A 57,379-nucleotide genomic window follows, 5' to 3' on the forward strand; every position below is an offset into this window, starting at 1 on the left:
GGACCTGCTTCGACGGGTCGCCGGACTCCCAGTTGGCCTTCTGGTTCAGGATCGTGTCGATGCCGATCGCGGTCTTGCCGGTCTGGCGGTCACCGATGATCAGCTGGCGCTGGCCGCGGCCGATCGGGATCATGGCGTCGATCGACTTCATGCCGGTCTGCAGCGGCTCGTCCACGGACTTGCGCTGCGTCACGCCCGGGGCCTGGAGCTCCATGGCGCGGCGGCCCTCGGCCTCGATGGGGCCGAGGTCGTCGATCGGGGCGCCCAGCGGGTCCACGACGCGGCCCAGGAACTTGTCGCCCACCGGGACGGAGAGGACCTCGCCGGTGCGCTGCACCTCCTGGCCCTCCTCGATGCCCTGGAAGTCGCCGAGCACGACGACGCCGATCTCGCGGGTGTCCAGGTTCTGGGCCAGGCCCAGGGTGCCGTCCTCGAAGCGAAGCAGCTCGTTGGCCATGGCGGAGGGCAGGCCCTCCACCCGGGCGATGCCGTCCGCGGCGGAGACGACGTGGCCGACCTCCACACGCTCGGTGCCGGCGGGTTCGTACGATGCCGCGAACTCATTCAGGGCATTGCGAACATCATCAGCGTTGATGGTCAAGTCGGCCATCTGCATTCCCTGCTCTCTCAGTTGGTGATCATCGAGATGCCGATGACCGAAGGTGTCTGTTTCGTGGTTCGCCGGCCTCAGCCGGCCAGCTTCCGCTGGAGGTCGTGGAGACGGGACTGGACGGAGGAGTCGACGACGTCGTCCCCCACCTGGACCCGGATGCCGCCGACCAGCTCGGGATCGACCGCCACGTCCAGCCTCAGGTCACGGCCGAAGAGGCGACGCAGCCCGGCCGCGAGACGCTCGTGCTGCCCGGCCGCGAGGGGACGGGCCACGGTGACCTCCGCGATCCACTGCCGCTGGCGCTCGGCCACGGCGTCCACGAAGTCCCGGACCAGGTCCACGGGCTTCAGCCCCCGCGGGTGCTCCACGGCCTGGCGCACCAGCAGGCGGGCCTCCGGGGAGGCACCGCCCAGCAGTCGCTCGGCCAGGGTGCCCCGCGACGCCGTCGGCGCCTGCGGATCCGTCAGTGCACGCTGCAGGTCGTGGGATTCCCCGACGGCGCGGTTGAAGGCCAGCAGCTGGTCGGCGAGCCGGCCCAGTCCGTCCAGTCCCTCGCGCTCGGCGGAGGCGGCCACCGCGGTGGTGGCCAGTTGCTCGAGGGCGTCGCCGAAGTCCCGGTCACGGGTCCAGCGGCGGGCCGCCAGGTCCGCGAGGACCGTGGTGGCGCCCTCCGAGACGCGGCCGCCGAACAGCGACCGCACCACGCCGACGCGCCGCTCGACCGTCCACGAGGGATCGGTCATGGCGCGGCGCAGCGGCGCGTTGTCGTCGACGGTCCGCAGGGCCGTGAACAGCTCTGCCGCCAGCGGCAGGCCGCCGGAGGTCAGGACGGGGTCCAGGTCCCGGCGGGCGGCCGTCAGTGAGTCGGAAGAAGTGCCGGCCATTACTCAGCAGCACCTGCGCTGGTGGCGGTCCGGCCGGTGGCCTCGCTGCGCTCCAGGTCCTCGAGGAACCGGTCCACGACGCGCTGGGCGCGGGCGTCGTCCTCGAGGGACTCCCCCACGATGCGGCTGGCCAGGGTGGTGGCCAGGCTGCCGACGTCGGTGCGCAGCGAGGCCTCGGCCTGCACGCGCTCCGCGGCGATCTGCGCCTGGGCCTGCTCGGCGATGCGGGCAGCCTCCGTGGACGCCTTCTCCCGGGCGTCCGCCAGGATCTGGGCGGCCTCGGCGCGGGCCTCCTCGCGGATGCGGTTGGCCTCGACGTAGCCGTCCTGCTGCTGCTGCTCGTAGCTGGCCTTGAGGGCATTGGCCTCGGCCTGTGCCTTCTCGGCCTTCTCGAGGCCGCCCTCGATCGCGTCGACACGGTCCTGGTACGCCTTCTCCAGGGCCGGGGCGATGTACTTCACTACGAGGAACATCAGCACGGCGAAGCCGACGGCGGTGACCAGCACCTCCCACCAGTTCGGAAGCAGCGGATTGGCGCTGTGCCCCTCCTCGGCTGCGACGAGGATCAGTTCAGACCTGATCATGGTTCAACCATCCTTTGGTGATGTTTCCTGTCATGGGCGGCCGGCGGAGCGGCCTGCAGATGGCAGGAGGGGTCAGACGCCGACGACGAAGGCGAAGACCAGACCCAGGATGGCGAGGGCCTCGGCCAGGGCGAAGCCGAGCAGGGCGATCGGCTGCAGGATGCGCTGGGCCTCCGGCTGGCGGGCGACGCCGTTGATGTAGGCGGCGAAGATCAGGCCCACGCCGATCGCGGAGCCGATGGCGGCCAGGCCGTAGCCGATCATGTTCAGAGAACCGTGCAGTTCCATTGTGTTCCTTTCAAGATGCCAGTCGGCAGGTTGTGCGGGTATCCCCGGCGTGGTCCCGGCGGTTGCCGGCACCGGGAAGTGCTGCGGTGGCGGACGGTGCCCGCCGATCCGTTCCCGTGGCCCGTCCGGCGCTCGGCCGGCCGGTCACGGTCCCGGAAGGTCAGTGGTCGTTGGCGGCCAGGGCCCCTTGGATGTAGATCGCGGTCAGCAAGGTGAAGACGAACGCCTGCAGGAACATGATCAGCAGCTCGAGGAAGTACATGGCCACGGAGCCGAGGATCACCAGCACGCCGGTGCCCTGCAGGGCCAGGTTGCCGGTCTCGGTGATGAGGAAGGCCGCGCCGGAGCCGGCGAGCATCACGATCATGTGGCCCGAGAGCATGGTGGCCATCAGACGCAGCGAGTGGGTCAGCGGCCGCACGATGAAGTTGGAGATGATCTCCAGCGGCACGAGCAGCGGCAGGATCCAGCCGGGGACCCCGGTCGGCACCACGGCGAGCTTGAAGTACTTCGGACCGTGGTGCTTGACGCCCACGCCGATCCAGATGATGTAGACGATGAGCGCCAGCGCGTAGGCGGAGCCGGCGTGCGAGAAGCTCGGCAGCTGCAGGAACGGGATGGCGCCGAAGAAGTTGTTCAGCAGCACGAAGAAGAAGATGCCGAACAGCAGCGGCACCCAGGCCTTGAACTCCCTCTCGCCGATGATGTCCCGGCCGATGCCGTTGCGCACGAAGGCGTAGCCGGACTCGGCGAGCCACTGGACCTTCCCGGGGACCAGGCCCGGCTTGCGCATGGCCATCATGAAGAAGGCCGAGATGAGGATCACCGAGAGGATGATCATCAGCATCTGCTTGCCGAAGCCCGTGCCGTACTCGGCCATCCAGGGCAGGATGTCCGGCAGGTGGGTCTGGTCGATCGTGGGCGGAGCGAATCCACCCTGATCGGTGGAGCTGGCGAGCACGATCGGTAGCACGCTGATCCTCTCTGCAGTGTCCGTCAGCGGAACGCGGACGTGGGCGTTCCCTCCACGCGGACAGGGCGGCGACATGGCTGCGCCCCGGCCGTCGTTATTGATCGTTGATGAGCCTACCAAACCGGGCAGGGTCCTCCTGACCAAAAACCCCCCATTCGGCACGGTTTCCGGGGGTCATGGCGATTTATTTCTACGACGTGTCGAAATCCGGGCGAGTTCGGCGGCCGGCGGGCCCTCAGTCGTCGTACACCTGGCGCCGCGTGCGGGCGAAGACGAGCACCTCGGTGGCCTGCCACGCGACGATGGCCAGCAGCGCCCCCACCCCCGCACCGAGGGTGTCCAGCCAGCCCGGGGCGGGCACCACGGTGAGCAGCACGGCCATCAGGACGATCTTCACCACGAAGCCGAACATGGCGATGAAGATGGCCTGGTCCCGCCAGCGGTCCCAGGACCACGCCGTGAGCGCCAGGGTCATGGCGGACAGCAGCACGACGACGGCCCCGGCCAGTCCCAGCGAGGCGGCGGCGGCGCCGCCGGCCAGCGGCCAGGCGGCGCCCGCCGCCACCGCCACGAGGGGCACGCAGACGGCCAGGCACGCGGCGAGGATCCCCCACCACCCCCGGGTGTTCACGCGGCGCGGGCGTCGTCTGGTCGGCATGGTGCTCACGGGCTCCCCCTTCTGGAACGGTGGACCCAGGGATGCAGGGTCAGGTAGCCGGCACCCAGCAGCAGCGCGGCCATGACCGGCAGCACGAGCCGCCAGTCCAGGAAGTTCAGGGACACCACGCCGTAGGCGATGAGGAACGTCCACAGGTACAGCAGCAGCACGGCCTGGCGGTGCGTGTAGCCGCCGTCCACGAGCTTGTGGTGCAGGTGGCCGCGGTCGGCGGAGAACGGGCTGGCCCCCCGCGCCGTGCGGCGCACCACGGCCAGCGCCAGGTCGGCCAGCGGCAGGGCCATCACGGCGATCGGCAGCAGCACCGGCATGTAGGCCGGCACGTTGCGGAAGCGGAAGCCCGCCAGGGCGCCGAGGTCCGCGGTCACCGCGATCGCGGCGGTGGCCATCAGCAGGCCGATGACCATGGCGCCGACCTCCCCCATGAAGATCCGCGCCGGGTTCAGGTTGTGCGGCAGGAAGCCCAGGCACGAGCCCACCAGCACCGCCATCAGCAGGGTGGCGAGGTTGGAGTAGTCGAACTGGTTGATGGTGCGCGTCAGCAGGTAGGAGTAGATGAAGAAGGCCGAGCCGCCGATCACCGCGACGCCCGCGGCCAGCCCGTCCAGCCCGTCCACGAAGTTGATGGCATTCATGGTCAGCACGAGGATGAACACGGTCAGGCCCAGCTGGAGGGGCTCGCTGCCGACCGGGATCCAGCCGACGGGCATGGCCTCTACGCGCACCCCGTGCAGCGCCACGAGTCCCGCGGCCGCGACCTGTCCGGAGAGCTTGAGGGACCAGTGCAGGTCCCACAGGTCGTCGGCGACCCCCATGACGAGCACCACGGCCAGGGCGAGCAGCACGCCGCGCACCGGGACCGGGTCCGTGAAGATGCCGCCGAGGAAGGGCACCATGGCGCCCACCCCGAGCGCGGCCAGGACGCCGGCCAGCATCGCCACGCCGCCGAGCTTGGGCACCGGCTGCCGGTGCACGTCCCGCTGGCGGCGGGGGGTGTAGACGCGCCCCCGCAGCGCCAGCACGCGGACCGCCGGCGTGAGGGCGAAGCTCACGAGGGCGGACAGCACGAGCAGCAGCAGGTAGGCCCTCATCGACCGGCGGGGGCCCCGCCCGGCGTGTCCCCGGGCCCGGCGTCGGCTCCGGCACCGTCATGCGGACCGGTCGCGGGCGCGGCGTCGGCGGGGGCGACCTCGGCGGGCTCGGCGTCGGCGGGGGCGACCTCGGCGGGCTCGGCGGCGGCGGGCGCGGCCGGGCCGGTCCCGGCACCGGCGGCATCCGCGGATCCCGCGCCGTCGAGCGGCACGAGGTCGGGCACCACGGCCGCGAGCTCGGCGTGCGGCAGGGCGCCCTGGCGCACCACGCGGAAGGGGGTGACGGTGCAGTCCACGATCGTGGACGGGGCCGAGAGGTCCCGGTCGCCGTCGTCGAGGTACACGGCCACCGACTCGCCGAGCATCTCCCGGGCCGCGGCGGCCGACGTCGCGGCCGGGAGCCCCGTGCGGTTGGCGCTGGAGACGGCCATGGGCCCCACCTCGCGGAGCAGTTCGCGGGCGACCTGGTCGTCCGGGACCCGCAGCGCCACCGTCCCCCGGGTCTCGCCGAGGTCCCAGGCCAGGGAGGGCTGGGCGGGGAGGATCAGGGTGAGGGCACCGGGCCAGAAGGCCTCGGCCAGGGCGCGCGCCCCGTCCGGGACGTCGGCCGCGAGGCCGTCCATCACCTGCGGCGCGCCGATCAGCACGGGCGGGGGCATGTTCCGGCCGCGGCCCTTCGCGGCCAGCAGCACCGCCACGGCCTGGGGGGAGAAGGCGTCGGCGCCGATCCCGTACACGGTGTCGGTCGGCAGGACGACGCACTCCTGGCGGCCCAGTGCCGCGCGGGCGGCCTCGATGGCCTCGTCGAGTCCGGCGTCCGTGGTGCAGTCGATGAGGGTGCTCACGGGTCCATTCTCCCACCGACCGCGTCCGGGGCCGGTCCCGCGCCCGGCGCGGCGGCCGGTCCGGCCCCCGGTCCGGCGGCCGAGTCGTGGACCGAGCCGGTGACCGAGCCGGTGACCGAGCCCTGGGGCCGCGGGGCCGGGAGGTCCGTGCGGACGGCCTCCGTGAACCGTGGCCGGTCGTTGAGGTCGCGGTGGGAGCGCACCGCCGTGAAGAGCCCGTCGCGCTCCAGCAGACCGGCCACCGCGGCGGCCTGCGTGTCGTCGTGCTCCATCACGAACACCCCGCCGGGGCGCAGCAGCCGGGCCGCCGCGGCGGCCACGACGGCCGGCATCCGCAGCCCGTCCGCTCCCCCGCCGTACAGCGCCATCGCGGGATCGCGCCGCGCCTCGGGCTGGAGCGGGACGCGGCCGTCCGGGACGTAGGGCGGGTTGGAGACCACGACGTCGACCGACCCGTCGAGCGGGGCCAGGGCCGTGGCGGCGTCCGCCACGTGCAGCTCGACCCCGCGGGGCCCCAGGTTCGCGGCGGCCCAGCGGGCCGCCTCGGGGTCCGCCTCGACGGCGTGCAGCCGGGCACCGGGGACCTCCTCGGCCAGCGCGGCGGCGATCGCCCCGGAGCCGGTGCACAGGTCCACGCCGAGGGCGCCGGGGCCGGCGGCCGCGAGGGCCTCGACGGCGCGGCCGGCCACGAGCTCGGTCTCGGGCCGGGGCAGGAAGACCCCGGGTCCCACGGAGAGCTCCACGGTGCGGAACGCGGCACTGCCGGTGAGGTACTGCAGCGGGGTCCGGGTGGACCGGGAGATGGCCAGGCGGCGCAGGTCGACGGCCTGCACGGCCGTCAGCTCCCGGCCGGCGACGGCCCACGCGGCCACCCGCCCCCGCGGGGCGCCCAGCACGTGGGCGGCCAGCAGCTCGGCCTCGGCGCGCGGGGACTCCACCCCCGCGGCGGCCAGCAGCTCGGTGGCCGAGCGCAGGAGGGCGCCCAGGTCCAGGTCGTCCACCGGCCGTGCCCGCCCCGCCGGGTGGGGCGCCCGGACCGGTCCGGTACCGGCCGGCCTCGCGGGCACGGTGCCCGTCCGGATCGTCACCGCTCCCCCGTCCCGCCCCGGCCCTGCTGGCCGTGCTGTCCCAGCGCCTCGAGGCGGTGCCGCTCGTCCAGGTCGATGCAGGACTGCAGCACCGGGCCGAGGTCGCCGTCGAGGACGGCGTCGAGGTTGTATGCCTTGTACCCGGTCCGGTGGTCCGCGATCCGGTTCTCGGGGTAGTTGTAGGTGCGGATCCGCTCCGAGCGGTCCATGGTGCGCACCTGGGAGGCGCGCGTGGCCGCGTTCTCGGCGTCGAGCTGCTCCTGCTGGTGGGCGAGCAGCCGGGAGCGGAGCACGCGCATCCCGGCCTCGCGGTTCTGGATCTGGGACTTCTCGTTCTGCATCGACACCACGATCCCCGTGGGCAGGTGGGTGATGCGCACCGCGGAGTCGGTGGTGTTGACGGACTGCCCGCCGGGACCGGAGGAGCGGAAGACGTCGATCTTGAGGTCGTTCGGGGAGATCTCGATCTCCTCGGGGGCGTCCACCTCGGGGAAGACGAGCACGCCCGCCGCGGAGGTGTGGATGCGCCCCTGGGACTCGGTCACCGGCACGCGCTGGACGCGGTGCACGCCGCCCTCGAACTTCAGGTGGGCGTACACGCCCTCGGCCGGGTCCGTGGACGAGCCCTTGATGGCCACCTGGACGTCCTTGTAGCCGCCGAGGTCGGACTCCGTGGCGGAGAGGACCTCCGTGCGCCACCCCTTGGACTCCGCGAAGCGCGTGTACATCCGCAGCAGGTCACCGGCGAACAGCGCGGCCTCCTCGCCGCCCTCCCCGCCCTTGATCTCCAGGATCGCGTCCCGCGCGTCCGAGGGGTCGCGCGGGATCAGCAGCCGGCGCAGCCGCTCGGTGGCGCGTTCGGCGGCCTCCTGGAGACCGGGCACCTCCGCGGCGAACTCCGCGTCGTCCTCGGCCAGCTCGCGCGCGTCGGCCAGGTCGTCCTCGGCCTGCCGCCACGCCCGGTGCGCCGCGACGATGCCGTTGAGCTCGGCGAAGCGGCGGCCGAGCCGCCGGGACAGCGCCTGGTCCTGGTGCACGGCCGGGTCCGCGAGGCGTTCGGTGAGCTCGCGGTGCTCGTCCAGCAGGTCCTGCACGGACTCGAACATGGTTCTTCCTTCGGTCGGTGGTCCGGGGAGTGGTCCGGGGAGTGGTCCGGTCGGTCGCCCGGCGGTCCGGACGGGGGCCTGCGCCCCGGCGCCGCCGCGCCGGGCGGGAACGACTCGGCCCCCGGCCCGCCGCGTGCATGCGGTGGACCGGGGGCCGGCGTCGGCGCTACTTCTCGCCCTTGGGCCCCAGGGTCGTCTTGGAGACGAGCATGAGGAACTCGGCGTTGGACTGGGTGTCCCGGATCTTGTTGGTCAGGATCTCCAGCGCCTGCTGCGTGTCCAGGCCGGACAGCACCCGGCGCAGCTTCCACATGATCTTGATCTCCTCCGGGGAGAGCAGGTTCTCCTCGCGGCGCGTGCCGGAGGCGTTGACGTCCACGGCGGGGAAGATGCGCTTGTCCGCCAGCTGGCGGGACAGCCGCAGCTCCATGTTGCCGGTGCCCTTGAACTCCTCGAAGATCACCTCGTCCATCTTGGAGCCGGTCTCCACCAGGGCGGTGGCGAGGATCGTCAGCGAGCCGCCGTTCTCGATGTTGCGGGCGGCGCCGAAGAAGCGCTTGGGCGGGTACAGGGCCGAGGAGTCCACGCCGCCGGACAGGATGCGCCCGGAGGCCGGGGCGGCCAGGTTGTAGGCGCGGCCCAGTCGGGTCATGGAGTCCAGCAGCACCACGACGTCGCGGCCCATCTCCACGAGGCGCTTGGCGCGCTCGATGGCGAGCTCGGCCACCGTGGTGTGGTCGTCGGCGGGGCGGTCGAAGGTCGAGGCGATGACCTCGCCCTTGACCGAGCGCTGCATGTCCGTGACCTCCTCCGGACGCTCGTCCACCAGCACCATCATGAGGTGCACCTCGGGGTTGTTGGTGGTGATGGCGTTGGCGATGGACTGCAGGATCATCGTCTTGCCGGCCTTCGGCGGGGAGACGATGAGGCCGCGCTGGCCCTTGCCGATCGGCGCCACGAGGTCGATCACGCGCGGGCCGACCAGCTTGGGATCGGTCTCCAGGCGCAGGCGCTCCTGCGGGTACAGCGGCACGAGCTTGCTGAACTCCACGCGCTTGGGGTTCTCGTCCGCGGCCTGGCCGTTGACCGAGGTCAGGCGGACGAGCGCGTTGAACTTCTGGCGGTTGCTCCCGCCGGAGCCGCCCGAGGAGTTCTCGCCGTCGCGCGGGGCGCGGATGGCGCCCGTGACGGCGTCGCCCTTGCGCAGGCCGTACTTCTTGACCATGGACAGCGAGACGTAGACGTCGTTGGAGCCCGGCAGGTAGCCGGAGGTCCGCACGAAGGCGTAGTTGTCCAGCACGTCGAGGATGCCGGCCACGGGCAGCAGCACGTCGTCCTCGGTCACCTCGGTGTCGTCCACCTCCGGGCCGCCGCGGCCGCGGCGGTTGCGGTTGCGGTCGTTGCGGTTGCGGTTGCGGCGGTTGCGGCGGCCGGTGCCGTCGTCGTCCCCGTCGTTGCGGCCGCCGCGGCCGTCCCGGCCACCGCGGCCGGAGGACTGCTCCTGCTGGCCGCCGTCGCGGTCGCCGCGCTCGGCACGGTCGCCGCGCTCACCGCGGCCGCCCTCGCGGCCGTCCTTGGCGTCGCGGCCGTTGTCCCGGCCACCGCGCTCGGAACGGCGCCCGCGGCCGGAGGACTGCTCCTGCTCGCCCTCCTCGCGGGAGTCCCGCGAGTCCCGGCCGCCCTCGCGCGGCTCGCGGGAGTCGCGGCCCTCGCCGCGGCCCCCGCGCTCGGAGCGGCCGCCACGGCCGGACTGCTGGGCCTGGTCCTCGGAACCGGCCGGGGCCTGCTGCGCGGGGCCCTCGCCCTCGGCGGGGGCGGCGACCGCGGTCCCGGCCGCGCCGGCCTCGGCGGAGGCGCCGGCCGGGGACTCGGCGCGGCGGGAGCGGGACCGGCGGGCCGGGCGCTCGGGGGCCCGGCCGGCGTCGGCGGAGTCACCGGAGGTCTCGGCGGACGGCGCGGCGCCCGCGGTCTCGGCGGCGGGAGCGGCGGAGCGCCGGCCGTTGCGGGCGGGGGCGCCGGCCTCGCTGCCGGCGGCCTCCTGGGACGCGTCCCCGGTGGCGGGCTGGGCGGCCTTGCGGTCCGCCACGGAGCCGCCGCGCTGGTGGCTGGAGATGGCGGCCACGAGGTCGGACTTGCGCATCCGGGATCCCCCGGTGATGCCGAGCTGCGAGGCCAGGGCCTGCAGCTGGGCCAGCTTCAGGCCGGCCAGGCCGCCGCCGGCGGCGGGGGCCTGGGGGGAAGTGCCCTCGGATGCCGTGGGCAGTTCAGTGGTTTCGGTCACGAAGGTTCCTTCTCCCTCGTCAGGCGGGACCCGGCTGGAGGGGTCCCGCTACGTGTGCCCCGGCCGCCCGTAGGCCCCGACGTGCATCGGGGCGCATGGACTGGAGACCGGGATTCAGGTCCGCCGGCCATGATGATGGTCGGCGGAATGGCGCCGGCTGGCGCCGACCGGGCCGCAGAGGGTCCGGGAGGAGTGGATCCATGATGCCGTGACAGGCCGGAGCCCGCGAGACCGTCCTCGGTCCGCTCGGTGCCTGGATCCGCACCGTCCGCCGGGGTCCCGCATGAGGAGGGACACCCGGCCGGCGTCAGCCCTGGGCGGGCTCGCCTGCGCGGTGTGCCTCCACCTTAGCACCCGTGGTGTCGACCGGCAGAACGCGGACACGCCACCGCTGCGCGGATCCGCCGAGGGCGGACTCGAGGGCCTCCCGGGCCTCGCCGGCCGCGGCGTCGCCGGCGGCCAGCACCATGACGGTGGGCCCCGCCCCGGACACCACGGCGGCCAGGCCGCGCTCGCGCAGCCGGTGCACGAGCCCCACGGACTCCGGCATGGCCGGCTCCCGGTAGTCCTGGTGCAGCCAGTCGCGCGTGGCCGGCAGCAGCAGGGCCGGGTCGACGGTCAGCGCGTGCACCAGCAGGGCGGTGCGCCCGGCGTTCGCGGCGGCGACCGCGTGCGAGACCTGCGGGGGCAGCAGCCCGCGCGCGGTCTCCGTGCTCAGCGGCTCCTCGGGGATCGCCACGACGGGCACCACGTCCGGGTGCACGTCCATGCGGACGGAGCGGTAGGCCCCCTCCTCCTCCCAGGACACGGACAGCCCGCCCGTCAGCGCCGGCGCCACGTTGTCCGGGTGCCCCTCCAGGGCGCTCGTCGCGTCCAGCAGGCCGGAGGCCGAGGCGCGCTCGGCGGCCGGCAGCAGCGCGTCGGCGGCCAGCACCGCGGTGGCGTGCGCCGCGGCGGAGGAGCCCAGGCCGCGGCCGTGCGGGATGCGGTTGGTGGCGGTGAGCTCGAGCCCCGGCACGTCCCAGCCGCGCGCGGCCAGGTGGTCCCGCAGGGTGGCGATCACCAGGTGGGACCCGTCCGTGGGCACGGATCCGGCGCCCTCGCCCTCCACGCGGGCCGAGAAGCCCGTGGGGACGGTGGTGACGACGACCTCGTCGCGCAGGTCCAGCGCCAGGCCCATCGAGTCGAACCCCGGGCCGAGGTTGGCGGACGTCGCCGGGACGGAGACGCGGACGGTGAGGCCCGCGGGGACGCTCCGCCGCTCGCCGGGGCCGTGCCCGGCCCCGGCGGGGGCCCCGGGGGGCACGGCGGGGCCGGCGGTCCGGGGCTCGGCCGCGGGCATCAGGACAGCCCCAGGGCCTCGGCCACGGCCACGACGTCGAAGGGCACCTTCTGCGGTTCGACCTCCGAGCCGTCGGCGTTGCGCAGGGCCCACTGCGGGTCCTTCAGGCCGTGGCCCGTCACGGTGATGACCCAGCGCTTGCCGGCCGGCACGTTGCCGAGGGCGTGGTGCTTGATCAGGCCGGCGACGCCGGCGGCCGAGGCGGGCTCGACGAACACGCCCTCCTTCGCGGAGAGCCAGCGGTGCGCGGCGAGGATCTCCTCGTCCGTGACCGAGTCGATCATCCCGCCGGACTCGTCGCGGGCGGCCTCGGCCTGCTCCCACGAGGCCGGGTTGCCGATGCGGATGGCCGTGGCCACGGTGTCCGGCTCGGTCACGGGGTGGCCCAGCACGATCGGCGCCGCGCCGGCGGCCTGGAACCCCCACATCACCGGGGTCCGGGTGGCCACGGCCGGCAGCTCGCCGGCGGCCGCGCCGGGGTGCGGGTTGGTGTAGGGCGCCGCGTACTCGCGGTAGCCCTTCCAGTAGGCCGTGATGTTGCCGGCGTTGCCGACGGGCAGCAGGTGGTAGTCCGGGGCGTCGCCGAGGGCGTCGACGACCTCGAAGGCGCCCGTCTTCTGGCCCTCGATACGGTTCGGGTTGACCGAGTTGACCAGGAAGACCGGGTAGTTCTCCGAGAGCTTGCGGGCCACGTCGAGGCAGTTGTCGAAGTTTCCGTCCACCTGCAGCAGGGTGGCGCCGTGGGCGATCGCCTGGGACAGCTTGCCCATCGCGATCTTGCCGTCCGGCACGAGCACCGCGCAGGTCAGCCCGGCCTGGGTGGCGTAGGCGGCGGCCGAGGCCGAGGTGTTGCCCGTGGAGGCGCAGACCACGGCCTTCGCGCCCTGCTCCACGGCAGCGGTGATCGCCATCGTCATCCCCCGGTCCTTGAAGGAGCCGGTGGGGTTCATGCCCTCGAACTTGACCCAGACCTCGCCCTCGACGAGCGCGGACAGCGCGGGCGCCTCGATCAGCGGGGTGCCGCCCTCGCCCAGGGTGACCACCCGGGTGGACTCGCTCACGGGCAGGCGGTCGGCATACTCGCGGATCACTCCGCGCCATTGGTGTGCCACTTCTCGTTCAGTTCCCTTCGACGCGCAGGACGGAGACCACGTCGGTGACCACGTCCAGCTCCTTGATGGCGGTGACGGTGGAGGCGAGGGCGCGCTCCCTCGCCCGGTGGGTGATGATGCGCAGCAGGGACTCGGCCGGCTCGTGGGACGCGGGCACGCCGGTACCCTCGTGGGCGTCGTAGACGGCGTCGTCCTCGGCCAGCGGCACCTGGCGCATGGCCTCGATCGAGACGCCGTGCTCGGCGACGACCGTGGCGATCGCGGCCAGCACGCCCGGCTGGTCGGCCACGCGCAGCACGATCATGTAGCTCGTGGTGGCCTCCCCGACCTCGAGGGCCGGCAAGACGGCCTTCGGGGTGTGCGTGCGCCCCGCGCCCCCGCGCACGAGGCGGCGGGCGATGGAGACGGTGTCCCCCATGACGGCGCTGGCCGTGGGGGCGCCGCCGGCGCCGGGCCCGTAGAACATGAGGTGCCCGGCGTTCTCGGCCTCGACGAACACCGCGTTGTAGGCCCCGTGCACCGCGGCCAGCGGGTGCTCGCGCGGCAGCAGGGTCGGGTGGACGCGCAGCACGGCGCCGTCGGTGCCGTCCTCGGTCCGGATCCGCTCGGCGATGGCCAGCAGCTTGATGACGTGGCCGGCCTCGGCGGCCGCCTCGTTGTCCGCGGCGGTGATCGAGGTGATCCCCTCGCAGTGGACCTGGTCGAGCGAGAAGGGCGCGTGGAAGGCCAGGTTCGCGAGGATCGCGGCCTTGGCGGCGGCGTCGTGGCCCTCGACGTCGGCCGTCGGGTCCGCCTCCGCGTAGCCGAGGCGCTGCGCCTCGGCCAGGGCGTCGGCGAAGGCCGCGCCGGTGGTGTCCATCTGGTCCAGGATGTAGTTGGTGGTGCCGTTGGCGATGCCCATGACCCGGGTGACGCGGTCCCCGGACAGGGAGTCGCGCAGGGGCCGCAGGATCGGGATCGCCCCGCCCACGGACGCCTCGAAGGACAGCTGCGTGCCGGCGTCGGCGGCCGCCCGGAACAGCTCGGAGCCGCTCTGGGCCAGCAGGGCCTTGTTGCCGGTCACCACGGCCGAGCCGTTGGCGATCGCGCGCTCGATGAGCGTCTTGGCCGGCTCGATCCCGCCGAGCAGCTCGATGACGATGTCCGCCCGGTCCACCAGCTGGGCCGCGTCCGCGGTGTACAGCTCGCGGGGCAGCTGGTAGTCGCGCGGGGCGTCCGGGTTCCGCACGAACACGCCGACCAGCTCGAGCCGGGCCCCGATCCGGGCCTCGAGCATCGCGGCGTCCTCGGTGAGGATGCGGGCCACCTGCGACCCGACGTTGCCGGCGCCGAGCAGCGCGACCTTCAGGGACTGGGGGGTGTCGGTCATGGTCCTCCGTTGCGTGGGTGGATGGTGGCGTCAGAGGCCGGTCTCGCGGGCGAAGAGGTCCTCTTCGGTCTCGCGGCGGATGATGACGCGGGCCTGCCCCCCACGCACGGCCACGATGGCCGGGCGGGTGAGCTGGTTGTAGTTGCTGGACAGCGAGTGGCAGTAGGCGCCGGTGGCCGGGACGGCGAGCAGGTCGCCGCGCGCCACGTCCCCGGGCAGGTAGGCGTCGCGCACCACGATGTCGCCGGACTCGCAGTGCTTGCCGACCACGCGGGTCAGCACCGCCGGCTCGGCGGACGTGCGCGAGGCCAGGGCCACCGAGTAGTCGGACTCGTAGAGCACCGGGCGGGCGTTGTCGCTCATCCCGCCGTCCACGGCGACGTAGCGCCGCGGCAGGGTGCCGCCGCCGGCGCCGGCGGGCGCGTCCACGGACACCGTCTTGCGCACCCCGGCCTCGTACAGGGTGAAGGTCGAGGGCCCGGAGATGGCCCGGCCCGGCTCGATCGAGATGCGCGGGCAGGCCAGCCCCAGCCGCTCGCACGCCGCGCGCACCGCGCCGGCCAGCGCGGTGGCGATCTCCGCCGGGGTGCGGGGCTCGTCGGCCGCCGTGTACGCGATGCCGTGCCCGCCGCCGAGGTCGAGCTCGGCCAGCTCCACCCCGTGGGCGTCCCGGATCCCGGCCAGGAAGCCGAGCAGTCGCTCCGCGGCCACGCCGAAGCCCTCGGCCTCGAAGATCTGGGAGCCGATGTGGCAGTGCAGCCCGAGCAGCTCGATCGAGTCCGCCGCGAGGGCGTGGGCGACGGCGGCCGCGGCCGGTGACCCGGCCGTCCCGCCCGCGGCGGGGTCCGCGCCGGCGTCCGGCCCCGCCATCGACAGGCCGAACTTCTGGTCCTCGTGGGCGGTGGCGATGAAGTCGTGGGTGTGCGCGTGCACGCCGGGGGTCAGCCGCAGCATGACGGGGGCGCGCACCCCGGCCTCGGCGGCCAGGGACGCGAGCCGGTCCAGCTCGTCGAGGGAGTCCACGACGATCCGGCCGACGCCGGCCCCCAGGGCGCGGCGCAGCTCGGCGTCCGACTTGTTGTTGCCGTGCAGCCCGATGTGCGCGGGGTCCACGCCCGCGCGCAGCGCCGTGGCCAGCTCGCCGCCGGAGGCCGTGTCCAGCCGCAGCCCCTCCTCGGTGACCCAGCGGGCCGCCGCGGTGCACAGGAAGGACTTGCCCGCGTAGTAGACGTCCACTCCCCCGCACAGCTCGGCGAAGGCGGCGTCGAAGGCCTCCTTGAAGGACCGGGCGCGGGCGCGGAAGTCGTCCTCGTCCAGCACCAGCAGGGGCGTGCCGTACTCGGCCGCGAGCCGGGAGGCGGGGATGCCCTGGACGGCGATCTCGCCGTCGTCGCCACGGGCCACTCCGGCGGCCCACAGCTTGGCCACGAGGGCGTTGGGATCCTCGGGGTAGTCCAGCCACGCCGGCGCGAGCGGGGAGGGCCCGGCGGCGGGGTTCGGCACGGCGGCGGGGTTCGGCACGGCGCCCGCCGTGGCGGGCGCGGAGTCGGCGGTGGTCATGGGGGTCCTCACATCCGGTCGGGGGCGCTGACGCCCAGCAGTCCCAGCCCGTTGGCGAGCACCTGGGCGGTGGCCTCGTTGAGCCACAGCCGCGTGCGGTTGAGGTCGGTGACCTCCCCGCGGGCCTCGCCCGCGGCGTCGCTCGCGACCGGCACGATCCGGCAGGCGCCGTACCAGGCGTGGTACGCCCCGGCGACGACCTCCAGGTGGCGCGCCACGCGGTGCGGCTCGCGGAACTCCGCGGCCTGGGCCACGACGGACGGGAACTCGCCGAGCCGGGCCAGCAGGTCGGACTCGGTCTCGTGCGTGAGCAGCGAGGCGTCGAAGGCGGAGCGGTCCACGCCGGCCGCCTCGGCCGTGCGGGCCGCGCCCCGCGTGCGGGCGTGGGCGTACTGGACGTAGAACACCGGGTTGTCGTTGGTCCGGGAGGTCAGGATCTCGGGGTCGATCGTGATCGGCGAGTCCGCGGGGTAGCGGGCCAGGGAGTACCGCAGCGCGTCGGCGCCGAGCCACTCGACGAGGTCCTTGAGCTCGATGATGTTGCCGGCGCGCTTGGACAGCCGGGCCCCGTTGACGGAGATCAGCTGGCCGATGAGGACCTCGATGTTGCGCTCCGGGTCGTCCCCCGCGCACGCCGCGATGGCCTTGAGCCGGCCCACGTAGCCGTGGTGGTCGGCCCCGAGCAGGTAGATCTTCTCGGTGAAGCCCCGGTCCTTCTTGGACAGGTAGTAGGCGGCGTCGGCCGCGAAGTAGGTCGGCTCGCCGTTGGCCCGGATGAGCACGCGGTCCTTGTCGTCGCCGAAGTCGGTGGTGCGCAGCCACACCGCGCCGTCGCGGTCGTCGATGTGCCCCTGCTCGCGCAGGCGGGCCACGGCGTCCTCGATCGCCCCGGACTCGTGCAGCCGCCGCTCGGAGAACCACACGTCGAAGTCCACGCCGAAGTCCGCGAGCGTGTCCCTGATGTCCCGCATCTGGTGGGCGTAGGCCGACTCCCGGATGACCGGCAGCGCCGCCGTCTCCGTCAGGGTGCGGATGTCCGGGTGGTCCGCGAGCACCTGGGTGGCGAGGTCCTGGATGTACTCGCCGGGGTAGCCGCCCTCCGGCACGGGCAGCCCGTGCAGCCGGTTGTAGACGGAGCGCGCGAACACGTTCATCTGGTTGCCGGCGTCGTTGATGTAGTACTCGGCCGTCAGCTCGGCCCCGGAGGCGCGCAGCAGCCGCGCGATGGCATCGCCGAGCGCGGCCCAGCGGGTGTGCCCGATGTGCAGGGGGCCGGTGGGGTTGGCGGAGACGAACTCCATGTTCACCACGCGGCCGGCCAGGGCGGTGTTGCGCCCGAAGTCGGCGCCCGCCTCGACGACGGTGCGGGCCAGCTCCCCCGCCGCCGCGGCGTCGAGGGTGATGTTGACGAACCCGGGCCCGGCGATCTCCGCGGCGGCGACGCCGGGCACGTCCCCGAGGCGCCGCACGAGGATCGCGGCGAGCTCGCGCGGGGCCATCCCGGCCTTCTTGCCGAGCTGCATGGCCACGTTGGTGGCCCAGTCGCCGTGCTCCCGGTTCCGGGGTCGCTCCACCTTGACCTGGGCCGGGACCTCGACGGCGATCTCGCCGGAGTCGACGGCGTCCTGTAGGCAGGCGGCCAGGGCTGAGGAAAGGTCTTCGGGGGTCACCCGCGACAGTCTAGTGTTCCGCGGGTGGCCCTCGCGAAACGGGGCCGGAGCGTGACCCGACAGGCGATTTCTCCTCCGCGCCGTCCATGCGGTAGGGTTGTCAAGTCCCGACCGGCCCGCCCGGTCGCGAGACCCCCGCCTCCGTAGCTCAGGGGATAGAGCGTCTGCCTCCGGAGCAGAAGGCCGCAGGTTCGAATCCTGCCGGGGGCACCATCTCCTCCCTCGCCCGTTCGGGCACTCCCCCTCCTCGACTCCCTGCCCGGAGTCCGCCGTCGCGCGCTCCGTCCCCGCCGCGTGTCCCGCCCCGTCCGCGGCAACGCCGCCCCGGCCGCCGTCGGGCCCGGCGGCGCCCCCGTCCCGCGGACCGCCGCCGGGCCTGTACGGACGCGGCCCGCCCGGGCAAGGATGGGAGGACGTCCCCGTTCCCGACCGAGGAGTCCCCCATGACGGCACCATCGACGGCGGCCCTGGGCTACCGCACCCAGAACCCGGCCACCGGCGAAGTCCTCCGCGAGTACCCCCACGCCACGGACGAGCAGGTCGAGGCGGCCCTGGCGGCCTCCGCGGCGGCGTTCGCCGACTGGAGCGCCCGTCCCATGGCCGAGCGCGGCGAGATCGTCCGCCACGCCGGCGAGCTGTTCTTCGAGCGGCGCCGGGACCTGGCGCAGATCGCCACGCGGGAGATGGGCAAGCCGGTCCGGGAGGCCGGCGGGGAGGCGAAGTTCTGCGGCCAGATCTTCTCCTACTACGCGGTCGAGGGTCCGGAGCTCGCCGCCGACCAGCTCATCAAGGACATCACCGGCCAGCGGGCCGTCATCCAGCGCCGGCCCATCGGGCCGCTGCTGGGGATCATGCCGTGGAACTACCCCTTCTACCAGGTGGCCCGGTTCGCGGCGCCGAACCTCATGCTCGGCAACACCATCCTGCTCAAGCACGCCGAGATCTGCCCCGGGTCCGCGCTGGCCCTCCAGCAGCTCATGGACGACGCGGGGGTGCCCGCCGGGGTGTACCAGAACCTGTTCGCCACGCACGGGCAGGTCTCCACGATCATCGCCGACGACCGGGTCCAGGGCGTCTCGCTGACCGGCTCGGAGCGGGCCGGGGCGGCGGTGGCCGAGCAGGCCGGCCGGCACCTGAAGAAGGTCGTGCTCGAGCTCGGCGGCTCCGATCCCTACATCGTGCTCTCGGCCGCGGACCCCCGCGCCGCGGCGCGGGAGGCCTTCGCCACCCGGATGGAGAACGCGGGCCAGGCCTGCACCTCGAACAAGCGCATGATCGTCATGGACGACGTCTACGACGAGTTCGTGGCGGAGCTCGCCGAGCGGGCCCGGGCCCTGGCCCCCGGCGACCCCGCGCAGCCCGGCGAGGACACCTACCCGCCGCTGTCCTCGGAGGCGGCGGCCACGGCGCTCGTGGAGCAGATCGAGGACGCGGTGGCCCACGGCGCCACGCTGCACGCCGGCGGCCGGCGCGTGGACGGACCGGGCTACTACGTGGAGCCCGCGGTGCTCACCGGCGTCACCCCCGAGGCCCGGGCGTACCGCGAGGAGCTCTTCGGGCCCGCCGCGGTGGTCTACCGCGTGTCCTCGGACGAGGAGGCCGTGCGGCTGGCCAACGACTCCCCCTACGGCCTCGGCGGCGCGGTGTTCGCCACGGAGCCGGGGCGGGCCGAGCGCGTGGCCGAGCGGCTGCAGGTGGGCATGACGCACGCCAACGCCCCCTCCGCCGAGGGCGCGGACATGCCCTTCGGCGGGGTCAAGCGCTCCGGCTACGGCCGCGAGCTCGGTCCGCTGGGCATGGACGAGTTCGTCAACAAGCGCCTGTACTACGTGCGGGACGGGCACTGAGGGGGCGGCCGTGACGGTCTTCGGGTTCCACGCCAGCCACGAACAGGTCGACCCCCGCCGCCTGCTCGCCGACGTCCAGGCCGCCGAGCGCGCCGGGTTCGGCGCGGCGATGTGCTCCGACCACCTCGCCCCCTGGTCGCGGCGCCAGGGCCACTCCGGCTTCGCGTGGTCCTGGCTCGGCGCGGCCCTGGCCACCACGGGGCTGCGCCTGGGCGTCGTGACCGCGCCGGGCCAGCGCTACCACCCCGCCATCATCGCCCAGGCCTCCGCCACCCTGGCGCAGATGTTCCCGGGCCGGTTCTGGATGGCGCCCGGGTCCGGGGAGAACCTCAACGAGCACGTCACGGGCGAGCCCTGGCCGGACAAGGAGCACCGGCAACGGCGGCTCGAGGAGTCGGTCGAGGTCATCCGCCGCCTGCACCGCGGGGAGACCGTCACCCACCGGGGGCACGTCACGGTGGAGCACGCCCGGGTGTGGGACACGCCGCCGGAGCCGGTGCCGCTCATCGCGCCGGCGATCACCCGACGGACCGCGGTCCGGGCCGCCGGCTGGGCGGACGGGCTGATCACCGTGAACCAGCCGGTGGACACCCTCCGGGAGCTGCTGGACGCCTACCGCTCCCACGGCGGGCGGGGGCCGGCGGCCCTGCAGGTCCACCTGTCCTGGGCTCCCACCCGGCCGGAGGCCGAGCGGATCGCGATGGACCAGTGGCAGTCCAACGTGCTGCCGCCGCCGCGGTGCTGGGACCTAGCGCTGCCGGAGGACTTCGAGGCCGCCACGGCCGGCGCGGGGCCGGAGGACGTGGGCGGCGCGGTGAACGTCTCGGCGGACCTGGACCAGCACGTGGACTGGCTCGCCGAGTACGCGGCCCTGGGCTTCGACGAGGTCTACCTGCACTTCGTCGGCCAGGACCAGGGACCGTTCCTCGAGGCCTTCGGCGCGGCGGTGCTGCCCGTCCTGGCGACGGCCTCGGCGAGCGCGTCCGCGGGGGCGGACGCGGGCGCGTCCACGGGGACCGCCTGGGCACCGCCGGCCGGGGAGCCGGCTCCGTGAGGACCGCGCGGACCTCGGACCTGTGGTGGAAGACGGCGGTCTTCTACTGCCTGGACGTGGAGACGTTCATGGACGCCGACGGCGACGGCGTGGGGGACTTCGTGGGGCTGGCGGAGCGCATCGACTACCTGCAGGAGCTCGGCGTCACGTGCCTGTGGCTCATGCCGTTCTACCCCTCCCCGGGCCGGGACGACGGCTACGACGTCACCGACTTCTACGGCGTGCACCCCCGCCTGGGCGACCACGGCGACCTGGTGGAGTTCCTCCGGGCCGCGCGGGACCGGGGCATGCGCGTGATCGTGGACTTCCTCGTCAACCACACCTCGGACCGGCACCCGTGGTTCCGCTCCGCGCGGCGCTCGCGGGAGTCGCCGTACCGGGACTTCTACGTCTGGCGCGCGGACCCGCCCCCGGACACCTCGGCCCAGGTCGTCTTCCCCGACCAGGAGGACTCGGTCTGGACGCGCGACGAGGCCACCGGGGAGTGGTACCTGCACCGGTTCTACCGCCACCAGCCGGACCTCAACGTGCGCAACCCCCGGGTGCGGACCGAGCTGGCCAAGGCCATGGGCTTCTGGCTCGAGCTGGGCGTGGACGGCTTCCGGATCGATGCCGTGCCCTTCTTCCTGGAGATGACCCCCGCCGGGCCGCGGGACCCGGCGGCCGGCCAGGAGGGCGGGGAGCGTGGGGACGGCGGGCAGGGCGCCAGCGGCGGGACCGGGGACGCGTCCTCCCCCGGGCCGGCGGAGGTGGCCGCGGACCCCCACGAGGTCCTGCGCGACCTGCGCTCCTTCACGCAGCGGCGCAAGGGCGACTCGGTCCTGCTCGGGGAGGTGAACCTGCCGTTCGCGGAACAGCTGCGGTTCTTCGGCGGGGACGAGGGGGACGAGCTGACCATGATGTTCGACTTCATGGTGATGCAGTACGCGTACCTGTCCCTGGCCCGCGGCGACGCCCGTCCGCTGGCGGACACGCTGTCCCGCCGGCCCCGCCTGGACCCGGACAGCCAGTGGGCGACGTTCCTGCGCAACCACGACGAGCTCACCCTGGACAAGCTCTCGGAGGACGAGCGCGCCGAGGTCTTCGCCGCCTTCGGCCCGGACCCCGCCCTGCAGCTCTACGGCCGCGGGCTCAAGCGCCGGCTGCCTCCCATGCTGGGGGGCGATCCGCGCCGGCTGCGGATGGCGTACTCGCTGCTGTTCTCGCTGCCGGGCTCGCCCGTGCTCTTCTACGGCGAGGAGATCGGGATGGGCGAGGACCCGGAGGCCCCGGGGCGGATGGCCGTGCGCACGCCCATGCAGTGGGACGCCGGCCGCAACGGCGGGTTCTCGGCGGCGGCGCCGTCCCGGCTGGCCCGGCGCCCGGTGACGGGGGCCTACGGGCCGGAGCACGTCAACGTCGCGCAGGCGCGGCGGGACCCGGACTCGCTGTACCACCACGTCCGCCGGCTCATCCACGCCTACCGCCGGTCCCCCGAGATCGGCTGGGGCCGGTTCGAGGTCCTGGCCCAGGCCGACGGCGGCACGGCGGTCCTGGCGCACCGGGTCACCTGGTACGGCACCCCGGAGGACGAGGGGCCCGGTCGCGAGCGGCCGGACCCGGAGGAGGTCCCGCTGTCCGCGGTGATGCTGCACAACTTCTCCGCCGAGGCCCAGTCGGTCCGCGTGGACCTGTGCGGGGGCCGGTGGGAGGCCGACCGGATCGCCGGCTGGCCCCTGCACGACCTGCTCGACGGCGAGGACCTGGCCATCGGCGCCGACGGGACCCTCGAGGTGCGCCTGGACGGCTACGGCCACCGGTGGTTCCGCGTGGGCCACCCCGGCGACACGAGGATGGCATGACGACCGCTCCCGGGCCCCCGCCCGCCGTCGGCACTCCCCGGCCGTTCCGCGACCGCGGGGCGGCCCTGGGCTTCATCGTGGCCTGCCAGCGGGACCCGGCCACCGGCACGGCGTTCCTCGGGGAGGAGCCCGCCGGGGTGGAGGCCGAGCTCGAGGGCCTGGCCCAGCCGTGGCTGTCCACGCTGCGCGCCGTCACCGAGGGCGGGCGGCTCCGTGCGGCCATCGCCGTGGAGTGGGACGAGGAGCCCTCGATGGCGTGGCTGCAGGGCCCGTGGGGCCCGGCCGCGGCGGTCCGCGAGCACGGTCCCGCCCTCGTGCGCGCCGCGGCCGGGCAGGTGCCGCCGGGCATCGAGCGGCTGGAGATGTGCGGACACGTGGCCAACACCGCGATGGCGGACCTCGCGCGGCGGCTCGGGTGGAGCGCCACGGAGGTGAGCCTGGCGATGGTCGTGGACGCGGCGGAGGCCGCCCGCTGGCCCGTGCCGGAGCCGCCGCCGGGCGTGTCGGTGCGTCTCGCCGTACCGGCCGACCGGCCGGGGCTCGCCCGGCTGCACGAGCCCGAGTTCGGCCAGGCCTACGCCACCGTGGACCAGTTGCTCACCCGCCACCGCACGGTGGTCGCGGAGGACGGCGCCGGCACGCTGCTCGGCTACGCCGCGGGCCGGATCCAGGACGACGGCCAGGCCTACGTGGACTTCACGGCGGTGGCCCCCGAGGCCCGCCGCGGGGGCGTGGGCCGGTCCGTGGTGACCGCCCTCGTCCGGCAGCTGCTGGCCGAGGGGTCCCCCGGCCACGTCCACCTCACGGTGCGCGAGTCCCGGACCGCCGCACGGTCGCTGTACCGCTCGCTCGGCATGCGGCAGGACGCGGCGCTGCGCGGCTACCGGGGCCCGCGCCCGGCGCCGGCGGGCTCCGGGAGACTGGGACGGGCCTAGGCCCGGGGCGGTCCTAGGCCCGGACGGCGCGCTCGGCGGGCTCCGCGCCGCGGGACACCGCCACGGCCTCGTCGAACTCGGCGTCGATCTCGGGGTCCCGGCGGTGGGTCGCGAGCGAGACCGCGATGCCGGCGACGGCCGCGAGGACGAAGCCGGGCACGATCTCGTAGAGGGCGAAGGTCCCGCCCCACGCCTCGTCCGGCATGTTGCCCCACCAGAACACCACGACGGTGCCGACCACGAGGGCGGTGATCGCACCGGCCGCGTTGAAGCGCCGCCAGAACAGGGACAGGATGACGATCGGCCCGAACGACGCCCCGAAGCCGGCCCACGCGAAGGCGACGAGCTCCAGCACGCTGGACTCCGGGTCCAGGGCGAGCAGCAGGGCGACGACGGAGACCACGACCACGCCGGTCCGTCCCAGCCACAGCCCGGCCCGCGGACTGGCCTCGCGACCCACGAGCTTGTAGAGGTCCTCCACCAGGGCCGAGGAACACACGATCAGCTGCGAGGAGATGGTGGACATGACGGCCGCCAGCACGGCGGCCAGGACCAGGCCGGCCACGAGCGGGTGGAACAGGACCTGGGACAGGGCCAGGAAGACGGTCTCGGGGTCCTCGAGGGTCATCCCCGGGTTCGCCTGGACGTACGCGATGCCGACGAGGGCCGTCATGATCGCCCCGAGGGCGCAGATCGCCATCCAGGCGATGCCGATCCGCCGGCCGACCACGGCGTCCTTCGCCGAGCGCAGGGCCATGAACCGCACGATGATGTGGGGCTGCCCGAAGTAGCCCAGGCCCCAGGCCAGCGCGGAGGCGACGCCGACCACCGTGGCGCCGCCGAGCAGGGACAGGCGGTCGCCGCCGCCGGCGGCGTCGGCGGCCTGGATGGAGGAGACGACCTCGCCCCAGCCGCCGAGGTGGATGATCGCCACGACGGGCACGGCGACCAGGGCGGCCAGCATCATCAGGCCCTGGACCACGTCGGTCAGGGAGGCCCCGAGGAACCCGCCGAAGAGCGTGTAGACGATCGTGATGCCGGCGACCAGGAACATGCCGAACAGGTAGGTGGAGCCGAAGGAGGACTCGAAGAACTTGCCGCCGGAGACCATGCCGGAGGAGACGTAGAAGGTGAAGAAGACGAGGATGACCAGGCCCGCCACGATGCGCAGCACCCGCGTGCGGTCCCGGAAGCGGTTCTCCAGGAACGAGGGGATGGTGATGGAGTTGCGGGCCACCTCGGTGTAGGCACGCAGCCGGGGGGCGACGAACTTCCAGTTCAGCCACGCGCCGACCGTCAGGCCGATCGCGATCCAGGCCTCGACCAGGCCTGCGGCGTAGACGGCACCGGGCAGGCCCAGCAGCAGCCAGCCGGACATGTCCGAGGCCCCGGCCGACAGGGCCGCCACGGAGGGCCGCATCCTGCGCCCGGCCAGCATGTAGTCGTCGAGGTCCGAGTTGTTGCGGGCGGCGTAGAACCCGATGGCCAGCATGGCCGCGAAGTACAGGCCGATCGCGATGATCTTGAAGGTGTAGTCCATGGTCTCCTCGTTTCCGGGACCCGTGCCCCGTCCCGGCAGCGGTCAGGCACCGTCCGGGGAGGCACGGCTCGGGCCCCCGTGGCGGGGTGCCCGGGGTCACCCTGCCACGGGACGGCACGGATCACCAGCCGACGCCCCGGCCGCGCCGTTCCCCGGGCAGGTCCGTCCGCGGGCCTACTGCAGCAGGGTCTTGTCGTCGATCGTGGCGCCCTTGATCTTCTCGAACTCGCCGAGCAGGTCCTTCACGGTGCGCCCGCGCTTCTCCTCCTCGGACAGGTCCAGAATGATCCGGCCCTCGTGCATCATGATCAGCCGATTGCCCACGCGCAGGGCCTGCTCCATGTTGTGGGTGACCATCAGGGTGGTCAGCCCCTTCTCCTCGACGACCTGCCTCGTCAGCCGCGTCACGAGGTCCGCGCGCTGCGGGTCCAGGGCGGCCGTGTGCTCGTCCAGCAGCAGGATCTTCGGGTCCGAGAAGGTGGCCATCAGCAGGCTCAGGGCCTGGCGCTGGCCGCCGGAGAGCAGGCCGACCTTGGCCTTGAGCCGGTTCTCCAGCCCCAGCTCGAGGGTGGCGAGCTCGTCGGCGAACCGGCGCCGCTTGGCCCGCGTGACCCCGAGGGACAGCCGGCGGGACTGCCCGCGGCGGTCCGCGATGGCCATGTTCTCCTCGATCGTCAGGTGCGGCGCCGTGCCGGCCATCGGATCCTGGAACACGCGGCCGACGAAGGCCGCCCGCTGATGGTCCTGCAGCCGGGTGACGTCCCGGCCGTCGATCACCACGGTGCCCTCGTCCGGGGACAGGTCGCCCGAGACGATGTTCAGCACGGTGGACTTGCCGGCGCCGTTGGAGCCGATGACGGTCACGAAGTCGCCCTCGGCCAGGTCCAGGTCCACCCCGCGCAGGGCGCGGCGCTCGTTGACGGTGCCGGCGAAGAAGGTCTTGGAGACGGAGGAAACGGTCAGCATCAGCGCTCTCCCTGCTCGATCGTGGTGGTGGCGGTGCCGGCGCCCGGGGCGCCGGCGGCCAGGGCGGGGGCGCCGGGCGTCTCGTCCACCACGGCCGCCTGGCCCGTGCGGGCCTTGGTGCGACGGCGCCGGCGGAAGAACGGCAGCTGCGGGACGACGAGGGCCAGCACCACGAGGACCGCGGAGATGAGCTTCATGTCGTTCGGGTTCAGCCCCGCCTCGAGGGAGAGCTGGATGACCACGCGGTAGATCACCGAGCCGATGACCACCGCGAGCGCGGCGACGAGGATCGTGCGCGTGCCGAAGATCGCCTGGCCGATGATGACCGAGGCCAGCCCCGCCAGGATCAGGCCGATGCCCATGCCGATGTCGGCGAAGCCCTGGTACTGGGCGATCACCGCGCCGCACATGCCGACGAGCCCGTTGGACAGGGCCAGGCCGAGGATCTTCTGGTTGTCGGTGTTGACGCCGAAGGACCGGATCATCCGCTCGTTGTCGCCCGTGGCCTGCATGGCCAGGCCGGTGTCCGTGTGCAGGAACCACACGAGCACGAGCGCCAGGACGAGGGCGAGCGCCGCGAAGGCGGCGATGCCCAGCGGCCCGCCGAGGACCCCGGCGGTGCGCAGGGGCGTGATGGCGGTCTCCTCGCCGAGCAGCGGGACGTTGGCCTTGCCCATGATGCGCAGGTTGATCGAGTACAGGGCGATCTGGGTGAGGATGCCCGCGAGCAGGCCGTTGATGCGGCCCTTCGTGTTGAGCAGTCCCGTGATGACGCCGGCGATGAGCCCGGCCACGAAGGCCATGACGATCGCGACGAGGGGGTCGATGCCGTTGGTGATCGAGATGGCGGCGACGGCGGCCCCGGTCGTGAACGAACCGTCCACCGTCAGGTCGGGGAAGTCGAGGATGCGGAAGGTCAGGTAGACCCCCAGCGCCATGATGGCGTAGATCAGACCGAGTTCGATGGCGGTCGTCATGGCAGCTCCAATGTGGCTGGATCGGGCGGTGCCGCCCCGGGGTCGCCGGGGCGGCACCGCGAAGGAGTCGAAGGGGACGGGGAGGAGGTTACTCGCCGACAGTGTGGTCGGCCTCGTCCAGCACGGACTGCGGGATCTCCACGCCCATGGACTCGGCCGCGGAGGGGTTGACGTACAGCTCCGGCTCGGTCTGGGTCTCCACCGGCATGGTGGCCGGGTCGGCGCCCTCGGTGAGGATCCGGGCGGCCATGTCCGCGGTCTGCTGGCCCAGCTTCTCGTAGTTCAGGCCGTAGGTGGCCACGGCGCCGCGCTCCACGGAGTCGCCCTCGGCCGCGATGACCGGGACCTGCTCGTTCCGCGCCACGCCGATCAGGGACTCCAGCGCGGAGACCACGGCGTTGTCGGTCGGCACGTAGAACGCGTCCACGTCCAGCGAGTTCGCGGCCTGCTGGACCTCGGAGGAGTTGGAGACGGTCGCCTCGACGATCTCCAGGCCGAGCTCGGAGGCGGCCTCCTTGGCCCAGTCGACCTGGACCTGCGAGTTGACCTCGCCCGAGGAGTAGACCACGCCGACGCGCTTGGCGTCCGGGGCCAGCTCCTTCAGCAGGGACAGCTGCTCCTTGACGGGGTTCGCGTCCGAGGTGCCGGTGACGTTGCCGCCGGGCGCCTCGTTGGAGTCGACGAGCTGGGCGGAGACCGGGTCGGTGACGGCGGTGAACAGGACGGGGACGTCGGTGACCGCCTGGGCCACGGTCTGGGCGGACGGGGTGGCGATGGCCAGGATGAGGTCCTTGTCCGCACCGGCGAAGGTGCCGGCGATCGTGTTGGCCGTGCCCTGGTCGCCCTGGGCGTTCTGCACGTCGAGCTCGGCGTCCAGCCCGGCGTCCTTCAGCCCGTCCTCGAAGCCCTTGAGGGCCGCGTCGAGGGAGGGGTGGGTCACGTACTGGGAGACGCCGATCGAGTACGTCTCGCCGGACGCGCCGGCCCCGTCGGACGCCCCGCCGCCCGCGCCGCCGTCGTTCCCGGAGCCGCCGCAGGCGGTCAGGGCGAGGGCGGAGACGGCCAGGAGGGCCCCGGCGCGGATCCCGGTGCGAGCCTTGTGGGTGCGAATCATCAGGGTGGTCCTTTCCACGATCCGGTCCCGCGGTGGCTGGACGCAGGCTGCGCCGAGGTGGGATGACCGGGGACGTTGGTAGTCAAGAATAGACGTGACGCACAACACAATGCACCATAAGACCTCCTGTCCGTGGAAAATCCGCATCCGCAACGCCGATCCGCAGAACTTCTGCTCGCCCTCGGCCCGGATTCCGGACCCCGCCGGGACGACTCGGCGCTCCCCGGGAGGACCCCGCAGACGATCGGGGCCGCAGGCCCCCCGGCGACTAGACTGTCCGGTGCCATGTCCGACGCCTCCGCCGCCCCCGCCGCGGCCTCCTCCGCGCCCGCTCCCGCCACCGCCCCGCCGGCCTCCGCCGTGCCGCCCGGGGACCGGCGCCCGCGCCTGGAGTACCCGCCCGAGCTGCCGGTCTCGGCCGAGCGGGACACCATCAAGGACGCGATCCGCGGCCACCAGGTCGTCATCGTGGCCGGGGAGACCGGCTCGGGCAAGACCACCCAGCTGCCCAAGATGCTCCTGGAGCTGGCCCAGGACCCGGACGAGCCCGCGGTGTCCGGCACCGGGATGATCGGCCACACCCAGCCGCGGCGGCTCGCCGCCCGCTCCGTCGCCGAGCGCATCGCCCACGAGGTCGGGACCCCCATCGGCACGGACGTCGGCTACCAGGTCCGGTTCACGGCCGAGACCTCGGCGGACACCCGCATCAAGGTGATGACGGACGGCATCCTGCTCGCGGAGATCCAGCACGACCGGCTGCTCTCGCGCTACGCGGCCATCATCATCGACGAGGCCCACGAGCGCAGCCTGAACATCGACGTGCTGTTGGGCTACCTCAAGCGCATCCTGCCCGAGCGGCCGGACCTGCGGGTGGTGATCACCTCCGCGACGATCGACCCGGAGTCCTTCGCGGCGCACTTCGCCGCCCCGCCGGCCGAGGAGGGCGGGGAGCCGGTGCCGGCCCCCGTCATCGAGGTCTCCGGGCGCACCTACCCGGTGGAGGTGCGCTACCGGCCGCTGGACCAGCCCCGCCCGCTGGACGATCCCGAGGACGACGCGGACGACGCCGAGGACGCGCGCGACCCGGTGGACGCGGTGTGCGACGCCGTCGACGAGCTCTCGCGCGAGGCCCCCGGGGACATCCTCGTGTTCTTCTCCGGGGAGCGGGAGATCCGCGACACGGCCGAGGCCCTGGCCCCGCGCGTGGCCGCGAACCGCCGGCTGGCCGGTGCGGAGGTCCTGCCCCTGTACGGCCGGCTCTCCATGGCCGAGCAGCACCGCGTGTTCTCCCCCGGCGGGCGGCGCCGGATCGTGCTGGCCACGAACGTGGCGGAGACGTCCCTGACGGTGCCGGGCATCAAGTACGTGATCGACACCGGCACCGCGCGCATCTCGCGGTACTCGCACCGCACCAAGGTCCAGCGCCTGCCGATCGAGCGGATCAGCCAGGCCAGCGCCAACCAGCGCTCGGGACGGTGCGGGCGCACCTCGGACGGCATCGCCATCCGGCTGTACTCCGAGGAGGACTACCTCTCCCGCCCCGAGTTCACCGACCCGGAGATCCTGCGCACCAACCTCTCCGCGGTCATCCTGCAGATGTGCTCCATGGGCGTGGCCCGCACCCCGGCGGACGTGGGCGACTTCCCCTTCCTGCAGGCCCCGGATCCGCGCCAGGTGGCGGACGGGGCCACCGTGCTGACCGAGCTCGGCGCCCTGGCCAGCGGCCGGCCGGACGCCGCGGGCCGGACCCACCCCAAGGGCACGATCACCCCCGTTGGCCGCAAGCTCGCGCGCCTGCCCGTGGACCCGCGGCTGGGCCGGATGATCGTGGAGGCCGGCGAGCGCGGCTGCGTGCGCGAGGTCATGGTGCTGGCGGCGGCGCTGACCATCCAGGACCCCCGGGAGCGGCCCACCGAGCAGCGCGCCCAGGCGGACGAGCAGCACGCCCGGTTCGCGGACGAGAACTCGGACTTCTCCGCCCTGCTGAACCTGTGGTCCTACCTGCGCACGCAGCAGAAGGAGCTCTCCGGCAACCAGTTCCGCCGGCTGTGCCGGGCCGAGCACATCAACTACCTGCGGGTCCGGGAATGGCAGGACCTGGTCCAGCAGCTGCGCCAGCTGGCGAAGCCCCTGGGCATCTCGGTCTCGCCCGGGCCCGTGGACCCCGTGGGCCAGCACGAGCCGGTGCACCGGTCCCTGCTGGCGGGGCTGCTGTCCCACATCGGGTCCTGGGACGAGCGCAAGCGCGAGTACGCCGGCGCCCGCAACACCCGGTTCGCGGTGTTCCCCGGCTCGGCGCTGTTCCGCAAGCGCCATCCGTTCGTGATGGCCGCCGAGCTCGTGGAGACCTCCCGGCTGTGGGCGCGCATGGTCGCGCGCATCGACCCCGACTGGGCGGTGGAGGCGGCCGGCCCGCTGGCCAAGCGCACCTACAACGAACCGCACTGGTCCCGCCGCTCCGGATCGGTCGTGGCGCGAGAGAAGGTCACCCTCTTCGGCGTCACCCTGGTCCCGGACCGGACCGTCCAGTTCTGGCGGATCGACCCCGTCCTGTCCCGCGAGCTGTTCATCCGGCACGCCCTCGTGGAGGGCGACTGGCGCACCCGGCACCACTTCTTCGCGCGCAACCGCCAGGCGCTCGCGGAGGTCGAGGAGCTGGAGACGCGCCTGCGCCGGAGGGACCTGCGGGTCTCGGACCAGGACCTGTTCGAGTTCTACGACGCGCGGGTGCCCGCCTCGGTGGTCTCGGAGCGGCACTTCGACGCGTGGTGGAAGAAGCAGCGCCACCGCACCCCGGAGCTGCTGGACTTCGACCCGGCGGCGCTGCTGGCCGTGGACGCCCAGGACCTGGACACGGACCAGTTCCCCACCACGTTCCACCACCCCACGGAGGGCGGCGGGGTGGACCTGGAGCTGTCCTATGACTTCAACCCGGCCGCCACCGCGGGCGAGCCGGACGGCATCACGGTCATCATCCCCGTGCTGCTGCTCAACCAGATGGACCCCGAGCGGTTCCGCTGGCTCGTCCCGGGCCTGCGGGTGGAGCTCGTCACGGCGCTGATCCGGTCCCTGCCCAAGGCCGTGCGCAAGACCGTGGTGCCGGCCCCGGACGTGGCGCGCGCCGCCGTCGAGCGCCTCGCCGAGGAGGCCGACCCGCAGCGGGACGACCTGCTGCCCGCGCTGGAGCTGGTCCTGCGCCGGCTGCGCGGGGTCGTCATCCCGCCGGGTTCCTGGGACCTCTCGGCCGTGCCGGCCCACCTCGTGCCCGACTACCGGGTGGTGGACGCCCGGGGCGCCGTCATCGGCGCCGGCCAGGACCTCGCGGCCCTGCAGGACCGCCTCGCCGGGCAGAACCGGACGGCGATCGCCGAGTCCCTCGCCCGCGCCTCCGGTGCGGGCTCGTCCCCGGCTGCCGGCAGGCCCGACGGCGGCGCCCCCTCCCCCGCGGCCCTCGCCGGTGCCCCGGGCACGGCGGGCGACGGCGGCCGCGGCGGGCGCGGTCGCGGACGGGGCGGGGGCCGCGGCGCGGCGGCCGGCCCGGTGCTCGCCGAGCGGCACGGGCTGACGACCTGGGACCTCGGGGACATCCCCCGCAAGCTGGACACGACCGTCTCGGCCGGCTCCGGGACCCAGCGCATCACCGGATACCCGGGCCTCGTGGCGGAGGCGCTGCCGGACGGGTCCCCCGCGGCCGGGCTGATCGTGCACCGCACGGAGCAGGACCAGCACGCCGCGCACCGCGGCGGGGTGGCCGCGCTGCTGCTGGCCCGGCTGCCGAGCCCGCAGCGCTACGTCCTGGACCACCTGGACAACCGGGAGAAGCTGACCTTCACGCAGAACCCCCACGGCTCCGTGGACCAGCTCGTGGCCGACTGCACGCGGGCCGCCGTGGACCGCCTGCTGCCGGAGGAGCTGCCGTACACCGCGGCCGGCTTCGAGGCGCTGTTCGGCACGGTGCGCGCCGAGCTGATCGACACCGTGTTCGCCGTGACGGCGGTGGTCGAGCGCGTGCTCGCCCGCGCCGCACAGGTGCGCCGCCAGCTCAAGGGATCGGTCTCCCTGGCGATGGCCCCGGCGCTGAGCGACATCAAGGCGCAGCTCGAGCAGCTCGTCTTCCCGGGGTTCGTGGCGGCGACCGGCTGGCGCCACCTGCAGCACCTGCCCCGGTACCTGGACGGGATGCTGCGCCGGATCGAGCGGCTCCAGTCCGGTGGGCACGTCCAGCGCGACGCCCGGGACATGGCCGTGGTGCAGTCCCTCGAGGACGACTTCGACGCCGCCGTGGCCGCGCTGCCCGCCGGCCGTCCCGTGCCCCCGGAGCTGGAGGAGGTGCGCTGGCTGCTCGAGGAGCTGCGCGTGGGCCTCTTCGCCCAGGAGCTCGGGACCGCCGTCAGCGTGTCGGAGAAGCGCGTGCGCCAGGCCCTGCGCCGGGCCACCGACTGAGCCGGCGCCGGGCCGGGACCGCCCCGCCGGGGGACCCGTCCGCGGGAGGCGTCAGTCCCCGGGGACGAACTCCCCGTGGCCGGCCACGCGCAGCCCGGCGCGGATCCTCTCGGCCGCCTCGTCCAGGTCCTCCGGCTCGGGGTGGTTGTCCACGTTCGACAGGTCGAAGTCCTCGAGGGAGTTCGAGGGCCAGACGTGGACGTGCAGGTGCGGGATCTCGTAGCCGGCGATCATGAGCCCCGCCCGGTGGGCCTCGAACGCCTCCACCTGGACCGCGCCGATCACCTGGGCGACGCGGACGAGGTGGGCCACCAGTTCCGGGTCCGCCTCCGTCCACTTGTCCACCTCGGCCCGCGGCACCACGAGGGTGTGGCCGGGGGTCATCGGCCCGATGGACAGGAACGCGGCGCACGTCTCGTCCCTCCAGACGAAGCGGCCGGGCAGGTCCCCGTCGAGGATGCGGGTGAAGACGGTGCTCATGGTGTGGTCTCCTTCAGCGGTCGGGGTCGGGGTGGAGCGCGGGGCGACGGGCCGGGCGTCCCCGGCGGGGACGCCGTCGCCGCCGTCCGTACCGCCATCATGCCCCACGGGGCGGTGCTGCCGATCGGCACCGTCCTCCTGGTCGGCACCGTCCTCCTGGTCGGCACCGTCCTGCCGGGCCGTCCGGCGCGGACGGATGCCGTCGCGCGCGAGGGCCGCCTCGACTGCGCCGCGCGGCACGGGCAGCGGTCCCCGCGGGGCGGGTGTCACGGCCGGTCCCCGGTGGCCACGGGCCGGCCGGGGGTGTTGGACCAGGCCGACCAGGATCCCGGGTACAACGCCGCCTCGTAGCCGGCCACCTGCAGGGCGGCCACCTCGTGGGCCGCCGTCACGCCGGAGCCGCAGTAGGCGCCCACGGGGACCCCGCCGTCGGCGCCGAGGGCACGGAACCGGGCGGCCAGCTCCTCGGCCGGCCGGAAGCGTCCCCGCGCGTCCACGTTCTCGCTCGTGGGGGCGCTCACCGCGCCGGGGATGTGCCCGGCCCGCGGGTCCAGGGGCTCCTCGTCGCCGCGGTAGCGCGCCGCGGCCCGGGCGTCCAGCAGCAGGCCGTCGCCGGGCAGGGCCGCCGCGGCGTCCATGTCCAGCACGGGCATCCGCCCCCACGAGGTGCGGGCCGTGCCGGGCACGGGGATCACGTCCCCGGCCTGCAGCGGCAGCCCGGCCTGGCGCCACGCCGCGAGGCCGCCGTCGAGCAGGAAGGTGCGCTCGATCCCGGCGTGGCGCAGCAGCCACCAGGCGCGCGCCGCGGAGGTGCCCTGGGCGTCGTCGTAGACCACCACGGTGTCGCCGTCGTCGATGCCCAGCATGCGCACGGTCTCCCCGAAGCGGTCCGGGTCCGGCAGCGGGTGCCGGCCCTCGCGCGGGCCGCCGTGGCCGGAGAGCTGGCCGTCCATGCTCACGTACACGGCCCCGGGCAGGTGGCCGCACAGGTACTCGGCGTGCCCGGAGCCGCCGCCCAGGGCGGTCCAGCGCACGTCGAGCAGCTTCAGTGCCTCCGGTCCGGGCGCCGGTTCGGCGGGCACGAACCCCGTCCGGGGGGACCCACCGCCGGCGGGGGCCTGCCCCTGCCAGGCGGCGACGGTCGCGGCGTCCACGAGCACGGGCGCGGCCCCGGTCAGCCGATCCACGTGCTCTCCCCCTCCTCCAGCACGGTCAGCACGGCACCGTAGCGCTCGGCGAAGGTGCCCGCGTGGCCGCGGTACATCGGCAGCCCGCGGCCGTTGAGCAGGCCGTCGTGGACGGGCACGGCCTGCCGCGGGCGGACGGCCGTGATGAAGTCGACCATCTCCGCGAGCTTGGACCACGGGGCACTCAGCGGGACCAGGAGGGTGTCCGGCGGCGGGCCGGCGGGCACCACGTAGCTGTCCCCGGGGTGGTAGACGAGCCCGTCCACGAGGTACCCGGTGTTGGCGACCACGGGGATCTGCGGGTGGATCACCGCGTGCTGGCCGCCCAGGGTGCGCACGGCGAAGCCCGCCGTCTCGAACTCCTCGCCCGGACCGGTGGCGATGACCCGCCCCGCGTCCACGCCCGCCGCGCCGGCGGCGGAGGCGAGCCGGGCGGCCGCGGCGGCGGGGGCGCGCACCGTGACGGCCGGGTGGGCGGCGAGGTGCGCGAGCACGGGGCCGTCGTCCAGGTGGTCGGCGTGCTCGTGGGTGACGAGCACGTGCTCCACGCCCTCCAGGGCCGCGGGGACGTCCGTGAAGGTCCCCGGATCGATCACCAGCCGCCGGCCGTCCTTCTCCAGGCGCACGCACGCGTGGCCGAACTTCGTCAGCGAGATCTGGGAATGCACCCGTCCAGCGTAGCCCCGACCGCCACGCCCCGGCAGCACCCCCGACGGCCCGGGCGCCCGACGCCCCGGGTCAGGAGCCGGTCGGCCCCCCACCGGGACGTGACCGGGATCCGGTCCGGCCGCGGTCGATCCTCGATGACGGCCCGGCCAGGGCCAGGCCGGGCGCGAGCGCCCGCGGCCCGGGACCCGGCCCGGCACGCGCTGGTAGCCTTGACCCTCGATGGAAGCCGGACCCGACCAGACCTCCCCCACCCCGACGCCGCCGACCGCCCGGGCTCCCCGGGGACGGTCCACCCGGCAGAAGACGGCGGTGAACCGCGCCCTGGACGAGCTGCGCGACTTCGTCAGCGCCCGGGAGCTGTTCGACGTCCTGCGCGAGCGCGGCGAGCAGGTCTCGCTGGCCACGGTGTACCGCGTCCTGCAGCAGCAGCAGCAGGAGGGCACCGTGGACGTGCTGAACCCGGACGACGGCGAGTCGTTGTTCCGGCGCTGCGAGGCGCAGGACCACCATCACCACCTGGTCTGCCGCCGCTGCGGCCGGGCCGTGGAGATCGAGGCCCCCGCGGTGGAGCGGTGGACCGAGCGGATCGCGGGCGAGCACGGCTTCACCGACGTGGAGCACACCGTGGAGATCTACGGGACCTGCCCCGACTGTTCCCGCTCCTGAGCCTCCGGCGGGCCGCAGTCCGGGTCCACCAGCAATGGCGTGGCGGAGCGGTGCAGCGAGCCCAGGCCGTACACGTCCTCCAGGTTCCGGCGCGTCATCACGGCGGCCGGGGGTCCCGAGGCCACCACGCGGCCGTTCACCAGGATGACGTGGTCCGCCGCCCCGGCCTCCTCGAGGTCGTGGGTCGTCAGCACCACGGAGTGCCCGTGGTCCGTCTCCGCGTGGATGATCCGGTCGATGGTCCGCGCCGAGGTGATGTCCAGTCCGGTCATCGGCTCGTCGAGCATGAGCACCTCGTGGCCCTGGGCCAGTCCCTGGGCCACGTAGACGCGCTGGCGCTGGCCCCCCGAGAGCTCCTCGAGGTGGCGGCCGGCCAGGTCGGCCACGTCCATCTGCTCCAGCGCGGCCCGGACGGCCTCCCGGTCCGCCCGCCCGAAGGGGCGCAGCCAGCCGCGAGCCGGGTACCGGCCCATCCGCACGACGTCGCGCACGGTCATCGGGGTGCCCACCGGGAACACGACCGACTGCATGACGTAGGAGATCCGCCGGCGGTTGGCCCGCGCGGAGCCGCCCAGCACCTGCAGGGAGCCCGACGTCGGCTCCAGCACCCCCGCGATCGCCTGCAGCAGGGTGGACTTGCCCGAGCCGTTGGGCCCGATCACGGCGGTCACCCCGCCCAGCGGCACCCGGAAGGTGGAGGCGGCCAGGGCCACGTGGTGGCCGTGCGAGAGGACCAGGTCCCTCGCCTCGACCAGCGGCCCGCCCGGCGTCGTCGCGGCGCTCACGGACCCACCTCCCCGGCCGGCCGCGGCGCGGCGACGGGACCCGGGGCCGAGCCCCCCGGGGCGACGGAGGCGGGGACGGCGGGTCCCGGGGCGGCGATCTCCGGGGCGAGCACGCCGCGTCCCCCACCGCGGCGGCCCGAACGGCGGCGCAGCACGCGCACCGCCTCGCGGACCGCGAGGACCACGAAGAACAGGACGATGGGCGTCAGCGCCATCGTCGCCGACCCCGCCGTGCCCCAGTGGTAGCTCAGGGACAGGCCCACGGCCACGGAGGCCATCGCGATGCCCACCGACCAGGCGAACATGGCCGGCACCGAGCGGGACACCAGGGCCGCCGTGGCCGGCGGGCCCACCAGCAGGCCGAAGACGAGCATGGTGCCCACGGCCTGGAAGCTGCCGATCACGGCCGTGGCGATGAGCACCAGCAGCAGCCCGTGCGTCAGCCGGGGGTGCAGGCCCAGGGAGCGCGCCTTGGCCGGGGAGAAGGACAGCGCCATCAGGGGACGGTAGAGCAGGGCGGCGAACAGGACCACCACGACGGCCAGCACGGACTGGATCCGGATGTCCGCCCAGGTCACCCCGAGGGCGTCGCCGAAGAGGATCGCCGTGAGGGAGCCCGTGTACGACTCCGAGCGGGAGATGATCACCACGCCCAGGGCCATCATGCCCACGAAGAGCAGGCCGATGGAGGTGTCCTCCTTCAGGGTAGTGGTCCGGTAGACCAGCTGCATCCCGCCGACCATGGCCGCGGCCGCCACGGCGGCCCCCGCGTACGGGGAGAACCCGAACAGCACGGCGGCGGCGATCCCGGGGATCACCCCGTGGACGAAGGCGTCCCCGAAGAAGCTCATCCCGCGCAGCACCAGCCAGACCCCGACCACGGAGCACATGACGGCGGCGACCAGCCCGCCCACGAGGGCGCGCTGCTGGAAGCCCAGGGCGAAGGGCTCGATCAACCAGTCCACGGCGACCACCCTAGTGCCCGCTCGCCGCACCGGACCCGGGGGCGGCGACGCCGTCCGGAGGTCCCGGTCACGAGAGCGCGTCCGCGAGGGTCTTCGCGTTGGTGACCATGGCCTCCGCGTAGTCCTCCGCCCCGGAGCCCGGGCCTCCCACGCCGCCCTCGTAGAGCTCGACCACGGGGACCCCGCCGCCCGTCTCGGCCGCCAGGGCCGGGATGAGCCGGTTGCCGGACCCGGCGCTCATGACGAGGGCGTCCACGCCCTCCCGCTCGACCCGGTCGACGAGGCCGGCCAGGCGCTCCGAGGACGGCTCGGAGTCGGTGGACCCGCCCGGGACGACCACGCCGGCGACCTCGAAGCCGTAGGCGTCGGCGAAGTAGGCATAGGCGTCATGGTCCGTCAGCAGCGTGCGCCGGTCCTCGGGGATCCCGGCCAGGATCTCGCGGATCTGCCCGTCGGCCTCCTCCAGGGCCGAGCGCTCCTGCCGGCCGCAGTCGGCGTAGGCGTCGTCGCCGGTGGCCTCGGCCAGCGCGTCGCCGATCACCTCGGCCGCCCGCGCCATGCGCGCCACGTCCATCCAGACGTGCGGGTCCTCGTCACCGTGCGCCGCGTGCTCCTCGGCCGTCTCCCCCGCGTGGGCGTCCTCGGCCTCGTCGGCGTGCGCCGCGTGCTCCTCGGCCGTCTCCCCCGCGTGGGCGTCCTCGGCCTCGTCGGCGTGCGCCGCGTGCTCCTCGGCGGTCTCCCCCGCGTGGGCGTCCTCGGCCTCGTCGGCGTGCGCCGCGTGCTCCTCGGCGGTCTCCCCCGCGTGCTCGCCGGTGAGCTCCTCGGACGGCTCCTCGGCGTAGGGCAGCGGGTCCAGCTCGGGGGCGACCTCGAGCACTCGCGCCCCGTCCGCCGTGGCGTTCTCCAGCGCCGAGGCCATCCCCGACTCCAGGCCGAGGCCGTTGGCCACCACCAGCTCGGCCCCCGCCATCTCGGCGACCTGCCGGGAGGAGGGCGAGAAGTCGTGCGGGTCGTCACCGGGACCCATCAACGTGGTGGACCCGGTCCCGGCGCACGCGGTGACGTCCGCCAGGACACTGCCCAGCTGCGTGGTGGTCGCCACGGCCACGGGCTCGCCCGCGGCCTCCCCGCCCCCCGCGGTGTCCCCGGAGGCCCCTCCGTCCGCGCAGGACGTGACGGTGAGCAGGGTGACGGCCGCGAGGCCCAGGGCGGGCATCAGCCGGCGGTCGCGGCGGGGGCGGTGGGGCATGGCGGGATCCTCCGGGATCGGACGGTTATTGCGAATCGTTGTCAAGAATATCAGGTGCGACTCGTTCGCAATAACACCGGCGGTCCGGGCGGGCGGCGGGTGCCCCGTCACGGGGCCCCGCCCCCCGGGGGGCAGGCCCGGCCCGCGGCCGCGGGACCGGCCTCAGCCCTCGGCGCCGGCCGCCCGCGGGTGGCGCAGGCGGTACGGGTTGCTCGACTGCGTGGCGTCGTGGATCTCGCCCACGAGCACCTCGAGCACGTCCTCGAGGAACAGCACGCCCACCGTCCGGCCCGTGGCCGAGATGACCCGGGCCAGGTGCGAGCCGGTCCGCTGCATGAGCGAGAGCGCGTCCTCGATCTCGTCCTGCACCCCCACGTTGGCCAGCGAGCGCACCTTGGTCACCGGCACCGGCTCGCGGTAGCGCTCCGAGGGGACCGTCATGACGTCCTTGAGGTGGAGGTAGCCCGTGTACGAGCCGTCCGCGTCCTCGAGCACGAAGCGGGAGAACCCGGTCCGGCCGACGGCCCGCTCGAAGGCCTGCGGCGAGACGTCGGCCGGCAGGGTGACGAGCTGGGAGTCCGGGACCATCACCGCCTCGGCGGTGTAGTCCGAGAACTCCAGGGCGCCGGAGAGCAGCCCCGAGCCGTCGTCCACGAGGCCCGTGCGCGTGGACTCGGCCACGATCGACTGCACCTCCTCGAGCGTGTAGGTGGAGTTCACCTCGTCCTGGGGCTCCACCCTCAGCGCACGCAGGATGACGTTGGCCGACCAGTTCAGCAGCACGATCACCGGGTGCAGCACCCGGTTGAGCCACACCAGCGGGGTCGCCAGCAGCAGGACGGCCTTGTCGGCCAGGGACACGGCCGCGTTCTTCGGGACCATCTCGCCGAAGGTGACGTGCAGGAAGGTGACCACCAGCAGGGCGATGACGAACGCGGAGACATCCGCGACCGCCGTCGGGACCCCCACCGCCTCCAGCGGGGTGACCAGCAGGTGGTGCAGGGCGGGCTCGGACACGTTGAGGATCAGCAGCGAGCACACGGTGATGCCGAGCTGGCACACCGCGAGCATCTGGCTGACGTGCTCCATGGCGAACAGCGCCGTGCGCGCGCGCCCCGAGCCGGCCTCGGCCCGCGGCTCGATCTGGCTGCGCCGGGCGCCCATGACGGCGAACTCCCCGGCGACGAAGAAGGCGTTGGCCGCGAGCAGCACGACCAGCCACAGGATGCCGACGACGTCCTGGCTCATCGGGCCACCTCCCCGTTCGCGGCCGCGCCCGGGGCGGTCCGGGGCTCGGGCGCCGCGGGGATGAACTTGACGCGGTCCACCCGCCGGCCGTCCATGCGCTCCACCACGAGGGTGCCGCCGTCGGCCTCGACCGCGTCCCCGACCTCGGCCACGCGGCCCAGCCGGGCCATCACGTAGCCGCCGACGGTGTCGTAGGAGCCATCCTCCGGGACCCTGAGGCCGGTGACCTGGGCCCCGACCTCGTCCGGGCGCATGAGCCCGGGGAAGTACCACTTGCCGGAGGCGGTCTGGAGCACGCCGGGGGTGACCCGGTCGTGCTCGTCCGAGACCTCGCCGACGATCTCCTCCACGAGGTCCTCGAGCGTGACCATGCCGGCGGTGCCCCCGTACTCGTCCACGACCATGGCGACCTGCAGGCTGGCCGAGCGCAGCTCGCCCAGCAGCTGGTCCAGGTGCACGGTCTCGGGCACGCGCCCCACGTCGGTCATGATGGTCGCCGCCACGAGCTCGGCCCGCTTGGCCCGCGGCACCGCCACGGCCTTCTTCACGTGCAGCACGCCGCGCACGTCGTCCGGGGACTCCCCGATGACCGGGAACCGGGAGTAGCCGGTGCGCCGGGCGATGTCGATGACCGAGTCCAGCGGCTCGTCCGCCGCGATCGACTCCATGCGGATGCGGGGGGTCATGACGTCGGAGGCGGTGCGGTCCGAGAACCGCAGGGTGCGGTCCACGAAGGTCGCGGTCTTGGCGTCCAGGGTCCCCATCTCGGCCGAGCGGCGCACGAGCGAGGACAGCTCGTCCGGGGTGCGGGCGCCGGAGATCTCCTCCTTGGCCTCCATCCCGAACAGGTGCAGCACGCGGTTGGAGAAGCCGTTGAGGACGAAGATCACCGGCCGGAAGACGGCGGTGAACACGAGCTGGGGACGGGCCAGGGCACGGCCCACCTGCATCGCCCGGGCGATCGAGAGGTTCTTGGGCACCAGCTCGCCGATCAGCATCGACAGCAGGGTTGCCACCACCATGGCGACCACGAGCGAGACCACGGTGGCCGAGGCCGCGGGCACGCCCCACGCCGTCAGCGGCCCGGCCAGCAGCGCCCCGAGGGAGGGCTCCATGAGGTAGCCGGTCAGCAGCGTGGTCAGGGTGATGCCGAGCTGGCACGCCGAGAGCTGGGTGGAGAGGGACTTCAGGCAGCGCAGCAGCGGTTCGGCCCCGCGGTCGCCCTCGTCCACGAGCCGCTGCACGGTCGGGACGTCCAGGGCGATCATCGAGAACTCGACGGCCACGAAGAAGCCGGTGCCCAGGATGAGCAGCAGGCCGAGGCCCAGCAGGAGCCATTCCACGGTCAGCGCTCACCCCCGGCGGTCGTCACGCCGACGACGGCCCCGGGGGCCGGACCGACGGGGTGGGGTGAGCACGTACTGGAGGGCTCCGTTCCGGCCACGGCGCCCGAGGCGCGGCGGCGGGAGGTGGCACCGGATCGGTGTCTGTCCATGGTGCCCCCAGTATAGGGGGCGGTCCTGCCCCGGGCGCCCCACCTGCGCCGACGCCGCCCCGCGACCCGGCGCGGGTCCCGGAGTGCCTCCGGGCCGCCCCGGGCGTCACCAGGACTGCCGGACCGGCCGCCCCTCCTCGTAGCCGGCCGCCGACTGCACGCCGACCACGGCGCGCTCGCGGAACGCGGCCAGGTCGGCGGCGCCGGCGTAGGTCATGGACGAGCGAACGCCCGCGGTGATCATGTCCAGCAGGTCCTCGACCGAGGGCCGCTCGGGATCCAGGTACATGCGGGAGGTGGAGATGCCCTCCTCGAACATCGCCTTGCGCGCGCGCGAGTAGGCGTCCTCCGCACGGGTCCGGTTCTGCACGGCGCGCGCCGAGGCCATGCCGAAGCTCTCCTTGTAGCGGCGCCCGTCGGCGTCGGTCACCAGGTCCCCCGGGGACTCGACGGTGCCGGCGAACCAGGACCCGATCATCACCTGGCTGGCCCCGGCCGCGAGCGCGAGGGCGACGTCCCGGGGGTAGCGCACGCCGCCGTCGGCCCAGACGTGCCGGCCCAGCTCGCGGGCCGCGGCCGCGCACTCGAGCACGGCGGAGAACTGGGGCCGGCCCACGGCCGTCATCATGCGCGTGGTGCACATGGCGCCCGGCCCCACCCCGACCTTGACGATGTCCGCCCCGGCGGCCACCAGCTCGCGCACGCCGTCCGCGGAGACGACGTTGCCGGCGACCACGGGCAGGCCCAGGTCCTGTCCCCGCACGGCGGCCAGCGCGTCCAGCATCTTGCGCTGGTGGCCGTGCGCGGTGTCCACGACGAGGACGTCCACGCCGGCCTCGGCGAGCGCCGCGGCGCGGCCGGCCACGTCCCCGTTGATCCCGACGGCGGCGCCCACCTTCAGCCGGCCCGCGCCGTCCAGGGCGGGGGCGAACATGCCCGAGCGCAGCGCGCCGGCCGGGGTGAGCACCCCGACGAGGGCGCCGCCGTCCAGCACCGGCGCGTAGGGGGTGCCGGCGCCGTCGAGCGCCAGGAACGCCCGCTCGAGGGCGGCCTCGGGCAGCCGGCCGTCCCGCAGGGCCGGGAAGTCCTCCGCCCGGAACGCCACGGAGGGCTGGCGCAGCACGGAGGCCACGGAGGAGAACCGGTCCACGCCCTCGCAGTCCTCGTGCCGGACGATGCCGGCGAAGGACCCGTCCTCGGCCACGACGCACACGGCCGGGTGGTCGCGCTTGCCCAGCAGGTGCAGCACGTCCAGCACGGTGTGGGTGGGGCGGACCCGCAGCGGCGTCTCGAAGACGGGGTGGCGGTCCTTGACCCAGCCTGCCACCTGGCGGATGACCTCCAGCGGCACGTCCTGGGGCAGGATGCCTAGCCCGCCGCGGCGGGCCATCGTCTCCACCATGCGCCGCCCGGTCACGGCGGTCATGTTGGCCGCGACGACCGGGATGGTGGTGCCGGTGCCGTCGTCGGCGGCGATGTCCACGTCCATCCGGCTCGTCACCTCCGACCGCGAGGGGACCAGGAAGACGTCCGAGTACGTGAGGTCGGTCGTGGGCGCGGTGAGGAACTCCATGGGGCCATCGTCGCACCCCCGCGCGGGGACCGGGGAAATCGCGCCGGGTCGTTGGTGCCGGGACGCCAAGTGTCACTATGCTGTCATGAGGCCCGCCCACGGACCGGACCGACCGGTCCGGCGACCACCGGACCGGGGCGGGGTGCAGGCGAAGATCCGCCGGTGAACCACACATGACTACGGAAGAGGCGTATCCACCGTGCCAGAACTGACCTCCGACCGGCTTTCCGCGGAGTTCCCCGGAAACGAATGGCTCGTCGCGGAGATCTACGACAAGTACAGGGCGGACAAGTCCTCCGTGGACGCCAAGTGGGTGGAGATCTTCGAGCGCCTCGAGGCCGACGGCCCCGCGGCGGGCGGCACGTCCGCCCGCGTCCCGGCCGCCGCCACCAAGGAGGTCGTGCCGGAGGCCCCGCAGGACGCCGGCAAGCGCGGCCCCGCGGCCCCCGCCGGCGCCAACGGCGCCGCTCCGCAGTCCGCCCCGCGGACGGGCGCGACCGCGGCGCCCGCGAAGCCGGACCGGAAGCCCGCCGCCCCGGCGGCGAGGCCGGCCGAGCGCCAGCCCTCCGCCGCGCCGTCGGTGAAGAAGTCCGGCGCCCCGGCCACGGCCCCCGTGCCCTCCGAGCCGGAGAAGTCCAAGAAGAAGGGCACCACCGAGCCCGCCGAGGACGCCGTCACCCCGCTGCGCGGGATGGCCCGCGCCGTGGCCAAGAACATGGACGCCTCGCTGTCCATGCCCACCGCGACCACGGTGCGCGACGTGCCGGCCAAGCTGCTGATCGACAACCGGATCATCATCAACAACCACCTCAAGCGCACGCGCGGCGGCAAGGTGTCCTTCACGCACCTCATCGGCTACGCGCTGGTGCGGGCGCTGGCCCAGTACCCCGCGATGAACGTGCTCTACCGCGAGGTGGACGGCAAGCCCTCCGTCGTCCAGCCCGCCCACGTCAACTTCGGCCTGGCGATCGACCTGCCGCAGAAGGACGGCTCCCGCACGCTCGTGGTGCCGAACATCAAGGCCGCCGAGACCATGGACTTCATCGAGTTCTGGCGCTCGTACGAGGACCTCGTCAAGCGGGGCCGGGACAACAAGCTGGCCCTGGACGACTACGCCGGCACCACCGTCTCGCTGACCAACCCGGGCGGCATCGGCACCGTGCACTCCGTGCCGCGGCTCTCCGAGGGCCAGGCCGCCATCATCGGCGTGGGCGCGCTGGACTACCCCGCCGAGTTCCAGGGCGCCTCCGAGAAGACCCTGAGCCGGCTGGCCGTCTCCAAGACGATCACGCTGACCTCCACCTACGACCACCGGGTCATCCAGGGCGCGGCCTCGGGCGAGTTCCTCAAGCTCATCCACGGCCTGCTGCTGGGCGAGCAGGACTTCTACGACGAGATCTTCGAGTCCCTGCGGATCCCCTACGAGCCGGTGCGCTGGAAGCCGGACGTCCAGGTCAACCCCGAGGACGAGATCAACAAGGTCGCCCGGATCCAGCAGCTGATCCACGCCTACCGCGTGCGCGGCCACCTGATCGCGGACGTGGACCCGCTCGAGTACACGATGCGCCAGCACCCCGACCTGGACATCCTCCAGCACGGGCTGACCCTGTGGGACCTGGACCGCGAGTGGCCGACCGGCGGCTTCGGCGGCAAGACCATGCTGCCGCTGCGCAACATCCTCGGGGTCCTGCGGGACGCGTACTGCCGCAACACGGGCGTGGAGTACATGCACATCCAGGACCCGGCCGAGCGCAAGTGGTTCCAGGACGAGCTGGAGCACCCGTACTCCAAGCCCACCCGCGAGGAGCAGCTGCGCATCCTGGGCCGGCTCAACGCGGCCGAGGCCTTCGAGACGTTCCTGCAGACCAAGTTCGTCGGCCAGAAGCGGTTCTCCCTCGAGGGCGGCGAGTCGCTCATCGCCCTGCTGGACGGCGTGCTCTCCGGCGCGGCCGACCAGGGCCTGGAGGGCGTGGGCATCGGCATGGCCCACCGCGGCCGCCTCAACGTGCTGACCAACATCGCCGGCAAGACGTACGCCCAGGTCTTCCGCGAGTTCGAGGGCACCGCGATCCCCGGCTCCGTCGAGGGCTCGGGGGACGTGAAGTACCACCTCGGCACCGAGGGCACGTTCATCTCCGACCGCGGCAACCGCACCAAGGTCTACCTGGCCGCCAACCCGTCCCACCTCGAGGCCGTCAACCCGGTCCTGGAGGGCATGGTGCGAGCCAAGCAGGACCGGCTGGACCACGGCGGGCAGTCCGTGGATTCCTACTCCGTGCTGCCGATCCTCGTCCACGGCGACGCCGCCTTCGCGGGCCAGGGCGTGGTGGCCGAGACGCTGAACCTGTCCCAGCTGCGCGGCTACCGCACCGGCGGCACGATCCACGTGATCGTCAACAACCAGGTCGGCTTCACCACCCCGCCGTCCTCCGCCCGGTCCTCCGTCTACGCCACGGACGTGGCCAAGACCATCCAGGCGCCGATCTTCCACGTCAACGGCGACGATCCCGAGTCCGTGGTCCGCGTGGCCCAGCTGGCCTTCCAGTACCGGCAGCGGTTCAACAAGGACGTCGTCATCGACCTCATCTGCTACCGGCGCCGCGGGCACAACGAGGGCGACGACCCCTCGATGACCCAGCCGCGCATGTACAACCTCATCGAGCAGAAGCGCTCCGTGCGCAAGCTGTACGTGGAGAACCTCGTCGGCCGCGGCGACATCACGCAGGACGAGGCCGACTCGGCGCTCAAGGACTACCAGCAGCGCCTGGAGCGGGTGTTCGCGGAGACCCACGAGGCCCAGACCTCCCCGCTGCCGGTCGTCGGCGCCGGGCTCGAGACGCCCTCGCGGGAGGTCCACCACGGCCGCCAGGCCCCGGACGGCACCCGCATCAGCGAGCAGGTCCTGCAGCGGATCGGCGAGGCCCACCTGGAGATCCCGGAGGGCTTCACCGTCCACCCCAAGCTCCGCTCGCTGCTGGAGAAGCGCGCCAAGATGGCCGTCAACGGGGACATCGACTGGGGCTTCGCCGAGCTGGCCGCGTTCGGCTCGCTGCTGCTCGAGGGCGTGCCGGTCCGGCTCGCCGGCCAGGACTCGCGCCGCGGCACCTTCGTGCAGCGCCACGCGGTGTTCCACGACCGGATCACCGACGACGAGTGGACGCCGCTGAAGAACCTCTCGGCCGACCAGGCGAAGTTCTGGGTCTACGACTCCCTGCTCAGCGAGTACGCGGCGATGGGCTTCGAGTACGGCTACTCCGTGGAGCGCCCCGACGCCCTCGTCCTGTGGGAGGCGCAGTTCGGCGACTTCGTCAACGGCGCGCAGACCATGATCGACGAGTTCCTGTCCTCCTCCGAGCAGAAGTGGGGCCAGCACTCCTCGCTGGTGCTGCTGCTGCCGCACGGCTACGAGGGCCAGGGGCCGGACCACTCCTCCGCGCGGATCGAGCGCTTCCTGCAGATGTGCGCCCAGGAGAACATGCGCGTGGCCAACCCCTCCACCGGGGCCAACCACTTCCACCTGCTGCGCGAGCAGGCCTACGCCCGCCCGCGCCGGCCGCTGATCGTCTTCACGCCGAAGCAGCTGCTGCGCCTGAAGGCGGCCGCCTCGCCGGTGGAGGACTTCACCCGCGGCCGGTTCCAGGCCGTGATCCCGGACCGCGAGGTCGGGCAGGACGCGGACAAGGTGCTGCTGGTCTCCGGCCGGCTGTACTACGACCTGCTGGCCCGGCGCGCCAAGGACAAGGACGACCGCACCGCGATCGTCCGGGTCGAGCAGCTCTACCCGCTGCCGGACCGGGAGATCGCGGCGGAGCTGGAGAAGTACCCGGACGCCCAGGTCACCTGGGTCCAGGACGAGCCGGCGAACCAGGGCCCGGGCCCCTTCATGGAGCTCAACCTGTTCCCGCGGCTGGACCGCGAGGTCCGGTTCGTCTCCCGGCCCGCCTCGGCCTCCACCGCGGCCGGCTCGAAGACCCGCCACGACCAGGAGGCGTCGGTCCTGCTGGACCAGGCCTTCGCCCGCTGACACACCACTGGGGACGCCCCGGGCCCTCGCGCCCGCGGCCGGGTCCCCCACCGGGGTTCGGCCCGGCCGCCACGAGGCGGCCGGGCCGAACGCACGGAGGGGCCTTGCTACAGTGGCGACCACCGCAATCGAAAGGTATACCGTGGAGATTCGTCGGATCCGCATCGCGTCCGTCGGCAATGAACTGCTGGCGGGCGTGGGCGACCCCCGCGCCCTGGGCTGGCTGGGCCGCGTGCTCGCCAAGACCTCGGCCCCCGGGGTCCAGCTCGAGAGCTACGTGCTGGCCCGCCCCGGCGAGGGCACGGAGGCGCTGTCCCATCGCTGGCAGTCGGAGACGGCCCTGCGCTACTCCCCCGACACCGAGAACCGGCTCGTGATCGGCCTGTCCGACCTCGACCTGGACCTCGAGTCCTCCACGGCCCGCGCCCGGCTCAACCTGGCGAACATCCTGGACCGGGCGGCCCAGGCGGACATCGCGACCCTCGTGGTCGGCCCCGTGCCGTCCCTCGACGGGGAGCGCAACGCCCGGCTCTCCGAGCTCAACGCCGCCTACATGGACGTCGCGGACCGCCGTCACCACTACTACGTGGACACCTTCACCCCGCTCGTGAACCACGAGCAGTGGCGCAACGACCTCGCCGCCGGCCAGGGGATGCCGGGCCAGGCCGGCTACGGGCTCATCGCGTGGCTCGTGCTGCACCGCGGCTGGTACCAGTGGCTCAACGTGCCGGAGCCCACGGCCTAGCCCCCTCCCCCTCGCCGCCGTCCCTGCCCGCCGCCAGTGCCCCATTCCCCCGGTCCCGACGGCGGCCGGACAGGTCCCGGGGGCGCCCGGTCCGCTTTGTGGCGCGAGGGGAGCGTGTGAGAAACTGGATGGTGCTGTCACGCTCCCGGGACAGCACTGGAACGCGCCCGTGCGGCGCGGGTCCGTTCCCACCACCGGAAGGAAACGCGATGAGCAAGCGTGGACGCAAGCGGCGCGATCGCCGCAAGAACGGCGCCAACCACGGCCGGCGGCCCAACTCCTGAGGCCCCGCCGGCGGCACCGCCACCGGAACGTACAGACCCCGCCGATCGGGACGGCCAGCCGTCCGCCCCGGCGGGGTCTGTTGCGTCCCGGGCCGGACGGCCCGGGCGGCGTGCGGGTCTAGTGGCCCGCCTCGACCCGCAGCTGGCTGATCCGGGTCATGATGCTCACCTTCAGCGTCTCCGGCGCCTTCTCCGAGCAGCTCCGCCGCACCACGGAGCGGATGATGCACTCCAGGTCGTACTCGTGCGCGCAGTCGGGGCACTCCTCGAGGTGACTGCGCACCTCCTCCAGGTCACGGTGCGTCAGCGCCCCGTCCAGGTACTCGTACAACCGCTGGATGCGGGCGTCCTCACAGTCGCCGATCCTCTGGCAGTCCGCGCTCATCTGCCCGCCTCCTGTCCTTCGTTCCCGCCGGTGGCGCCGGCATCGGGTTCCGTCGTGGTGGTCTCCCGGGCCGCCGTGGCGGCCTTGCGGGACTGGGTCTTCCGGGGCGCCTTCGCGGGCTTGTCCTCCACCCGGATGCCGCGGTCGCGCGCGTAATCCGTCAACAGCCCGCGCAGCAGCTTGCGCCCGCGGTGCAGGCGGCTCATCACCGTGCCGATCGGGATGTCGAGGATCTCCGCGATCTCCTTGTACGCGAAGCCCTCCACGTCCGCGAAGTACACGGCGAGCCGGAACTCCTCGGGGATGGCCTGCAGGGCGTCCTTGACGTCCGAGTCCGGCAGGTGGTCCAGCGCCTCGGTCTCGGCCGAGCGCAGCCCGGACGAGGTGTGCTCGGCGGCCTGGGCCATCTGCCAGTCCTCGACCGTGTCGGTCGTGGCCTGCTGCGGCTGGCGCTGGCGCTTGCGGTACAGGTTGATGTACGTGTTCGTCAGGATCCGGTACAGCCAGGCCTTGAGGTTCGTGCCGGGGCGGTACTGGTGGAAGGACGAGTACGCCTTGGTGAACGCCTCCTGCACGAGGTCCTCGGCGTCCTGCGGGTTGCGCGTCATGCGCATCGCGGCGGAGTACAGCTGGTCCACGTACTCCAGGGCGTCGCGCTCGAAGCGCTCGCGCCGGGCGGCATCGGACTCCGTGTCGAGGTCCACGTCCGGGTCATCGTGGTCGGCGGGGACCTGGGCGGTGTTGTGCGTTTCCATCGCCGCCCAGTCTACGTCCGCGGGGCCCTCGCGGACGGGGCGCTCGGCGAGGGCGGTCGCGGCGGGGGCCATGGTCCGTCCTTCCTCGCCGGCGGGGCCACACCGTGCCGGTGCCGCCCCCGCGGCGCTGCCGTGGGTGCTGGGGTCGCCCGGTACAGCAATCCACCCGGCGCGGATATTCCGCGCCCGGTATCGTGGACGGGTGACGAGTACAGCCCCGACCCCGCCGCTGCCCGACCCCTGGCCCGCCCCCGAGCCCCACGGTCCGGTGCGCGGGACGGTCCGCGTGCCGGGCTCGAAGTCCCTCACGAACCGCTACCTCGTCCTGGCCGCCCTGGCCGAGGGCCCCAGCGTGCTGCGCGGCGTCCTGGACAGCCGGGACTCGCGGCTGATGATCGCCGCGCTGGAGTCGCTGGGCGCCACCGTGCGCCCCGCCGGCGAGGGCGCGGTGCGCGTCACCCCCCTCCCCGACGGCGGCGCGGCGGGCCCCGCCGACGGTGGCGCGGCCGGCGACCGCACGATCGACTGCGGGCTGGCCGGCACCGTCATGCGCTTCGTCCCGCCGGTGGCCGCCCTCGTGGCCGGCACGAGCCACTTCACCGGCGACGCCTCCGCCCTGGCCCGGCCCATGGGCCCGGTCCTGGCCGGGCTGGCCGCGCTCGGCGTGGCCGTGGACGGCCCGGGCACCGCCGGCGGCACGCTGCCCTTCTCCGTGCGCGGCACGGGGCGCGTGGAGGGCGGCCGGGTCGAGGTGGACGCCTCCGGCTCCAGCCAGTTCGTCTCCGCCCTGCTGCTGGCCGCCCCGCGGTTCCGGCACGGGCTGCACCTGGTGCACACCGGCGCCGCGGTGCCCAGCCCCGAGCACGTGGCGATGACCGTGGCGGTGCTGCGCCGCTGCGGCGTCGCGGTCGACGACTCGGTCCCCGGTCAGTGGCGGGTGTCCCCCGGCCCCATCAGCGCCCTGGACCTGGCCGTGGAGCCGGACCTGTCCAACGCGGGGCCGTTCCTGGCCGCCGCGGTCGCCACCGGCGGCAGCGTCTCGGTGCCGGACTGGCCCGCGCGGACCACCCAGATCGGGGACCGCTGGCGCACGATCCTGCCCGCCTTCGGCGCCACCGTCGACTTCGCCCCGGACGCCTCCGGGCACGCCGGGACGCTCACGGTGACGGGGACGGTCGGCGAGGACGGGCACCCGCGGATCACCGCCCCGGGCGACCTGCCGGACACCGGCGAGCTCGCGCCCACGGTCGCGGCGCTGTGCCTGCTGGCGGACGGCCCCGGCCGGCTGAGCCGGATCGGCCAGCTGCGCGGCCACGAGACCGACCGGCTCGCGGCCCTCGCCGCCGAGTCGCGGCGGCTGGGCGGCGTGGTCGAGGAGGGCGCCGACCACCTCGGCTTCCACGCGGACGGCCGCCCGGCCCGGCTGCACGGTGCGGTGCTGGAGACCTACGAGGACCACCGGATGGCGACCTTCGCCGCCGTCGTGGGCCTCGCCGTCCCCGGGGTGCTGGTGCGGGACGTCGGCACCACCGCCAAGACGATGCCCGACTTCCCGCGGATGTGGTCGGCCCTCGTGGCCGGCACGGCCGGGGCCGGCGGGGCCGGGGCATGAGCCGGCCGGGCCGTGGCTTCGATCCCTCTCGCTGGGACGAGTCGGACGTGCGCGCCCGGCCGAGCAAGCGGGGCTCGCGGCCGCGGACCAAGGACCGGCCCGCGCACGAGGACGCCGTCACCGGGCGCGTCGTCACGGTGGACCGGGGGCGGTACACGGTGCACCTGCCCGGCCGCGAGGGGTTCCGCACGGTCACGGCCATGCGCGCCAAGGAGCTGCGCCGCCAGCCCGTGGTGACCGGGGACCTGGTCGGCGTCGTCGGCGACCTCTCCGGGGGCGAGGGCACGCTGGCCCGCATCGTGCGGATCGAGGACCGCAGCACCGTGCTGCGGCGCTCCGCGGACGACTCGGACGCCTACGAGCGCGTCGTGGTGGCCAACGTGGACACCCTCGTGATCATGGTGGCCGCCGCCAACCCCGAGCCGCGGACCGGCTTCATCGACCGCGCCCTCGTCGCCGCCTACGACGCGGGCATCGAGCCGGTGCTGTGCATCACCAAGACCGACCTGCGGGACCCCGCCGGCCTGCTGGCGCACTACCGCCACCTGGACCTGGAGGTGCTCACCTCGGGCGCCGCCGCCCCGGCCACGGCCGGACCGGCGGCCGGCGACGCCGCGCTGGACCCCGCCCTGCTCGCCGCCCTCCGGACCCGGCTGGAGGGCCACGTCTCCGTGCTCGTGGGCCCGTCCGGCGTCGGGAAGTCCACGCTGCTCAACGCCCTGACCGGCACGCGGCGGGCCACGGGCCACGTCAACGCGGTCACCGGCCGGGGCCGGCACACCTCCTCCTCCGCGCTGGCCATCCCGCTGCCGGCCGCCGGCGAGGACCCGGACACGGGCGACCCCTCGTCCTGGCTCGTGGACACCCCCGGCATCCGCTCCTTCGGCCTCGGCCTCGTGGACCGCGACCGCGTGGTGGAGGCCTTCGAGGACCTCGCCCCCGCCCTGGCCGACTGCCCGCGCGGCTGCACGCACGCCGAGGGCGAGCCCGGCTGCGCCCTCGACGGCTGGGTCGCCGCCGGCAACGCCGGGGTCTCCGGCCCGGAGCGCCTGGCCTCCCTGCGCCGGCTGCTGGACGGGCGGTCGGACGGGCGGGCGGACGCACGGGCGGACGCCCGCGGCGAGGTCCCTCCCGAGGCGCGCGGCGACGTCCCGTCCGGGGACCCGGCCGACGGCACCGGCGACGCCGGTGCGGGGGCGGACGGGCGCGAGAGCCCCGCCGGCCGCTGAGCCGCGGGCCCGCACCGTGCCGGTGGCCGGGGGCGGGCCGGCCCCACGGTAGCGTTGCCTGCATGAGTGACGCGCCCAAGAACTACACGGACGACCTTCGGCTGGCCCACATCATGGCCGACTCGGTGGACTCCCAGACGATGGCCCGTTTCAAGGCGCAGGACCTGCGGATCGACACGAAGCCGGACCTCACGCCGGTGACGGACGCGGACCGCACCGCCGAGGAGCTCATCCGCGGCAACCTCGCGCGCGCCCGCCCGCGCGACGCCGTCCTCGGCGAGGAGTTCGGCGAGCAGGGCCACGGTCCGCGCCGCTGGGTCATCGACCCCATCGACGGGACGAAGAACTTCGTGCGCGGCGTACCCGTCTGGGCCACGCTGATCGCCCTGATCGACGACGGCATGCCGGTGGTCGGCGTGGTCTCCGCCCCCGCGCTGAACCGCCGCTGGTGGGCCGCCAAGGGGACCGGCGCCTACACCGGCAAGTCCCTGGCCTCGGCCACCCGCATCCACGCCTCCGATGTCTCGCGCATCGAGGACGCCTCGCTGTCCTACTCCTCCCTCGAGGGCTGGCGCGAGCGCGGCAACATCCGCGAGTTCCTCGAGCTGACCTCCACGGTGTGGCGCACGCGCGCCTACGGCGACTTCTGGTCCTACATGATGGTGGCCGAGGGCTGCGTGGACATCGCGTGCGAGCCCGAGCTCGAGCTGTACGACATGGCCGCCCTGGTGCCGATCGTCACCGAGGCCGGCGGGCGGTTCACCTCCCTCGAGGGCGAGGACGGCCCCTACGGAGGCAACGCCCTGGCCACGAACGGACTGCTGCACCCCGACGCGCTGGAGGCCCTGAACCCCGACCTGGTCGGCCAGCACCAGGCCGGGTGAGCCGCCCGGGGCCCGCCCCGGCGGTCGTCCTCGCGGTCGCGGGCGGCGGGATGGCCGGGACGCTCGCGCGCTGGCTGCTCGTCGAGGTCGCCCCCTCCCCCGCGCACGCCCCCCTCGCCGGCTGGCTGGCCCTGCTCGGCGTCAACCTGGCCGGGTCCTTCCTGCTCGGGCTGTTCAACGGCCTCGCCGCCCGGCGGCCGTGGCCGCGGTGGCTCGCCGCCGGCCTCGGCGTCGGGGTCCTCGGCTCCTTCACCTCGCTCTCCGCCGTGCTGCTCGCGGCGGCCCTCGTGGCGGTGCCCGGAGTCGCGCCGGCGGTGATGTCCGCCGCAGGCCCCGGGGCCGGCGCGGGGGCCGACCCGGCCACGGTCGTGGCCAGCGCCGGGGCCGCACTCGGCGCCCTCGCCCTCGGCGCGGTCCTGGGGACCGCCGCCGGCTGGGCCGGGCTGCGCGCCGGGGGCTGGCCGCGACCGGAGCGCGCCGGCGGGCCGCGGTGAGCGGCCCGCTCGAGGGGGCGGGGGCCGGGGTCCTGGGTTTGCTGCTGCTGGCCGGGGCCCTGGGCGCCGTGCTGCGCCTGGCCTGCGACCACTGGCTGCCCCGGGGCGGGATCGTGCTGGCGAACGTGCTCGGCTGCCTCGTGGCGGGGACGGTGGCCGGGCTGGCCGCCGGCCTCGGTCCCGCGGCCGAGGGCGCGCCCGGCGCGGCCCCGCCCGGCCTCGCGCTGGTGCTCGTCACCGGCCTGGCCGGGGCGCTGACGACGTTCTCGACCGTCTCCGTCTCCACCGCCCGCGACGTCCAGCGCGGCCGCTGGGGGGCCGTGCTCGGCGCCTGGGCGGTGCACCTGGCGGCGGGTCTCGCCGCCGTCGTGCTGGGCCTGGTCGCCGGGACCGCCCTGGCCGCGGGCTGATCCGGACCCGCCGGGCCGCGGCGAGGAACGGCGTGCGGGGATCAGCGGCGGGACGCCGAGCGCCGCCCGCCGCCCCGGGCGGAGCGGCCGCCCCCGTCCCCCGAGGCCGGCGGGACGGAGGCGTCCCCGGGGCGCCCGGGCACGCCGTCCGCGACCCGGCCCCCTCCCCCGGTCCTGCCGTGCCGCTCGGCGCGGGCCCGGACCCACTCGGCGCGGGCGCGAGCCGACTCGGCGGCCAGGTCCGTCCGGAACCGCACCACCAGCGCCGCGGAGACCAGCGCCAGGACCAGGACCGTCCAGCCCAGGGCCGGGTGGCCGACGGCGAGGAGGACGAGGGCGGCCGCGAGGAACAGCACGTGTCCGGCCACCGCGTGCCACGGCCACGGCGGGCGGGCGGGGGCCTTCGGGGAGAGGAGCAGTCCCCAGGCGGCCGCCACCACGACGACCGCCAGCACCGCGGCCCACGGACTGCCCACCGCGGCGAGGGCCCACAGGCCGGCGGCCCCGAACAGGCCGAGTTCCAGCAGGAAGGAGAGGACGGCCTGGATCGCGGTACCGGACTTCATGGGCACACCTTCGGGCTCGGCGACGGGTTCGCGGGATGTCGAGGGGGTACGACAGCCCAGTCTAGGCGGGCCCGTCGACGACGCCCGTCAACGACAGCGGACCCGGGACACCGCCGAGGCGATGTCCCGGGTCCGACACGGGGAGTGGAGATGGCGGGAATTGAACCCGCGTCCGATGCAGTGTTGTCAGGGCTTCTCCGGGCGCAGTTTGCGCTGGGTGTTACTCGGCCCTGGCTGTCCCGCAAACAGGCAGCCAACCCGGGCCCAGCCGGATTGATGTCTCCACCACGACCCCCGGCGAGGGTGGTGGACAGTGGCTATCTAATCGACGCCAGGATCCGGGGCGATAGCATCCCCGGGCTGACGGACTCGTTCACTGATCAGGCAGCGAGAGCGAAGTCAGTGCGCTTAGATTCGGCACTTATTGGTGTGCAGAGGGCGTTTCCGAGATAACTCTGCATCCTCGGCCCGCTTCCCCTGTCGCGACGTGCATCGTCGAAACCGATCATCCCCATGTTCTGTTGTCAATCAACCGTTCCCTGCGGGTGTCACTGATCCCCCGCCTGGTCCGGACTGCCCAGTATAACCGAGACCGGCGCGCGGGTATTCCCCCGTGGCCGGATCGCCCCGACGGCCCCCACGGCCCCGGGGGTCCGGCCGGTCCCGCGGGTTCAGGCGGCGCGGCGGTTGCGCATCCGCATGGCCCGCTGGGCCTCGCGGTTGTCCTGCTTCTCACGCAGGGCCTGGCGCTTGTCGTAGTCCTTCTTGCCCTGGGCCACGCCGATCTCCACCTTGACCCGGCCGTCGCGGAAGTACAGCTGCAGCGGCACGATCGTGTGGCCGGCCTCCTGGACCTGCCGGGCGATCTTCGTCAGCTCCTGGCGGTGCAGGAGCAGCTTCCGGCGGCGCCGGGCGGCGTGGTTGGTCCAGGAGCCGTTGAGGTACTCCGGGATGTACACCTGCTCGAGGTACAGCTCGTTGCCGTAGAACACGGCGAAGCCGTCCACCAGGGAGGCGTGCCCCTCGCGCAGGGACTTCACCTCCGTGCCCATCAGCGAGATCCCCGCCTCGTAGGTGTCGAGGATGAGGTAGTTGTGGCGGGCCTTGCGGTTGGTCGCGATGACCTGGCGTCCCGCGGCGTCGGTCTTCGCCGACACACCGGCTGTCTTCTTGGCCACGGTGCTCCTTCCGGCCCTCGTCGTCGCCGTGGACGTCGTCCACGATCGTCCCCGGTCGTCGCGCGCGGACGTCCCCACGGACGTCCCGCACACGGACTTCCCAGTGTACTGCCGCGGTCAAGGCGCCCGCCCGGGCACCGGGACGGGGCGAGCCGTGGGAACGGGGCACCGGCGGCGGGCGGAGGTGCCGCGGACGGCGACCGCCGCTCCTTGGCGTGCCCGGTGGCGGCGGGTATCTTCGAGCCACCATCACCGGAGGGGGTTCTCGAGGGTGAACAGTCATGGCACCACAGCGATACGCCTCGGTCTTCCGCCGCATGCCCATCGACCTCATCGAGGAGGAGAGCAAGCACGGCGTGCTGTCCAAGAGCCTGGGGCTCTGGCAACTGACCGCCCTCGGCGTCGGCGGCATCATCGGCGTCGGCATCTTCACCCTCGCCGGACTCGTGGCGCACGGGGACGCGAACAACCCCCCGGTGGGCCCGGCCGTGCTGATCTCCTTCCTCATCGCCGGCCTCGCCTCCGCCGCCGCGGCCCTGTCCTACGCCGAGTTCGCCGGCATGGTGCCCCGCGCCGGCTCGGCCTACACCTACGGCTACGTGGCCCTGGGCGAGATCATCGGCTGGTTCATCGGCTGGGACCTGCTGCTGGAGTACATCGCCATCGTGGCGGTGGTCGCCATCGGCATCTCCGGCTACGCCGAGGCATTCCTCAACGGCTTCGGCGTGGAGCTGCCCGCGTGGATGGCCTCCACGCCGGACCAGGGCGAGGGCGGGATCATCAACCTCCCGGCCATCATCATCTGCCTCGTGGTGACCCTCATCCTCAGCGGCGGCACGAAGTCCTTCGGCCGGTTCGAGCTCGTCGCCGTGGGCATCAAGATCGTGCTCATCCTGTTCATCATCGGCCTGGGCCTGTTCTACATCGACGCCGGGAACTACGACCCCTTCATGCCCTCCGGGTTCGGCCCCGTCCTGACGGGCGCCGCCACGGTCTTCTTCGCGGTGTTCGGCTACGACGCCATGAGCACGGCCGCGGAGGAGGCCCGGGACGGCACGCGGCACATGCCGCGGGCCATCCTCCTCTCGCTGGTCATCGCGATGGTGCTCTACGTGGCCGCCACCCTCGTGCTGACGGGGATGCAGAACTACCGGGACATCGATCCCGAGGCGGGCTTCGCCTCGGCCTTCAGCTCGGTGGGCCTGCCCGTGATCGCCTCGATCATCTCGATGTTCGCCGTGCTGTCCATCCTCACCGTGATGGTGACGTTCCTGCTCGGCGTCACCCGGGTGTGGTTCTCCATGAGCCGCGACGGCCTGCTGCCGCCGTGGTTCGCGCGGGTCGACCACCGGGGCACCCCGCAGCGGGTCACCTGGATCGCGGGCATCGCCTCGGCCGTGCTGGCCGGCATCTTCCCCATCCGCGCCGTGGCCGACCTGACCAACATCGGCATCCTGTCCGCCTTCGTCGTCGTGTGCACGGCCGTGATCGTCTTCCGCTACACCCGCCCCGAGGCCCCGCGGACCTTCCGCCTGCCCCTGATGCCCGTGGTGCCGGCGTTCGGCGTGCTGGCCTCCCTGTTCCTCATCCTGCAGCTGCACTGGGAGACCTGGCTGCGCTTCGCGGTGTGGCTCGCCATCGGCCTCGTGATCTACTTCGCGTACGGCCGGCGCCACTCCGTGCTCAACGTGGACAGCCCCCACTACCGCCACGACCTGGCCTCCCGGGCCTGAGCGCGCCCCGGCGTGCCGGGGCGGCCTCCCCGCGGGCGGCGCGGCCGCACGCCGGGGCGGCCCGGTCGGACGGCCGGGTCAGTACAGCCCGAGCGGGTCGACGGCCTGGCCGTCGAGGATCGTCTCGAAGTGCAGGTGGCACCCCGTGGAGTTGCCCGTGGAGCCGGTGTAGCCGATGACCTGCCCCCGCTCGACCCGCTGGCCGGGCGAGACGACGGAGCGGGTCAGGTGGTGGTACTTGGTGGCCAGCGCCCGGCCGTTGACCACGCCGTGGGAGACCACCACGCGGTTGCCGGAGGTCCACACGGCCCAGTCGGCGTTCCACACCTCGCCCGCCGCGGCGGCCCGCACGGGGATCCCGCAACCGCCGCCGAAGTCGATGCCGGTGTGCACGTACCCGCCCGATCCGCCGTAGTCGAAGGTCCCGGCCGGCGTCGCGCGCCAGCCGAACCCGGAGGTCATGTAGGTGTCGACCGGCAGCTGCAGGCCCCAGCCGGAGGACGCCCGCGCGGCGCCGCGCTGCGCCTGCCGGGCCCGCTCGTCGGCCGCGTCGGCCGCACGCGC

General features: G+C 74.0%; 49 protein-coding genes, 1 tRNA gene and 1 other RNA gene (2 of these 51 running past the window's edge). 16 read left to right on the plus strand and 35 right to left on the minus strand.

From position 1 onward, the window contains the following. The 16 genes from atpA to argS all read right to left on the minus strand — a co-directional run. On the minus strand, positions 1-610 hold the beginning of the coding sequence (gene atpA / locus E7744_RS09780; protein ID WP_137773948.1) for a F0F1 ATP synthase subunit alpha. The gene continues 1,028 nt to the left of window position 1, outside the view; only the first 610 of its 1,638 coding nucleotides appear in the window; its start codon is at positions 608-610; the stop codon falls past the left edge of the window. A gap of 77 nt (positions 611-687) precedes the next feature. Next, positions 688-1,497 (minus strand): F0F1 ATP synthase subunit delta, encoded by an 810-nt coding sequence (locus E7744_RS09785; protein WP_137773949.1) that lies wholly within the window; start codon positions 1,495-1,497, stop codon positions 688-690. Continuing rightward, positions 1,497-2,081, minus strand: a complete 585-nt coding sequence (locus E7744_RS09790) for a F0F1 ATP synthase subunit B (protein WP_137773950.1) — start codon at positions 2,079-2,081, stop codon at positions 1,497-1,499. The genes E7744_RS09785 and E7744_RS09790 overlap by 1 nt, the downstream gene beginning before the upstream one ends. A 72-nt stretch (positions 2,082-2,153) precedes the next feature. Continuing rightward, entirely contained in the window at positions 2,154-2,369 is a 216-nt protein-coding gene (locus tag E7744_RS09795) for an ATP synthase F0 subunit C (protein WP_137773951.1), read from the minus strand. Positions 2,370-2,529: 160 nt separating this feature from the next. Further along, positions 2,530-3,342, minus strand: a complete 813-nt coding sequence (atpB, locus tag E7744_RS09800) for a F0F1 ATP synthase subunit A (protein ID WP_137773952.1) — start codon at positions 3,340-3,342, stop codon at positions 2,530-2,532. 235 nt (positions 3,343-3,577) lie between these two features. Beyond that, complete coding sequence (locus E7744_RS09805) at positions 3,578-4,000, minus strand: hypothetical protein (protein ID WP_137774976.1); 423 nt, start codon at positions 3,998-4,000, stop codon at positions 3,578-3,580. A 5-nt stretch (positions 4,001-4,005) separates the two neighbouring features. Further along, positions 4,006-5,109, minus strand: coding sequence for an MraY family glycosyltransferase (locus tag E7744_RS09810; RefSeq protein WP_137773953.1), 1,104 nt, complete (start codon positions 5,107-5,109; stop codon positions 4,006-4,008). Then, positions 5,106-5,954 (minus strand): L-threonylcarbamoyladenylate synthase, encoded by an 849-nt coding sequence (locus E7744_RS09815; protein ID WP_137773954.1) that lies wholly within the window; start codon positions 5,952-5,954, stop codon positions 5,106-5,108. Before E7744_RS09815 ends, E7744_RS09810 begins: the two co-directional genes overlap by 4 nt. Then, a complete protein-coding gene (prmC, locus tag E7744_RS09820) occupies positions 5,951-7,042 on the minus strand; it encodes a peptide chain release factor N(5)-glutamine methyltransferase (protein WP_246858392.1) in 1,092 nt (363 codons plus the stop codon). Before prmC ends, E7744_RS09815 begins: the two co-directional genes overlap by 4 nt. Further along, positions 7,039-8,148 carry a peptide chain release factor 1 gene (prfA, locus tag E7744_RS09825; RefSeq protein WP_137773955.1) on the minus strand — a complete coding sequence of 370 codons (1,110 nt, stop codon included), beginning with the start codon at positions 8,146-8,148 and terminating at the stop codon, positions 7,039-7,041. Before prfA ends, prmC begins: the two co-directional genes overlap by 4 nt. 166 nt (positions 8,149-8,314) lie before the next feature. Then, complete coding sequence (gene rho, locus E7744_RS09830) at positions 8,315-10,429, minus strand: transcription termination factor Rho (RefSeq protein ID WP_137773956.1); 2,115 nt, start codon at positions 10,427-10,429, stop codon at positions 8,315-8,317. 307 nt (positions 10,430-10,736) lie between these two features. Further along, complete coding sequence (gene thrB / locus E7744_RS09835) at positions 10,737-11,771, minus strand: homoserine kinase (protein WP_137773957.1); 1,035 nt, start codon at positions 11,769-11,771, stop codon at positions 10,737-10,739. Then, a complete protein-coding gene (gene thrC, locus E7744_RS09840; RefSeq protein WP_137773958.1) occupies positions 11,771-12,883 on the minus strand; it encodes a threonine synthase in 1,113 nt (370 codons plus the stop codon). Before thrC ends, thrB begins: the two co-directional genes overlap by 1 nt. Positions 12,884-12,890: 7 nt before the next feature. Next, entirely contained in the window at positions 12,891-14,252 is a 1,362-nt protein-coding gene (locus E7744_RS09845; protein ID WP_137773959.1) for a homoserine dehydrogenase, read from the minus strand. Between the two features lie 30 nt (positions 14,253-14,282). Further along, positions 14,283-15,812 (minus strand): diaminopimelate decarboxylase, encoded by a 1,530-nt coding sequence (lysA, locus tag E7744_RS09850; protein ID WP_246858393.1) that lies wholly within the window; start codon positions 15,810-15,812, stop codon positions 14,283-14,285. Between the two features lie 8 nt (positions 15,813-15,820). Continuing rightward, positions 15,821-17,482, minus strand: a complete 1,662-nt coding sequence (gene argS / locus E7744_RS09855; RefSeq protein WP_168199794.1) for an arginine--tRNA ligase — start codon at positions 17,480-17,482, stop codon at positions 15,821-15,823. Between the two features lie 137 nt (positions 17,483-17,619). Here argS and E7744_RS09860 point away from each other — a divergent pair. From E7744_RS09860 to E7744_RS09880, 5 genes are all read left to right on the plus strand, one after another. Next, positions 17,620-17,695 (plus strand) — tRNA-Arg (locus E7744_RS09860). 230 nt (positions 17,696-17,925) lie between these two features. Continuing rightward, the gene (locus E7744_RS09865) at positions 17,926-19,329 is read left to right on the plus strand and encodes an NAD-dependent succinate-semialdehyde dehydrogenase (RefSeq protein WP_137773960.1); all 1,404 of its coding nucleotides are present in this window, start codon (positions 17,926-17,928) and stop codon (positions 19,327-19,329) included. Positions 19,330-19,339: 10 nt separating this feature from the next. Next, positions 19,340-20,383, plus strand: a complete 1,044-nt coding sequence (locus E7744_RS09870; protein WP_137773961.1) for a TIGR03885 family FMN-dependent LLM class oxidoreductase — start codon at positions 19,340-19,342, stop codon at positions 20,381-20,383. Beyond that, positions 20,380-22,224 carry an alpha-amylase family protein gene (locus E7744_RS09875; protein WP_137773962.1) on the plus strand — a complete coding sequence of 615 codons (1,845 nt, stop codon included), beginning with the start codon at positions 20,380-20,382 and terminating at the stop codon, positions 22,222-22,224. Before E7744_RS09870 ends, E7744_RS09875 begins: the two co-directional genes overlap by 4 nt. Further along, on the plus strand, positions 22,221-23,159 hold the full coding sequence (locus E7744_RS09880; RefSeq protein ID WP_137773963.1) for a GNAT family N-acetyltransferase: 939 nt from the start codon (positions 22,221-22,223) through the stop codon (positions 23,157-23,159). The genes E7744_RS09875 and E7744_RS09880 overlap by 4 nt, the downstream gene beginning before the upstream one ends. 13 nt (positions 23,160-23,172) lie before the next feature. Here E7744_RS09880 and putP read toward each other — a convergent pair whose 3' ends face one another. From putP to E7744_RS09900, 4 genes are all read right to left on the minus strand, one after another. Next, positions 23,173-24,699: a sodium/proline symporter PutP gene (putP, locus tag E7744_RS09885; RefSeq protein ID WP_137773964.1), complete on the minus strand. Its 1,527-nt coding sequence runs from the start codon at positions 24,697-24,699 to the stop codon at positions 23,173-23,175. 174 nt (positions 24,700-24,873) lie between these two features. Beyond that, positions 24,874-25,665, minus strand: coding sequence for an ABC transporter ATP-binding protein (locus tag E7744_RS09890; RefSeq protein ID WP_137773965.1), 792 nt, complete (start codon positions 25,663-25,665; stop codon positions 24,874-24,876). After that, positions 25,665-26,642: an ABC transporter permease gene (locus tag E7744_RS09895; protein ID WP_137773966.1), complete on the minus strand. Its 978-nt coding sequence runs from the start codon at positions 26,640-26,642 to the stop codon at positions 25,665-25,667. Before E7744_RS09895 ends, E7744_RS09890 begins: the two co-directional genes overlap by 1 nt. Before the next feature lie 88 nt (positions 26,643-26,730). Continuing rightward, entirely contained in the window at positions 26,731-27,756 is a 1,026-nt protein-coding gene (locus tag E7744_RS09900) for an ABC transporter substrate-binding protein (RefSeq protein ID WP_137773967.1), read from the minus strand. 285 nt (positions 27,757-28,041) lie between these two features. On the opposite strand from E7744_RS09900, the gene hrpA reads away from it, so the two are divergent. Then, on the plus strand, positions 28,042-32,199 hold the full coding sequence (gene hrpA / locus E7744_RS09905; protein ID WP_137773968.1) for an ATP-dependent RNA helicase HrpA: 4,158 nt from the start codon (positions 28,042-28,044) through the stop codon (positions 32,197-32,199). A gap of 51 nt (positions 32,200-32,250) precedes the next feature. On the opposite strand, the gene E7744_RS09910 is transcribed toward hrpA, so the two are convergent. The 3 genes from E7744_RS09910 to E7744_RS09920 form a co-directional block, all read right to left on the minus strand. Then, the gene (locus tag E7744_RS09910) at positions 32,251-32,679 is read right to left on the minus strand and encodes an HIT family protein (RefSeq protein ID WP_137774980.1); all 429 of its coding nucleotides are present in this window, start codon (positions 32,677-32,679) and stop codon (positions 32,251-32,253) included. Between the two features lie 266 nt (positions 32,680-32,945). Continuing rightward, complete coding sequence (locus E7744_RS09915; RefSeq protein ID WP_137773969.1) at positions 32,946-33,866, minus strand: sulfurtransferase; 921 nt, start codon at positions 33,864-33,866, stop codon at positions 32,946-32,948. After that, positions 33,854-34,534, minus strand: a complete 681-nt coding sequence (locus E7744_RS09920; protein ID WP_137773970.1) for an MBL fold metallo-hydrolase — start codon at positions 34,532-34,534, stop codon at positions 33,854-33,856. Before E7744_RS09920 ends, E7744_RS09915 begins: the two co-directional genes overlap by 13 nt. A 220-nt stretch (positions 34,535-34,754) precedes the next feature. Between E7744_RS09920 and E7744_RS09925 the strand changes: the two genes are divergently transcribed. Continuing rightward, on the plus strand, positions 34,755-35,201 hold the full coding sequence (locus E7744_RS09925) for a Fur family transcriptional regulator (RefSeq protein ID WP_137773971.1): 447 nt from the start codon (positions 34,755-34,757) through the stop codon (positions 35,199-35,201). Here the strand turns inward: E7744_RS09925 and E7744_RS09930 are convergent. The 6 genes from E7744_RS09930 to E7744_RS09955 all read right to left on the minus strand — a co-directional run bounded on the left by E7744_RS09930 (position 35,168) and on the right by E7744_RS09955 (position 42,516). Continuing rightward, the gene (locus E7744_RS09930) at positions 35,168-35,986 is read right to left on the minus strand and encodes a metal ABC transporter ATP-binding protein (RefSeq protein ID WP_137773972.1); all 819 of its coding nucleotides are present in this window, start codon (positions 35,984-35,986) and stop codon (positions 35,168-35,170) included. The two genes, E7744_RS09925 and E7744_RS09930, sit on opposite strands and share 34 nt — an antisense overlap. Then, complete coding sequence (locus E7744_RS09935) at positions 35,983-36,951, minus strand: metal ABC transporter permease (RefSeq protein WP_137773973.1); 969 nt, start codon at positions 36,949-36,951, stop codon at positions 35,983-35,985. The genes E7744_RS09930 and E7744_RS09935 overlap by 4 nt, the downstream gene beginning before the upstream one ends. Before the next feature lie 67 nt (positions 36,952-37,018). Then, positions 37,019-38,200, minus strand: coding sequence for a metal ABC transporter substrate-binding protein (locus E7744_RS09940; RefSeq protein ID WP_246858394.1), 1,182 nt, complete (start codon positions 38,198-38,200; stop codon positions 37,019-37,021). Between the two features lie 162 nt (positions 38,201-38,362). Then, the gene (locus tag E7744_RS09945) at positions 38,363-39,448 is read right to left on the minus strand and encodes a hemolysin family protein (protein WP_137773974.1); all 1,086 of its coding nucleotides are present in this window, start codon (positions 39,446-39,448) and stop codon (positions 38,363-38,365) included. After that, positions 39,445-40,791: a hemolysin family protein gene (locus tag E7744_RS09950; protein WP_137773975.1), complete on the minus strand. Its 1,347-nt coding sequence runs from the start codon at positions 40,789-40,791 to the stop codon at positions 39,445-39,447. The genes E7744_RS09945 and E7744_RS09950 overlap by 4 nt, the downstream gene beginning before the upstream one ends. A 258-nt stretch (positions 40,792-41,049) precedes the next feature. Then, positions 41,050-42,516, minus strand: coding sequence for a GuaB1 family IMP dehydrogenase-related protein (locus E7744_RS09955; RefSeq protein WP_137773976.1), 1,467 nt, complete (start codon positions 42,514-42,516; stop codon positions 41,050-41,052). Between the two features lie 199 nt (positions 42,517-42,715). On the opposite strand from E7744_RS09955, the gene E7744_RS09960 reads away from it, so the two are divergent. The 3 genes from E7744_RS09960 to E7744_RS16590 all read left to right on the plus strand — a co-directional run bounded on the left by E7744_RS09960 (position 42,716) and on the right by E7744_RS16590 (position 47,569). Beyond that, positions 42,716-46,540, plus strand: a complete 3,825-nt coding sequence (locus tag E7744_RS09960; protein WP_137773977.1) for a multifunctional oxoglutarate decarboxylase/oxoglutarate dehydrogenase thiamine pyrophosphate-binding subunit/dihydrolipoyllysine-residue succinyltransferase subunit — start codon at positions 42,716-42,718, stop codon at positions 46,538-46,540. Between the two features lie 142 nt (positions 46,541-46,682). Then, positions 46,683-47,285, plus strand: coding sequence for a GDSL-type esterase/lipase family protein (locus tag E7744_RS09965; RefSeq protein ID WP_137773978.1), 603 nt, complete (start codon positions 46,683-46,685; stop codon positions 47,283-47,285). Between the two features lie 209 nt (positions 47,286-47,494). Next, positions 47,495-47,569 carry a 50S ribosomal protein bL37 gene (locus E7744_RS16590; protein WP_371415399.1) on the plus strand — a complete coding sequence of 25 codons (75 nt, stop codon included), beginning with the start codon at positions 47,495-47,497 and terminating at the stop codon, positions 47,567-47,569. A gap of 118 nt (positions 47,570-47,687) precedes the next feature. Here E7744_RS16590 and rsrA read toward each other — a convergent pair whose 3' ends face one another. After that, the gene (gene rsrA / locus E7744_RS09970) at positions 47,688-47,954 is read right to left on the minus strand and encodes a mycothiol system anti-sigma-R factor (protein WP_137773979.1); all 267 of its coding nucleotides are present in this window, start codon (positions 47,952-47,954) and stop codon (positions 47,688-47,690) included. After that, positions 47,951-48,781: a sigma-70 family RNA polymerase sigma factor gene (locus tag E7744_RS09975; protein WP_371415337.1), complete on the minus strand. Its 831-nt coding sequence runs from the start codon at positions 48,779-48,781 to the stop codon at positions 47,951-47,953. The genes rsrA and E7744_RS09975 overlap by 4 nt, the downstream gene beginning before the upstream one ends. A 130-nt stretch (positions 48,782-48,911) precedes the next feature. Between E7744_RS09975 and aroA the strand changes: the two genes are divergently transcribed. The 5 genes from aroA to E7744_RS15825 all read left to right on the plus strand — a co-directional run bounded on the left by aroA (position 48,912) and on the right by E7744_RS15825 (position 53,338). Beyond that, the gene (gene aroA / locus E7744_RS09980; RefSeq protein WP_246858395.1) at positions 48,912-50,321 is read left to right on the plus strand and encodes a 3-phosphoshikimate 1-carboxyvinyltransferase; all 1,410 of its coding nucleotides are present in this window, start codon (positions 48,912-48,914) and stop codon (positions 50,319-50,321) included. Beyond that, positions 50,318-51,550 carry a ribosome small subunit-dependent GTPase A gene (gene rsgA, locus E7744_RS09985; RefSeq protein WP_137773981.1) on the plus strand — a complete coding sequence of 411 codons (1,233 nt, stop codon included), beginning with the start codon at positions 50,318-50,320 and terminating at the stop codon, positions 51,548-51,550. Before aroA ends, rsgA begins: the two co-directional genes overlap by 4 nt. Before the next feature lie 62 nt (positions 51,551-51,612). Beyond that, positions 51,613-52,434, plus strand: a complete 822-nt coding sequence (hisN, locus tag E7744_RS09990) for a histidinol-phosphatase (protein WP_137773982.1) — start codon at positions 51,613-51,615, stop codon at positions 52,432-52,434. Next, positions 52,431-52,928 (plus strand): CrcB family protein, encoded by a 498-nt coding sequence (locus E7744_RS09995; RefSeq protein WP_137773983.1) that lies wholly within the window; start codon positions 52,431-52,433, stop codon positions 52,926-52,928. Before hisN ends, E7744_RS09995 begins: the two co-directional genes overlap by 4 nt. Continuing rightward, positions 52,925-53,338 carry a CrcB family protein gene (locus tag E7744_RS15825; RefSeq protein ID WP_168199795.1) on the plus strand — a complete coding sequence of 138 codons (414 nt, stop codon included), beginning with the start codon at positions 52,925-52,927 and terminating at the stop codon, positions 53,336-53,338. Before E7744_RS09995 ends, E7744_RS15825 begins: the two co-directional genes overlap by 4 nt. A 41-nt stretch (positions 53,339-53,379) precedes the next feature. Here the strand turns inward: E7744_RS15825 and E7744_RS10005 are convergent, their stop codons facing one another. The 3 genes from E7744_RS10005 to smpB all read right to left on the minus strand — a co-directional run bounded on the left by E7744_RS10005 (position 53,380) and on the right by smpB (position 55,082). Continuing rightward, positions 53,380-53,904, minus strand: coding sequence for a DUF2568 domain-containing protein (locus E7744_RS10005; RefSeq protein WP_137773985.1), 525 nt, complete (start codon positions 53,902-53,904; stop codon positions 53,380-53,382). A 142-nt stretch (positions 53,905-54,046) separates the two neighbouring features. Then, positions 54,047-54,417: a transfer-messenger RNA gene (ssrA, locus tag E7744_RS10010) on the minus strand. A 158-nt stretch (positions 54,418-54,575) separates the two neighbouring features. Continuing rightward, positions 54,576-55,082, minus strand: a complete 507-nt coding sequence (smpB, locus tag E7744_RS10015; RefSeq protein WP_137773986.1) for an SsrA-binding protein SmpB — start codon at positions 55,080-55,082, stop codon at positions 54,576-54,578. A 281-nt stretch (positions 55,083-55,363) separates the two neighbouring features. Here smpB and E7744_RS10020 point away from each other — a divergent pair, with 281 nt between their 5' ends. After that, positions 55,364-56,815, plus strand: a complete 1,452-nt coding sequence (locus E7744_RS10020; protein WP_137773987.1) for an amino acid permease — start codon at positions 55,364-55,366, stop codon at positions 56,813-56,815. 78 nt (positions 56,816-56,893) lie between these two features. Here the strand turns inward: E7744_RS10020 and E7744_RS10025 are convergent, their stop codons facing one another. Then, a protein-coding gene (locus E7744_RS10025; protein ID WP_137773988.1) for a M23 family metallopeptidase crosses the window boundary here: on the minus strand, positions 56,894-57,379 show its 3' portion. The gene runs 1,134 nt beyond the window's last position; 486 of the gene's 1,620 nt are visible here — the last part of the coding sequence; its start codon lies off the right edge, out of view; its stop codon occupies positions 56,894-56,896.

The organism is Citricoccus sp. SGAir0253, assembly GCF_005877055.1.
In the GTDB taxonomy this organism is placed as follows: Bacteria; Actinomycetota; Actinomycetes; order Actinomycetales; family Micrococcaceae; genus Citricoccus.

Coding starts and splice junctions, on each gene's coding strand:
- rsgA (WP_137773981.1), top strand. CDS start 50,318: ATGAGCCGGCCGGGCCGTGGCTTCGATCCCTCTCGCTGGGACGAGTCG.
- E7744_RS09975 (WP_371415337.1), bottom strand. CDS start 48,781: ATGGCCCCCGCCGCGACCGCCCTCGCCGAGCGCCCCGTCCGCGAGGGC.
- E7744_RS09925 (WP_137773971.1), top strand. CDS start 34,755: ATGGAAGCCGGACCCGACCAGACCTCCCCCACCCCGACGCCGCCGACC.
- E7744_RS09845 (WP_137773959.1), bottom strand. CDS start 14,252: ATGACCGACACCCCCCAGTCCCTGAAGGTCGCGCTGCTCGGCGCCGGC.
- hrpA (WP_137773968.1), top strand. CDS start 28,042: ATGTCCGACGCCTCCGCCGCCCCCGCCGCGGCCTCCTCCGCGCCCGCT.
- lysA (WP_246858393.1), bottom strand. CDS start 15,812: ATGACCACCGCCGACTCCGCGCCCGCCACGGCGGGCGCCGTGCCGAAC.
- hisN (WP_137773982.1), top strand. CDS start 51,613: ATGAGTGACGCGCCCAAGAACTACACGGACGACCTTCGGCTGGCCCAC.
- E7744_RS10005 (WP_137773985.1), bottom strand. CDS start 53,904: ATGAAGTCCGGTACCGCGATCCAGGCCGTCCTCTCCTTCCTGCTGGAA.
- E7744_RS09795 (WP_137773951.1), bottom strand. CDS start 2,369: ATGGAACTGCACGGTTCTCTGAACATGATCGGCTACGGCCTGGCCGCC.
- putP (WP_137773964.1), bottom strand. CDS start 24,699: ATGGACTACACCTTCAAGATCATCGCGATCGGCCTGTACTTCGCGGCC.
- E7744_RS09790 (WP_137773950.1), bottom strand. CDS start 2,081: ATGATCAGGTCTGAACTGATCCTCGTCGCAGCCGAGGAGGGGCACAGC.
- E7744_RS10020 (WP_137773987.1), top strand. CDS start 55,364: ATGGCACCACAGCGATACGCCTCGGTCTTCCGCCGCATGCCCATCGAC.
- thrB (WP_137773957.1), bottom strand. CDS start 11,771: ATGCCCGCGGCCGAGCCCCGGACCGCCGGCCCCGCCGTGCCCCCCGGG.
- rsrA (WP_137773979.1), bottom strand. CDS start 47,954: ATGAGCGCGGACTGCCAGAGGATCGGCGACTGTGAGGACGCCCGCATC.
- E7744_RS09880 (WP_137773963.1), top strand. CDS start 22,221: ATGACGACCGCTCCCGGGCCCCCGCCCGCCGTCGGCACTCCCCGGCCG.
- E7744_RS09865 (WP_137773960.1), top strand. CDS start 17,926: ATGACGGCACCATCGACGGCGGCCCTGGGCTACCGCACCCAGAACCCG.
- E7744_RS09895 (WP_137773966.1), bottom strand. CDS start 26,642: ATGACGACCGCCATCGAACTCGGTCTGATCTACGCCATCATGGCGCTG.
- E7744_RS09805 (WP_137774976.1), bottom strand. CDS start 4,000: ATGCCGACCAGACGACGCCCGCGCCGCGTGAACACCCGGGGGTGGTGG.
- E7744_RS09955 (WP_137773976.1), bottom strand. CDS start 42,516: ATGGAGTTCCTCACCGCGCCCACGACCGACCTCACGTACTCGGACGTC.
- E7744_RS09900 (WP_137773967.1), bottom strand. CDS start 27,756: ATGATTCGCACCCACAAGGCTCGCACCGGGATCCGCGCCGGGGCCCTC.
- E7744_RS09890 (WP_137773965.1), bottom strand. CDS start 25,665: ATGCTGACCGTTTCCTCCGTCTCCAAGACCTTCTTCGCCGGCACCGTC.
- E7744_RS09810 (WP_137773953.1), bottom strand. CDS start 5,109: ATGAGGGCCTACCTGCTGCTGCTCGTGCTGTCCGCCCTCGTGAGCTTC.
- prfA (WP_137773955.1), bottom strand. CDS start 8,148: ATGTTCGAGTCCGTGCAGGACCTGCTGGACGAGCACCGCGAGCTCACC.
- E7744_RS09910 (WP_137774980.1), bottom strand. CDS start 32,679: ATGAGCACCGTCTTCACCCGCATCCTCGACGGGGACCTGCCCGGCCGC.
- E7744_RS09940 (WP_246858394.1), bottom strand. CDS start 38,200: ATGCCCCACCGCCCCCGCCGCGACCGCCGGCTGATGCCCGCCCTGGGC.
- E7744_RS09945 (WP_137773974.1), bottom strand. CDS start 39,448: ATGAGCCAGGACGTCGTCGGCATCCTGTGGCTGGTCGTGCTGCTCGCG.
- E7744_RS09785 (WP_137773949.1), bottom strand. CDS start 1,497: ATGGCCGGCACTTCTTCCGACTCACTGACGGCCGCCCGCCGGGACCTG.